At 51.5% G+C, this 57671-nt stretch carries 46 protein-coding genes, 1 tRNA gene and 1 pseudogene (1 of these 48 running past the window's edge); 28 read left to right on the top strand and 20 right to left on the bottom strand.

Features of this window, described 5'->3' with window-relative positions:
- Positions 1–327: the 5' portion of an agmatine deiminase family protein gene (locus H9X81_RS06945; protein WP_204720835.1), read on the bottom strand. The gene continues 471 nt to the left of window position 1, outside the view; only the first 327 of its 798 coding nucleotides appear in the window; the start codon lies at positions 325–327; its stop codon lies beyond the left edge, outside the window.
- Positions 328–950: 623 nt separating this feature from the next.
- Here H9X81_RS06945 and H9X81_RS06940 point away from each other — a divergent pair.
- The 3 genes from H9X81_RS06940 to H9X81_RS06930 all read left to right on the top strand — a co-directional run bounded on the left by H9X81_RS06940 (position 951) and on the right by H9X81_RS06930 (position 5095).
- On the top strand, positions 951–1604 hold the full coding sequence (locus H9X81_RS06940; RefSeq protein ID WP_204720833.1) for a hypothetical protein: 654 nt from the start codon (positions 951–953) through the stop codon (positions 1602–1604).
- A 70-nt stretch (positions 1605–1674) separates the two neighbouring features.
- On the top strand, positions 1675–3423 hold the full coding sequence (locus H9X81_RS06935) for a hypothetical protein (RefSeq protein WP_204720831.1): 1749 nt from the start codon (positions 1675–1677) through the stop codon (positions 3421–3423).
- Positions 3424–3496: 73 nt separating this feature from the next.
- On the top strand, positions 3497–5095 hold the full coding sequence (locus H9X81_RS06930; RefSeq protein ID WP_204720829.1) for a GLUG motif-containing protein: 1599 nt from the start codon (positions 3497–3499) through the stop codon (positions 5093–5095).
- Between the two features lie 716 nt (positions 5096–5811).
- On the opposite strand, the gene cydC is transcribed toward H9X81_RS06930, so the two are convergent.
- The gene (cydC, locus tag H9X81_RS06925; RefSeq protein WP_204720826.1) at positions 5812–7491 is read right to left on the bottom strand and encodes a thiol reductant ABC exporter subunit CydC; all 1680 of its coding nucleotides are present in this window, start codon (positions 7489–7491) and stop codon (positions 5812–5814) included.
- Entirely contained in the window at positions 7484–9244 is a 1761-nt protein-coding gene (locus H9X81_RS06920; protein WP_243424065.1) for an ABC transporter ATP-binding protein/permease, read from the bottom strand. The genes cydC and H9X81_RS06920 overlap by 8 nt, the downstream gene beginning before the upstream one ends.
- 419 nt (positions 9245–9663) lie before the next feature.
- Here H9X81_RS06920 and H9X81_RS06915 point away from each other — a divergent pair, with 419 nt between their 5' ends.
- From H9X81_RS06915 to H9X81_RS06855, 13 genes are all read left to right on the top strand, one after another.
- Entirely contained in the window at positions 9664–9942 is a 279-nt protein-coding gene (locus H9X81_RS06915) for a DNA cytosine methyltransferase (RefSeq protein ID WP_204720824.1), read from the top strand.
- A gap of 330 nt (positions 9943–10272) precedes the next feature.
- The gene (locus H9X81_RS06910; protein WP_204720822.1) at positions 10273–10509 is read left to right on the top strand and encodes a hypothetical protein; all 237 of its coding nucleotides are present in this window, start codon (positions 10273–10275) and stop codon (positions 10507–10509) included.
- A gap of 588 nt (positions 10510–11097) precedes the next feature.
- Positions 11098–11631 (top strand): RNA polymerase sigma factor, encoded by a 534-nt coding sequence (locus H9X81_RS06905; protein ID WP_207751038.1) that lies wholly within the window; start codon positions 11098–11100, stop codon positions 11629–11631.
- Entirely contained in the window at positions 11628–12224 is a 597-nt protein-coding gene (locus H9X81_RS06900) for a hypothetical protein (protein ID WP_204720820.1), read from the top strand. Before H9X81_RS06905 ends, H9X81_RS06900 begins: the two co-directional genes overlap by 4 nt.
- Positions 12225–12290: 66 nt before the next feature.
- Positions 12291–12767 carry a hypothetical protein gene (locus H9X81_RS06895; protein ID WP_204720989.1) on the top strand — a complete coding sequence of 159 codons (477 nt, stop codon included), beginning with the start codon at positions 12291–12293 and terminating at the stop codon, positions 12765–12767.
- Positions 12768–13140: 373 nt separating this feature from the next.
- Positions 13141–13809, top strand: coding sequence for a class I SAM-dependent methyltransferase (locus H9X81_RS06890; RefSeq protein ID WP_204720818.1), 669 nt, complete (start codon positions 13141–13143; stop codon positions 13807–13809).
- Between the two features lie 129 nt (positions 13810–13938).
- A complete protein-coding gene (locus H9X81_RS06885; protein WP_204720971.1) occupies positions 13939–14187 on the top strand; it encodes a heavy-metal-associated domain-containing protein in 249 nt (82 codons plus the stop codon).
- 38 nt (positions 14188–14225) lie between these two features.
- Positions 14226–15110: a helix-turn-helix transcriptional regulator gene (locus H9X81_RS06880; protein WP_204720816.1), complete on the top strand. Its 885-nt coding sequence runs from the start codon at positions 14226–14228 to the stop codon at positions 15108–15110.
- 202 nt (positions 15111–15312) lie between these two features.
- Positions 15313–15576, top strand: a complete 264-nt coding sequence (locus tag H9X81_RS06875; protein WP_430673032.1) for a DUF6110 family protein — start codon at positions 15313–15315, stop codon at positions 15574–15576.
- A gap of 54 nt (positions 15577–15630) precedes the next feature.
- Positions 15631–17727 (top strand): heavy metal translocating P-type ATPase, encoded by a 2097-nt coding sequence (locus tag H9X81_RS06870; RefSeq protein ID WP_204720814.1) that lies wholly within the window; start codon positions 15631–15633, stop codon positions 17725–17727.
- A 107-nt stretch (positions 17728–17834) separates the two neighbouring features.
- On the top strand, positions 17835–18452 hold the full coding sequence (locus H9X81_RS06865) for a TetR/AcrR family transcriptional regulator (protein ID WP_204720812.1): 618 nt from the start codon (positions 17835–17837) through the stop codon (positions 18450–18452).
- A gap of 58 nt (positions 18453–18510) precedes the next feature.
- Positions 18511–20304, top strand: coding sequence for an ABC transporter ATP-binding protein (locus H9X81_RS06860; RefSeq protein WP_204720810.1), 1794 nt, complete (start codon positions 18511–18513; stop codon positions 20302–20304).
- A 16-nt stretch (positions 20305–20320) separates the two neighbouring features.
- Positions 20321–22063 carry an ABC transporter ATP-binding protein gene (locus H9X81_RS06855; protein ID WP_204720808.1) on the top strand — a complete coding sequence of 581 codons (1743 nt, stop codon included), beginning with the start codon at positions 20321–20323 and terminating at the stop codon, positions 22061–22063.
- Positions 22064–22072: 9 nt separating this feature from the next.
- On the opposite strand, the gene H9X81_RS11865 is transcribed toward H9X81_RS06855, so the two are convergent.
- A complete protein-coding gene (locus tag H9X81_RS11865) occupies positions 22073–22438 on the bottom strand; it encodes a hypothetical protein (RefSeq protein WP_243424064.1) in 366 nt (121 codons plus the stop codon).
- Between the two features lie 63 nt (positions 22439–22501).
- A complete protein-coding gene (locus tag H9X81_RS11860; RefSeq protein ID WP_243424062.1) occupies positions 22502–22897 on the bottom strand; it encodes a hypothetical protein in 396 nt (131 codons plus the stop codon).
- A 325-nt stretch (positions 22898–23222) separates the two neighbouring features.
- On the opposite strand from H9X81_RS11860, the gene H9X81_RS06845 reads away from it, so the two are divergent.
- The 10 genes from H9X81_RS06845 (at position 23223) to H9X81_RS06800 (ending at position 39724) form a co-directional block, all read left to right on the top strand.
- Positions 23223–23453 carry a hypothetical protein gene (locus tag H9X81_RS06845; RefSeq protein WP_204720987.1) on the top strand — a complete coding sequence of 77 codons (231 nt, stop codon included), beginning with the start codon at positions 23223–23225 and terminating at the stop codon, positions 23451–23453.
- Between the two features lie 355 nt (positions 23454–23808).
- Positions 23809–24021, top strand: coding sequence for a helix-turn-helix domain-containing protein (locus tag H9X81_RS06840; protein ID WP_204720806.1), 213 nt, complete (start codon positions 23809–23811; stop codon positions 24019–24021).
- Positions 24022–24080: 59 nt separating this feature from the next.
- Positions 24081–24443, top strand: coding sequence for a helix-turn-helix domain-containing protein (locus H9X81_RS06835; RefSeq protein WP_345941530.1), 363 nt, complete (start codon positions 24081–24083; stop codon positions 24441–24443).
- Positions 24444–25164: 721 nt separating this feature from the next.
- On the top strand, positions 25165–26379 hold the full coding sequence (locus H9X81_RS12015; RefSeq protein WP_204720804.1) for a LuxR C-terminal-related transcriptional regulator: 1215 nt from the start codon (positions 25165–25167) through the stop codon (positions 26377–26379).
- Between the two features lie 134 nt (positions 26380–26513).
- Positions 26514–32795 (top strand): InlB B-repeat-containing protein, encoded by a 6282-nt coding sequence (locus H9X81_RS06825; protein ID WP_204720802.1) that lies wholly within the window; start codon positions 26514–26516, stop codon positions 32793–32795.
- Between the two features lie 312 nt (positions 32796–33107).
- Positions 33108–34277 carry a hypothetical protein gene (locus H9X81_RS06820; RefSeq protein ID WP_204720800.1) on the top strand — a complete coding sequence of 390 codons (1170 nt, stop codon included), beginning with the start codon at positions 33108–33110 and terminating at the stop codon, positions 34275–34277.
- Positions 34278–34817: 540 nt separating this feature from the next.
- The gene (gene purC / locus H9X81_RS06815) at positions 34818–35528 is read left to right on the top strand and encodes a phosphoribosylaminoimidazolesuccinocarboxamide synthase (RefSeq protein WP_204720797.1); all 711 of its coding nucleotides are present in this window, start codon (positions 34818–34820) and stop codon (positions 35526–35528) included.
- 2 nt (positions 35529–35530) lie between these two features.
- On the top strand, positions 35531–36949 hold the full coding sequence (gene purF / locus H9X81_RS06810) for an amidophosphoribosyltransferase (protein WP_204720795.1): 1419 nt from the start codon (positions 35531–35533) through the stop codon (positions 36947–36949).
- A 25-nt stretch (positions 36950–36974) separates the two neighbouring features.
- On the top strand, positions 36975–38408 hold the full coding sequence (purB, locus tag H9X81_RS06805; protein WP_204720793.1) for an adenylosuccinate lyase: 1434 nt from the start codon (positions 36975–36977) through the stop codon (positions 38406–38408).
- A 26-nt stretch (positions 38409–38434) separates the two neighbouring features.
- A complete protein-coding gene (locus H9X81_RS06800) occupies positions 38435–39724 on the top strand; it encodes an adenylosuccinate synthase (RefSeq protein WP_204720791.1) in 1290 nt (429 codons plus the stop codon).
- Positions 39725–40084: 360 nt separating this feature from the next.
- Here the strand turns inward: H9X81_RS06800 and H9X81_RS06795 are convergent, their stop codons facing one another.
- Entirely contained in the window at positions 40085–40432 is a 348-nt protein-coding gene (locus tag H9X81_RS06795) for a hypothetical protein (RefSeq protein WP_204720789.1), read from the bottom strand.
- Between H9X81_RS06795 and H9X81_RS06790 the strand changes: the two are divergent.
- Positions 40425–40586 (top strand): annotated as a pseudogene (locus H9X81_RS06790) (tyrosine-type recombinase/integrase); the annotation flags it as partial. The gene H9X81_RS06795 and the pseudogene H9X81_RS06790 overlap by 8 nt on opposite strands.
- 330 nt (positions 40587–40916) lie before the next feature.
- Complete coding sequence (locus tag H9X81_RS06785; RefSeq protein ID WP_204720965.1) at positions 40917–42086, top strand: Fic family protein; 1170 nt, start codon at positions 40917–40919, stop codon at positions 42084–42086.
- A gap of 44 nt (positions 42087–42130) precedes the next feature.
- On the opposite strand, the gene H9X81_RS06780 is transcribed toward H9X81_RS06785, so the two are convergent.
- The 14 genes from H9X81_RS06780 to H9X81_RS06720 form a co-directional block, all read right to left on the bottom strand.
- Entirely contained in the window at positions 42131–43816 is a 1686-nt protein-coding gene (locus H9X81_RS06780) for a recombinase family protein (protein WP_204720787.1), read from the bottom strand.
- Between the two features lie 34 nt (positions 43817–43850).
- Positions 43851–44054, bottom strand: coding sequence for a hypothetical protein (locus H9X81_RS06775; protein ID WP_204720785.1), 204 nt, complete (start codon positions 44052–44054; stop codon positions 43851–43853).
- Positions 44055–44082: 28 nt separating this feature from the next.
- Complete coding sequence (locus H9X81_RS06770) at positions 44083–45450, bottom strand: relaxase/mobilization nuclease domain-containing protein (RefSeq protein WP_204720783.1); 1368 nt, start codon at positions 45448–45450, stop codon at positions 44083–44085.
- Positions 45438–45839: a MobC family plasmid mobilization relaxosome protein gene (locus tag H9X81_RS11845; RefSeq protein WP_243424061.1), complete on the bottom strand. Its 402-nt coding sequence runs from the start codon at positions 45837–45839 to the stop codon at positions 45438–45440. The genes H9X81_RS06770 and H9X81_RS11845 overlap by 13 nt, the downstream gene beginning before the upstream one ends.
- 58 nt (positions 45840–45897) lie before the next feature.
- Positions 45898–46233, bottom strand: coding sequence for a hypothetical protein (locus H9X81_RS11840; protein WP_243424059.1), 336 nt, complete (start codon positions 46231–46233; stop codon positions 45898–45900).
- Positions 46230–47342, bottom strand: coding sequence for an AAA family ATPase (locus H9X81_RS06760; protein WP_204720779.1), 1113 nt, complete (start codon positions 47340–47342; stop codon positions 46230–46232). Before H9X81_RS06760 ends, H9X81_RS11840 begins: the two co-directional genes overlap by 4 nt.
- Before the next feature lie 115 nt (positions 47343–47457).
- Positions 47458–47841 carry a sigma-70 family RNA polymerase sigma factor gene (locus H9X81_RS06755; RefSeq protein WP_204720777.1) on the bottom strand — a complete coding sequence of 128 codons (384 nt, stop codon included), beginning with the start codon at positions 47839–47841 and terminating at the stop codon, positions 47458–47460.
- Positions 47842–48203: 362 nt separating this feature from the next.
- Positions 48204–48509: a hypothetical protein gene (locus H9X81_RS06750; RefSeq protein ID WP_204720775.1), complete on the bottom strand. Its 306-nt coding sequence runs from the start codon at positions 48507–48509 to the stop codon at positions 48204–48206.
- 110 nt (positions 48510–48619) lie between these two features.
- Entirely contained in the window at positions 48620–51508 is a 2889-nt protein-coding gene (locus tag H9X81_RS06745; protein ID WP_204720772.1) for a DEAD/DEAH box helicase family protein, read from the bottom strand.
- On the bottom strand, positions 51501–53177 hold the full coding sequence (locus tag H9X81_RS06740; RefSeq protein ID WP_204720770.1) for a site-specific DNA-methyltransferase: 1677 nt from the start codon (positions 53175–53177) through the stop codon (positions 51501–51503). The genes H9X81_RS06745 and H9X81_RS06740 overlap by 8 nt, the downstream gene beginning before the upstream one ends.
- Positions 53170–53454 (bottom strand): hypothetical protein, encoded by a 285-nt coding sequence (locus H9X81_RS06735; RefSeq protein WP_204720768.1) that lies wholly within the window; start codon positions 53452–53454, stop codon positions 53170–53172. The genes H9X81_RS06740 and H9X81_RS06735 overlap by 8 nt, the downstream gene beginning before the upstream one ends.
- The gene (locus H9X81_RS06730; protein WP_204720766.1) at positions 53438–54067 is read right to left on the bottom strand and encodes a hypothetical protein; all 630 of its coding nucleotides are present in this window, start codon (positions 54065–54067) and stop codon (positions 53438–53440) included. Before H9X81_RS06730 ends, H9X81_RS06735 begins: the two co-directional genes overlap by 17 nt.
- 22 nt (positions 54068–54089) lie before the next feature.
- Positions 54090–56936 (bottom strand): SNF2-related protein, encoded by a 2847-nt coding sequence (locus H9X81_RS06725; RefSeq protein WP_204720764.1) that lies wholly within the window; start codon positions 56934–56936, stop codon positions 54090–54092.
- A gap of 70 nt (positions 56937–57006) precedes the next feature.
- A tRNA-Thr gene (locus H9X81_RS06720) sits at positions 57007–57082 on the bottom strand.
- Positions 57083–57671 lie beyond the last annotated feature (589 nt).

Genomic DNA, 57671 nt, shown 5'->3' with positions numbered 1-57671 from the left:
ACTGATGATCACCGTTTTCCTGGATGGCGAAAATACTGCGTTGCCACCATCCAGATTGATGCTGGAATAGCGGGTCGGGAAGGGGAAGCGGATGTCGGTCCGATAGTTGGTGTACTCTGCCGGACAATCCGCCATGTAACTTGGACTGTATCGGAATGACAGGAGTTCTCCTTTGTGGCTCCGGATGGGCATATAGTCTCTGGCCCAGATATTTTTTCCGCCATCAAAGAGGCAAAAATCCTCTCTATGGGACCTAAGTGCGGAAAAGAGCACATCAGCGTCTTGGGTATAGGGGGGATTTTTCAGCAAAGAAGAAAAATAGAGCATAGCGCAGACCGGTCCTTTATTTTTAGATTGAAAAGCTTTTGAAACTGTGTGACAGAGGCTGATGGACAGCAGGAGGATTATGTTTGGCAGTACAAAAATCAGGGTTAAGCATCGTTTTTGACTTTGCCATGCTGATGGTACGCCTAAAGAAGTTTGGAATGCATCTGCATGGATCAGACTCCCTGCAATAAGAGATTCAAATATTCTGTCAGAGTTATCGTTTCAATAGCTTTTCCTTGATTATACCACGAGAAAGGTCCTGTATTTAGGACATACAGGAAAAAGCATGCCAAAATTGCTTTCATCCATGAGATATTGTATCATCTGGAAGCTATGTTGTTTCTGCTTTTTGCGGAATAGATGGGGATGTCTTTACTGCTGCGGCTTTGCAGAACCGTGTGAGTTATTCAGTATGTTGAGTGACTATTCCGGACACTTTCTCCGGCTTGCCCGGCATCCATCTGCACCAATGGCTTAGAAATGGAGGAATTCTGATGAAAAGATGGCTTGCGGCTGCAGCAGCGCTGCTGATAGTACTCTCCGGATGCGCAGGACATCCGGCATCCTCTTCCGGATCTGAATCGCTGCCGGAGGAAACCTCTTCAAGTTCCGGCCCGGAAGCAATGCCAGAGTTTCCGGCTGAGGATTCTTTTGGGGAGACGGCATACTACTGGACCGATGACGTCGATCGGGTATCGCAGCTCTGGGAGCTTCAGCACCGGGAAACGCTTACTGAAGAGGAAGCCCTCACGCTGGCAGAGGATCTGACAGAGAAGGCACACTACCTCAACTATCTGACCTATGGGGAAGAAGTTTATCGGGAGGAGGGGCTGGTGTCCATTATTCGCTGGGATACCGACAGTACCGATGGAGTGCCGGAAAAGGTGGAAATTTTGAGTCCGGATGGTCGGTACACCCAGGAGTTCCTGCTGGTTCATCATCTGCCCTACTCGTCTGTCGGGGAGATGCGTCAGGACCTCCTGACTGTGTTTGAACCGCAGGCAGCGGACCTGTCCCATTTCTTTTATGACCCGGAGACGGGATATGGCATGTACTGGGATCTGAACGATCATCTCTATGTCCTTGGCAGTGTAGGCAGCGTTGCAAGGCCGTTCCAATGGGATTTTGAAACAGCAGAAATTGTGGAACAGGCTGAAGACCGGATTGCAATTGAGGCGGATGCGAGCCTGGTCGAGAGCTGGCGGGACACACTGGTGCTGGTACGGGAAGACGGAATCTGGCGTCTGACCGATAGTTATTACGCCAAGCAGGAGTAGATTTTCCGGCGAACTTCAGCCCGGCGCCGGGTGCAGACCGCCCCGAAGCGTGAAAGGAGGAACGCGGAATATGAAACGGATTCTGGCATTGGGAGCGGCACTTCTGATGATTCTCTGCGGTTGTGGGGAAGAACCGGCTGTTCCGGCCCGGAAAGTCACGGATGCCCAGGAACTGGAGCAGCTGTGGCAGGAGTATTTTTCCATGGCGCTTCTTCCGCTTCAGGATGAGTTCACCGCCCCGGAGGACATTGATCCGAATGATCTGGCAGAGTACTGTCTTTACAGCTATCTCCATGAGAATGGCGGAGCAGCCGGACTGGAAGAGCTTGGCTGGGGTTGGTACCGGTTCCCGGAGGAAAAGATGGAACAGCAGATGGAGCGCTACTTTGGCAAAGTTCTGGATACGGTATGGGAACTGGACCCGGAGCGGCTGCGCAATCAGCTGGAATATGATGCTCAGACCCGGGATTTCCGGATTCGCTGGCCGCTTGAGAGCGACTGGGTTCTGCCTGGATACCGGAATGGGGACAGACCCTGGGGCAAGGAGCTGGAGAGCTTTCAGTACAACGGTGATGGGACGGCGACAGCAGTGATTTCTTCGGAAGACTCGCTCAATCCGGGCGGAGAACCCCTCAGCCGGGATTTCTACACCATGGAGGTGCGGGCAGAAGGAGATCTCATCTTCCGGTCGATGCGCACCATCGCCACACCAACCGATCAGGCCAATCTGTCCGGACAGGTGATTCCCATGCTGGAAATGAGCCGTCAGGAGTGGTTTTACCATGGATTCGGATGGTTCTATCCGATGAATGCACTGACTGTCGGTGATTCGCTGATCCTCGGCACATACAGCAGCCTGGATCAGGGCTCCGAGACCTGGAAGTTCTGGGAGTACTGTCCGCCGGACTGGCAGACACCCGACTGTGTGGAAATCCGGGTGCCTTCACTGTTCCAGGGATTTTCCCGGCTGATCCGGGGAAATGGTGCACCGTACCTTACCGGCGGGGACGGACTTTATCCCGTCCGGAGCAGCGGGTCAGAAGCCAGCGTGATCGGATTGCCGGAGGAGCTGATGAAGGCTATCGTCGGAGATGGGGATTCCAGCCGACAGCAGATTGGGGGATATGATGTGTCGGAAGATCTGCGGTACTGGGTGTGGACCGATCCCGAAGGACTGCAGTTGCTGGATACCGGAACCGGGGTAGTGCACTGTCTGCGGGAAAATAACTTCCGGAAAACAGAATATGGTACTGTGGGAGCCCAGGCTGACCCACGGATTCTGGGCGGCGGAAACTGGGTGCTCACCAGAACCTATGGATTCGAGTGGATCGAAGAGTGGATTCTGGTGTCGGTGGAAACCGGTGAGGAAGTCCTGTTTTCCCGGGATCGCTGGGAGATGAACTGTATTGGGGATAAAGGTCTGGTGCTGACTCAGCATACAACTGATTTTGAACCCGGGGGGCTTTATTACTTTGATTTCGGGACCGGAATGCTGGAGCAGCTGGACTTTGATGCCCGACAGTATACAGCAAAACACTGGATTGCCGGGGAAAGCGGGATGGCATTTGTCTGTGCCGAACAGGAACAGCAGGAGGATACTGTGCAGCGGCTGTACCGCTTTGACTTTGCGGACCGGAGCCTGGTGGATACCGGCGTGACTGTGTCTGGCCGGAATAATGTGTGGATTCAGCCTCTGGCAGTGACGCTGGAGGGCTGGATTCTGACCAGTTACTTTGTCCATGATGGTGAAAAGGGTGTAATCCTGGTGCCGGTTTCTGATGAGCTGTCCGGAACTGCCGGGACAGGTCCGAACGCATAGGAGAAAAGTGAATCAGAATAGCGGCAGTGTACCGCAACACTCGGGATAGCCAACCAAAAGGAGGATACGCTGTATGAAGAAAGGAAAAATCGGGCTGATGCTGGGACTGGCGGTTCTGTTGATCGCTCTGTCCGGCTGTGCGCCGTCCGGGGAGGATGTGCTGTCGGAACAGGAGAGTCAGCTGTCCGGTTCGACCATTTCCGAATCTGAACCCCCATCGCTGACAGCGGAAGAGAGTGCGCTGCTTTCAGAGCTTGCATCGGTCTACGAACTGAAGGCCGGTGGAAAGACTCTGGAAGAGGGGGAAGAACTTGATTCACCAGAGCTGCTGGGATTTGGGGTTCTCAGAATGTACAGACTGGATGAGCAGTTCCGGGATTCGGAGGGAGGCTGGCGTATTCCAAAACGTGTTCTCGGAGAGGCGTGCGGCCTGTTCTTCCAGGGAGATCAGCCCGGTCTGGATTCCGATGCTTCCATACATTTTTCCACCTACCTGGACGAGCAAACGCTTCCCTTCACCTTACAAGAGGAATCAGCTGTATCTCCGGAGCCCGGAATCTGGGAGGTGACCTATCAGCGGCAAAGTGACCGTGGAATCCTGACTCCGGTGACCTATCGGTTTGTCTGCTGTGAGCTTGAGGAAGTACCGCCGCTGTTTGAGGAAACTTTCCAGCCAGGGGATGCACTGTTCCAGTTGGTGAGCGTAACGCAGCGTACAGATCTGCTGCCGGAACAGGAGTCCCAGGTGATTGAGATCTCTACTGCCGAGGAACTGCTGGCTGCTGCCAAGCGCATCAATGAGAGTGGGTATCTCCAGCAGAATGACACTTATCTGCTTACAGCGGATATTGACCTGACCGGCGTGGAATGGACTCCCATCGGGTTCAATGAGCGGGTGCTGACCTTCCAGGATGAAGACGACCCGGAGCGGGACCCAAGCCGGCAGGGCTTCAACGGCGTGTTTGACGGACAGGGACATACAATCACTGGATTGACCATTACTGAGGAACAAGGTGCTGCTTTCATAGAGGTTCGATCGCGGAAATTCCCCAAGGAAACCATGAGCGGCATGGGATTGTTTGCGCTGATCGGACAGAACGGCACAGTGCGGGATCTCCGGCTGGAAAATGCCCAAGTGTTGGGAGGGTCCGCGAGTGGAAGCCGCTATGTGGGCTTGCTGGCTGGAACCTGTTACGGAACAGTGGAGAGGGTCTCAGTTCAGGGAACTGTGAGCGGAAACAGCTATACCGGCGGTTTGATCGGGCAGCTGATGAGTCTCGGTTCCGAAGCAGTGGTCCGTGACTGCACCGCCGAAGTGGAAGTGGAGTGCAACCGGTATGTCGGCGGGCTGATTGGAATATCCTCTGGCGGTATTACTGCGGATTGTCAGGTATCGGGAGCGGTACACGCAGTTCCGGATGGGGAGGTTATCCCTTCGGACATCGGCGGTCTGGTGGGCCGCTGCTCCAGCGGTAATTTTGTGCGCTGTCATGCACAGGCGGAGGTATTCACCCATGCGGAAGCCTGGTATGTAGGCGGATTTTGTGGCATGGCCAACGGAGGAAGCATTCTGGACTGCACTGTGGATGGCAGCCTGACTGCAGCCTGGGAGCCGGTAAATGACTACTATAATCTGGTTCCGGAGGAGCCGGAGGTCGAAATTCTCGGATAAACCCGAAACATACTCATAGCTTTATACCGCCGGCTGCGGTCATTCTGATCGATTGGATGTCCTGATGGCATTCTGCCTCAGATCTGGCGGGGTAGAAAACGCCTGTTTTACAGAAACCTCAGGTACTCTGAGATTGTACTCGGAAAATTGCTTTGGGAAGTTTCTTTTTCATCAGGAAATCACTTGGTGTGATCGATCATAGCTTTAGTTTAATATTGGCCTGTGCCATTTCCCGATAGCTATCGTTAGTGAGTCATTAGCGTTCTCAGGGCGAGTCGCTGGAGAAGAAAAAGGACACTTGTAGAGAAACCAAAGGTTCCGATCCCCTAAAAGCGAAGCGGAAAACCGCCCGCAAGCGCGGGTTTTACACGAGTTGCAAAACCCGGTGCTCCAGAAAGAAAAGGCTCCCGAATCAGGGAGCCTTTTCTTTCTGGAGCTAGTGACACGACTTGAACGCGCGATCTGCTGATTACGAAGGGTAGCCAACCCATTTAAATAGCGCAGAATGGGTTTCTTTGGCTCTTTTCGCTAGCTATTTGCATCTTCTTTGGCACTCCTTGTCCCACTGGTTCCATAAGGAGATTTCCCCGTATGGGTCAGGGTGTGGGTCAGAGAAGACATGAGAAATGATCTTTTTACCAATATACCATCGGTATCAAAGAAATCAAGTTTTTGGATGTGAAAGCAATAGACACATAGTAAAGGCAAAGGTGCAGTTATACAGGAACAGCTTTTCCATGTTCAAGCCGGATCAGCCGTGTACAACCGGTGAGAGTGGAAGGACGGTGTGATACCAGCAAGAGCATCTTGTCACTGCACGCCTTCTGCAGTGTATACAGCAGTTCCTTTTCCCGGAGGATGTCCAGGCTACTGGTTGGCTCATCCATTACGATGAGATCCGGGTCCAGCAGCATGGTCCGGGCGATTCCAACCCGCTGTCTTTCTCCTCCCGAAAGTCGGCTACCCATTTCTCCCATTGGAGTATCATATCCTTCGGGGAGCGTGGAGATAAAGTCATGAAGGCCTGCCCGACGGGCAGCAGTCTGGATTTCAGTTAGAGTGGCATCCGGTTTGCCAATGGCAATGTTTTCGGCGATGGTGCCCTGGAAAAGGAAGGTGTCCTGCTCCAGGACAGCTATACGCCGGCGCAGCTCCTGGGGGTCAATTTCTTCCAGAGGGATACCGTTGATGCGGATCTGACCGGAATCCGGTTCCCAGAAACGGAGGAGAAGACGCAGCACAGTGGATTTACCGATGCCGCTTTCTCCCATGATACCCAGTTTGTCTCCCGGGTTCAGCAGCAGACTAAAGTGGTCGAGCACAGGTTTGGACTGACCAGCATAGGAAAAGTTTACCCGGTCAAATTCTACCTGGCGGATAGGCCCACAGCTCTTAGGAGAAACTGGATGGGATACGGCGGGCGGCGTATCTTCCAGCTGGAAGAGCCGTTCTGCTGCAGCATAGGTTTCCAGAAGATTGGAAACCACCATGGTCAGTGACTGTGTGGAGGAGAAGGAGGCGGTGGCAGCAAATGAGAGAATCACAGTACCTGCCACCTGATCTGATCCGGTGGCAGCCAGATGGGAGGCAACAGCCAGGATCAGAATCCGTGCCAGATAAATAAAGAAAGTAGGAGCAGAGGAAACCGTCTGGCGGTGCAGGGTAAGACCATGGGCGGAGCGGTTGATCTGCTGGTTCTGGCGGAGGATCTGCTCCAGGCGCCGGGGGCCCCATCCAAAGATCTGGATATCCCGCAGACCATAGACGCTTTCCAGAACCATGGATTTCAGGGCGCCCAGACGCTGGCGGTATTCCATACCTACTTTTCGTCCCGAGCGCACTGCAATCAGAGGGAAGAGGAGGCTGACCACCAGATACACCGGCAGCAGTACAGCTGCAAACAGAGGATGGAAATGCAGTGCCAGCAGCAATGTCACACAGGGCAGGAGGATGACGGTGAACAGTGGCCCGATGGTATGGGCAAAGAAGAATTCAATGGTTTCAATATCCGATACAGCGATGCTGAGAATATCGCCCTTTTCACGGTCAATGAGGCAGGCCGGAGCCAGGGGACGGAGGGTGCGGTATAACTGGATCCGCATATCTGCCAGCAGCCGGTAGGCGCCGGCATGGGAGATTACACCTTCTGTATAGCGGCCGGCTACGATCACCACCGCACATCCTGCCATGGCCGCAGCGCACAACGCCGGATTTGCCGGTATCAGCTTCTGGCTGGCCAGAAGCAGCAGTGCACCCGAGGACATCAGGCCGATCTGGGCCAGATTTCCCAGAATGCTGGCCAGAGTGGAAATAATGAGCAACCCTTTCACCGGGGCAGCAATGCGCAGCAGTCTTCGGGTCATTTGGGGAATGGTATAGGAAAATCGTTTATTCATGGCAAAGCTCCTCCTCGCCCAGTTGCTCCAACTGGGCCTGTTCTTCCACCAGCCGACGATACAGGCCGCCCTGATTCATCAGCTCCGGATGACATCCCTGCTGGGATATGCGTCCCTGTTCCAGGACATAGATCCGGTGAGCGTTCCGGATGCTGGAAAGCCGGTGGGAAATCAGAACCAGCGTCCGGCTTTTGGCCAGCTCATCAATGCAGTTCCAGATTTCCCGTTCACTGTCCAGATCCACACTGGAAGTGGCTTCGTCCAGGATCAGGTATTCGGCCTGGCTCAGCAGCGCCCGGGCTATGCCCACCTTCTGCCGCTGTCCACCGGAAAGACGGCTTCCGGCATCTCCCACAGGTGTTTCCAGTTTTTCGGGTTGGGCCAGTACCCAGTCCAACAGTCGCACCTGGCCCAGTGCTTCCAGCAGCTGGTCATCGGTGGCATCCGGGGCAGCGATGCGCAGGTTTTCTGCCAGGGTGCCGGTAAAGAGATTTACCGTCTGCGGAACCATAGCAACCCGCCGGCGCAGCTCTTCCGGCGTCATACTGATATAGTCCCGGCCTTCCAGCAGGCAGCGCCCCTGGTCCAGGTCATAAAAACGCATGAGAATCCCGGCAATGGTGGATTTTCCACTGCCCGAAAGCCCCACCAGAGCCGTAACCTGTCCCTTGGGAATGTCCAGGGAAAGGTTTTCGAGGGTGGTGCCCCGGTGGGGATAGGAAAAGCGGATTCCCTCCAGCCGGATCCCCTCATAGGAGGGAACTTCCGGTGGGAGCTGGGGATTGTAGGGACGAGTGGTGTCGATGGCCAGCAGCTGCTCCATCTTGTCAGCGGCCGATACTCCGGCCAGCGCTGCGTGGGTAGAGGTCATCAGCTGGCGCACCGAGCCAAAAAAGCCAAAGGACAGCATCAGGAACATGAGGGATTGGCCAAAGGTGACCTGTTCCTGCGTCAGCTGCCAGGCTGTCAGGCATACCGCAGCGGTCATGGAGCCATAGATCAGTCCGTCTGTAACAAGGAAGGAGGCAAAGTTTACCTTCATTACATCCATGATGCGGGCATTGAAATCCCGGGAGCGTTCCTCAAGCCCCAGAGTACGATCCTCATCCCGGTCAAAGAGTTTGAGGGTGGTCAGACCCCGGACACTTTCCAGATAATAGCCAGTGAGTTGTTCCAGGCTTTTCCAGTATCCCGTTTTCAGAGACTCGATGTGCTGGCGGAAAAGGTTGTTTACCGGCATCAGCACCACCGAAGCGGCCAGCAACAGCACAGCCGGGAGAAAGGAGATCTCCCTCAACCGGAAAAACAGATAAACTGGGGCGGTAAGGCAGTAGATCAGTCCCGGAAGATACTTGCTGTAATAGACCTGCATGGATTCCACTCCATCCACGGCGGAGGTGATGGCGGAGGACGGGCCGATCACTTCAATATTGCCCACATCCAGCTCAAGTATTTTGGAGAAGATGGAAGTGCGCAATGATTGCCTGGCTTTGGCAGTGCATCGGTATTCGGCCTCGCCGGTGAGCAGTTCAGTGCCCAGCATCCACAGGGCAGTGAACAGTGCTCCCAGTATGGCATGCCGGGCATCTGCCAGGGTGAGCTGAGGCGAAGTAAGGTTCCCCAGATACCCGGATACAATTCCGGCAAAGGTCGCAGTACCGACAAGGGTCAGCAGCTTCAGGCCTGCAATGGCAAGGATCCATCCCCACAATCCCCGGGCCATCCGGAGCAGGGTGCGATTGAGTAAAAGCATGGCAACATATCCCTTCTTTCCTGACACAGAGCCCAGAGAATAAAGTTAGATATGACTAACTTGGTCCTCTGAAAAAATGCGCCCTGCGCCTGTATTTCTGACTGATATCATATCACTGTTATGGTTGGCGTGCAATGGGCAGTTCACGATTCTTCAAAAAATGTGGTTTTCTCTTCAGCAAACAGTAGAAGATTTGACGGACTTTTTGCTGCAAAACCATCTCATACCAAGATATATTTTTCAAAAACCGCATCGACTGGGACGGGTTTTCTTATGCCCAAAACTCAGGAAGGAACACGAAATGGAACAGGAAAAGTTGTGTGTTATTAAGGAAAAATCCTACGAAGCCCACATCGACGAGAAAGTCCATGCTGTATCAGTGATCCTTTCTCACTGGTAAAACCAAGAATCACCAGGACATGCAGAACCTGATCGACATCGCCTGTCGGCATTGCGAGATCGCTGACCAGATGTTTGACCGCTGGAGCATCTCCGGTCGCTATCTGGTGTTCGGCGACAAGGCTGATCTTTCTCAACTAAAGGCCCTGGAGCTATATGAGCTGGCGTCTTCTATGTGGACTGTGAGGATGACGAGGACCAGTCCCATGTCTGACCGGTTTACCCGTGCGAGCTTCTTTTCCGGCATAGGCGGATTGGACCTAGCGGCAGGATTTGAAATAGTCCGCTTATACGAGTGAGCGGACTATCCCTAGCTCCGGCGGCCTTTCAGGACAAATCCTCGTCCTCCGACCTGGCGGTCCAAGTGATCTGGGGCAGAATTAGCCCCGTCCCGAGAAAGCGGCGCTGAACCTGAGCTGGGAGGAATGGCTCATGGGATCCCTTCAAAATGGGCGGACGCATCTTATGGTGTGCCGAGCCCGAATGAGTCCTCCGCATGACCGAGGACACGGACAACTTGGTGCTGTGCATGAAACCCCCGGGGAACGCGGTCTGCCCGCCCCAGGTCTATCCCTTTTTCCAGTACATCACCAGGAACGAAACGGGGGTGAGTGTCAATATCTGTCCCTATGGAACAGGAGGTGACCGCTTTCCTGAAGGCCTGCGTTAGCGGCCTTACCGCTCTGTCGGGAGGGATGATGGAGGTGGAGGCAGCGGATCCCCAAAATGTGGATATGGAAGGAATGGAGGATGGCGAAGATGGAGCGTATATGGAAAAAACGCAGACAATGGAAAGGGCAGCAGGAGCAAGAGCAAGCCAAGCAACTGCCCCTGCCGCCGAACAGAAAGGAGAACACATAGTATGAGCTAATTTATGTTTAACAGTCAAAAACCGGGAAAAATGGAATTATGCGATAGGAGCCGCCCGGACGAAGAATGGTTCATCGGGGCGGTTTCTATTTGAAAACCCACAGTTTCCCTAAGTCAAGAGCCGGGAAAAATCACTCAAAAATGTCGCTCTTTCCAAACGAGGGCGCAGAAATGAGCGTTTATGAGAACAGGACTTACCAAGCGAGAAACGACCACCTACATTTGGTTTGACGAGAAAGAGCCGCTGATCCATATCCGCCCCCACAACACCGCCTTGAAGAAGCGGCTTGTTACCTACGCCGAGCAGCACCCCGATGTATGCTGATAGATCGACGCAGACCCAGAAACGGACTGCATGGAGTTTGACATTGAGAAAGACCGCTTCTCTTTCCGCCTGACCGCTCCATACAGCGAGGAACGCCGGAGAGCCGCCAGTAAAGCGGCAAAAGCTGCCGCAAGTAACTTTACAAAAAGTATGATATAATTTTTTGAAAAACTTTTCTCTAGCATTTAGTATTTACCGCTAAAACCGTAGTATATGGGTGAAACAAGAAAGGAGGTGACATGATGAAGAAATCATTGATTTGTTTTTCGAGCGTTCTGAGCAAGCCATACGAGAGTTGGACATTAAATACGGAAAAATTTGTCACAACCTTTCGTACAACATTGTGAACAGCAGACGGGATGCGGAGGAATGTGTCAACGACGCCTACTTAGGTGCATGGAACGCCATTCCTCCAACAAGACCTGAACCCTTGTTATCCTATATCGTGAAAATTGTTCGGAATGTTTCATTAAAAATCTACTATCGCAAGGAGGCAGCAAAACGAAACAGTACGTACACAGTTGCTATGCAGGAAATAGAAGCCTGTATTGCCGACCAGAAAACCGTAGAAGATGAAGTGGAAGCAAGAGAACTTGCCCGTATCATTGAGAGCTTTTTGGATACATTGACCACAAAAGAGCGCATCATTTTCATGCGCCGATACGCATACATAGATACTTATGCAGACATAGCAAAACGCATGGGAATATCAGAAAAAAATGTTTCTGTTCGGCTTTCCCTGATCCGTCAAAAGATGAAACAATATTTGATAGAAAGAGAGGTGTTTGTATGAACACAAAACTGTTTTCCGATGCCATGAATGAAATCGATAGCAAATATTATGAGGAAGCAATGACAGAATTGCAGCCTGATAGATTACATCTGAAATGGTGGAAACTTCACAAGGCAGCAGCTTGCTTTGCCGCAGTTATGTTGATGGGGGTTCTGTCGTTTGGTACTGCTTTTGCGGCCAGCGCAGATTTTAGAGAAGCTGTTATAGGATTTTTCACTGGTGGATTTGTAGAGCAAGGAATAGATGAACAAGGGTACTATTCAGTATATTTTCATGGTGCTGGAAATTCTGACCCTATTACGGTGCGGGATGGTCAAATTTATTTTGTAATGGATAGCTCTGAAATTAACATCACAGAGCAATGTTCCGAAACAACATACTATTCATGTGAAACAACAGACGCGGACGGAAATTACCATGTAATCTTAGTGGGCGGGACACCCGACAATGCAGGATGGGCTGAATTGGTATTTGAAAATGATAGCACTAAAACAGGGCCAATGGTAATTGGAGAGTACGAAGATGAAGAACCAGAATGGTTATTAGCCGGTAAAAAAGCATTTACAGACAAATATATGGCTGACCGTAAATAACGACTGTTACTGCAACTAAGCTTTCAAAAGAGCGACTGACAAAATATGTAGTCGCTCTTTTCTTTATTGGAAAGGAATCAGTCTTTAATTGACGGGATCGCCAACAATGACCGCCGTGTCAAGGAAGTGGAAAAAGCCAGGTCGAAGCGCGCAGGACTACCTCGAAGAAAAAACTTCCATTCAGGAGCGGTTGAAGGATGTAAAACGAGAGTGGGCGGAACGAAAAACGCCAGACAAGCCCGCCCCGCAGAAGAAGTCCCTGTAATTGGGCGACTCATGAGCCGGAGCAAGAAACGGCATCTGGAATGGACGTTCTTCCTGGACGAGAACGGCAGACGCCAGTATAACAAGTTCTGCAAAGGTTGTGTCCATCCCTGTAAGCAGAGTTTTGGGATGATGGCCATTGTCCTGCCCACACTATCTTTCTCATTGTTCTCAAAAGTGCGGGAATTAAGGCTCAAAACAGGCGAAGGAACTGACCAAGACGGCTTTTTCAGGGACCTTCTTTATGATTTTATATATGAACCTGCCGCTCCGATATGAGGGAAAAGTTATTTTTGAATGCCTCACCATAATAGAGAAGGAGCGTCTTCTTCGATTTGGGTCGAGAGTGACACCCTTACTTCTTTTTTGCTATTATTTCTCATCTAATCACGATAGAACCGGAAGAATATTCGCGGTGGTTGATACTGCGAGAATGCGTGTAAACGATCAAAAGGGCGGAGCTGTGGGAAGCTGGCAGCTTTCCCATTGGGACCGTGAATATCTGTTTTCCGTCAGTGGAGCGGACGTTTTTCGCATTCCCATAGTGTGAAGCAGAGTGATAACACACTTGTATATTGCTTTTTCGCAAGAAAGGATTTATAATAAATGAAGTTAGTTATAGCTAACCGCAATTCGACTTCTGGAGGCAGTTATGGGAATATTAAGGGCTTTTTTCAACAATACCCGCAAGCCCGAAGGATTGCTGGGTAGGTGCATGGTGGGCAGCATGAATCGTGCTCATGCTGCCCTTGCGGATTGGGGCCTTAGCTATTTGCCTGAAACAGGTCCCACCGAGATCGCGGAGTTGGGCTGCGGTGGTGGGCGGAATATCCGAGCCCTTTTGCGAAAATACCCTGCCGCGACTGTCGCCGCCTTGGACTATTCAGAAGTATCTGTGGAAAAGGCCAGGAGTGTGAACCGCAAGGGGCTGCAAGCCGGTCGCTGCCGTATCATACAGGGAGAGGTGTCTTGCCTTCCCTTCGAGGATGGCGCATTTGATTTGGTAACCGCATTTGAAACGGTATATTTCTGGCCTGGTCCCACGGAGAGCTTCCGAGAGGTGTACCGAATTCTGCGGCCGGGCGGCATCTTTCTGATCGTCAATGAGTCGGATGGAGAAGATCCCCACGCCAGCAAGTGGCTTTCTGTCATTGATGGGATGAGGATCTTCGATGGAGACCAACTTGCCCGTTTTCTCACCGAGGCAGGTTTTTCTGAGGTCATCCTAAATCGGAATGCGAAAAAGCATTGGCTTTGCGTGCTGGCGATGCGGGGAAACAGCAGCCTTTTAGAAAATGAAGAACTGGGTGGCATCTCATAAATAGTGGAAAATAGTGCGGTCGAGTACGGCATTTGACTTGCCATTCAACCATTGGAATGTTTTTGATGAAGTGTACCGTATATGCTGGAACCAGTGAAACGGACTTTACGACGAATGGAGGAACAGAAGATGTGGAAATACACAATTCAAGTAGGCGGCATGATGTGTGGTATGTGTGAGAGCCATGTGAACGATGCGGTGCGGAAAGCCTTTCCGGTGAAGAAGGTCACCTCATCTCGGAGTAAAAAAGAGACTGTGGTAATCACGGAAGCTGAACTGGATCAAGAGGCTTTACGGGAGGCTATTTCCTCAACTGGCTATGATGTGGGGGAGATTCGGAAGGAGCCTTGGCAGAAGAAAGGGCTGTTTGGCCGATAAGTATCTGAAACGCAGATCAATGGAGAGGAGGCAAGCGGATGCTGGCAGAATGTTTGTCAGAACAGGGAGAATGGACACAAGTGATGCCTGGTGCGCGAGCCTGCCTGTTCTCCCTGCGCGAGAAGACATTCCCTTTGCCCCTTCGGCTGGAGCCTCTGCACTTTGAGGTATTGTTCTGCCTCGCCGGAGGAATCACCCTGACTCGACGGGATGGTACAGTTCTGCGGCTCGGTACCCGGCAGGTGCTTCTCCTCACCGACATTTCTGATCTGTCCGATGCCAGAGTGGAGACCGGCTTAAAGGGTGTTCTGGTGGCGGTGGATGCTCGGGGCGCCCGGGAGAGTCTGAAAACTATTTGCAGCCTGTTAGGCGGTTTGAACTTGAACACGGATCAAGTGCGGCGGTGGATGGTCAGTCGGGGCGGCTGCGCCGTGGAGGGTCCCTCTCACTGGAGCCAGGCGGTCTTTGCTGATCTGGATCGTTTGCCCCGGAGCGAGCGAGCGCGCTGGTGCGTATGGAAGTCGGTAGAACTACTGTATCTGCTCTCCGCCCCGGAGGAACCAGCGGCGGAAATGGCCCCGGTGCTGGATCAGGAGATGACCCGGATTCTGACAGAAACCCGTCAATACATGGAAGCACATCTGGACGAACCTCTCTCCATCTTGAACTTGAGCCGCCGTGCCTGCGTCTCTGCAACGACATTCAAGGAGGGGTTCCGCCGCCTGTACGGGTTGCCGGTCCACACCTGGCTGCAGCAGCGGCGGATGGAACGCGCAGCGGAGTTGCTGCGGGACTCCTCCCTTAGCGTGCTGGGGGTAGCCCAGTCCGTGGGATACAGCAGTGCCAGCCAGTTCTCCGCCGTCTTCCGGCGGCAGTATGGCATGTCGCCAACTGTGTATCGAAAAATGTCTGAACCGGCATAATCCCGTCTGATTCGGTGATACATGGAGCATCCCGTCTGCTATAATATCTCAATACACGGCGGAACGAGCTTGTTTCCGAACAGGAGGAGATCTCAATGAAACAACATCGCTTCTGGGCCTGGGGCGCTGTGATCTGCATGATCATGGTGATGATCACAGGCTACAAACACAAATAATCACATAGCAGAAAGGAAAGATTCTCATGATGAAACACTATGTCAGACTGGCCTGCTTTGTAGGCGGCGCCCTGTTTGGCTCTGCCGGCATAAAGCTGCTTACAAGCAAAGATGCCAAGAAGGCTTATACTCACATCACGGCCGCAGGTCTGCGGATGAAGGAGAGCGTAATGGAGACCGTTACCTCTGTTCAGGAGAATGCCGCCGACATTCTGGCCGCTGCCAAGGACATCAACGAGGCCCGGGATGCCAAGGAAGCCGAGGCTCAGGTGGAAGGTCAGGAAGCCTAAAAACTGCGGAAGGGAGCTGGAAAACGGCTCCTTTTTTCATGAAAGGAGACTTGCATGAGAGCAACCATCGTACACGAGAGCCGGGGCCGGATGCGTCTGCGGCTCCGGCAAAAAAACATGACGATCCACCAGGCGGATCTGCTGGAAACCTGGCTGAAGGGGCAGCACTGGATCCGGGAGGCCGTGGTCCATGAGCGCACCTGCTGCGTCATCGTGACCTATACAGGAGACCGGGAAGCCGTCCTCTCCGCCCTCGGTGCGTTTACCTGGGCCGGGGCGGAGTCGTCCGTCACCCTGTCCGACCACAGCACACGGACTCTGAACCGGGAGTTCCAAGAGAAACTGGTAGGCAAGGTGGCGGTAAAAGCAGCAGCTGCCCTGTTTTTGCCCGCCCCGCTGCGGATTGCCCGGATTGTTTGGCACATGATCCCCTTTCTGCACAGAGGTCTGCGCTGTCTGGGACATCGTCAGATCAAGGTGGAGATGTTGGATGCTTTGTCCATCGGGATCTCCGTCTTCCGCAGGGACTTTGATACCGCCGGCATGGTCATGTTCCTGCTGGAGATCGGGGAACTGCTGGAGGATTGGACACGAAAGAAGTCTGTGGCCGATCTGGCAGAGAGCCTGTCTCTCCACGTGGATCGGGTGTGGCTGAAAACCGAGGCTGGCGAAGTACTTACCCCCATCGGTCAGATCCGGCCCGGCGATTGGGTGGTGGTTCGAGCCGGAAGCGTCATTCCCCTGGACAGCGTGGTGGTGGAAGGGGAGATCACCGTCAACCAGGCATCCCTCACCGGTGAGTCCGTCCCCGTAGCCAAGGGGCCCGGCGGTACAGTTTACGCTGGCACTGTGGTGGAGGAAGGCGAGTCCGTGCTGGAGGTAAAGCAGGCCTCTGGCCAGAGCCGCTATGACCAGATCGTGGAGATGATCCAGCATTCAGAGCAGATGAAGTCCGCCGCCGAAGCCAAAGCATCCAACTTGGCAGACAAGCTGGTACCCTATACCTTTGCCGGCAGCCTGGTGAGCCTTGCGCTCACCAGGAACTTGACCCGGGCCTTGTCGGTGCTCATGGTGGACTTCTCCTGTGCCCTGAAGCTGGCCATGCCCCTGGCGGTACTCTCTGCCATGCGTGAGGCGGGGCGGGAGCACATCACGGTCAAGGGAGGCAAGTTCCTGGAGGCTGTGGCTAGCGCCGATACTATTGTCTTTGACAAGACCGGCACCCTCACCCATGCCCGCCCCCGGGTGGCCTGCGTCGTCCCCTTCAACGGAAAGGAAGAAGCGGAAATGCTGCGTCTTGCCGCCTGTTTGGAAGAACATTTCCCTCACTCCATGGCCAACGCCGTGGTGGAGGCGGCCGAGCGTCGGGGGCTGCGCCACGAGGAGCGCCATGGCAAGGTTGAGTATCTGGTGGCCCACGGCATCGCAAGCTCAGTGGACGGGGAACGGGTACGCATTGGAAGCGCCCACTTCATCTTCGAGGATGAGAAGTGCGTAGTTCCTGCTGAGGAGCGGACCAAGTTCGACGCGCTGCCTTCAGAGTTCTCCCAACTCTATCTTGCCATCGACGGGGTACTCTCCGCCGTGATCTGCATCTCCGATCCTCTGCGGGAGGAGGCACGGGCGGTCCTCTCTGCTCTGCGGAATCTGGGCGTAAAAAATCTGGTGATGCTGACCGGGGACAGCCCCCGTACCGCTGCTTCCATTGCAGAGCAACTGGGGGTAGACGACTTCCGGGCCGGGGTTCTCCCAGCGGATAAGGCAGAGTATGTGGCTGCTATGCGGCGGGAGGGGCACACCGTACTGATGGTGGGGGATGGCATCAACGACTCTCCGGCCCTCTCTGAGGCGGACGCCGGTATCGCTATCAGCGACGGGGCCGCCATTGCCAGGGAGATCGCTGACATCACCATTGCCGCCGACAGTCTGTGGGAGCTGGTGCGCCTGCGGCAGCTGGCCATAGGTCTGATGTGCCGCATCCAGAACAACTACCGCTTTGTCATCGGGTTCAACGGGGCACTGATCGGTCTTGGCGTGGCAGGTATCCTGCCTCCAACCACCTCCGCCATGCTCCACAACCTGTCTACCCTTGGCGTAAGCCTCCACAGCATGACTGCACTGCCCCAGCCAAAACAAAATAAAGTCTCCTGACAAAGCCCGGCGCATATGCGCCGGGCTTTTTCGTATTCCACTTGACAAACTACTGCTTCAGTCGTATTATAACAGTGTTATATAACGCTGTTATAAGGAGAGAGTCTATGGAAGAAAAGTCTAACGCCACGCTGGAAAAAATCCATGAGGCGGCCATGGCCGAATTTCTGGACAAGGGCTTTCAAGGGGCTTCTCTGCGGCAGATCGTGAAAAATGCCGGGGTAACCACCGGTGCGTTCTACGGTTATTTCTCCAGCAAGGAGGCGCTTTTTGCCTCCATCGTGGAGCCGCACGCGGCTGCTTTGATGGGGCGGTTCATGGAGGCGCAGACTTCCTTTTCCGAACTGCCTGAGCAGGAACAGCCGGAGCACATGGGGCTGGAGTCCAGCCAGTGCGTGAATTGGATGGTGGACTATATCTGCGACCACCGGGAGCCGGTGAAGCTGCTGCTGTGCAAGGCCGAGGGCACCAGCTACGAGCACTTTGTCCACAACATGGTAGAGGTGGAGGTGGAGTACACGCTCCGTTACATGGATGTTCTCCGCCGCCTGGGCCGGGAGGTCCCGGAACTGAGCCAGTCTCTTTGCCACATCATCGCCAGCGGAATGATGGGCGGCCTTTTTGAGATCATCGTACATGATATGCCGAAAGAGCAGGCCCTGCGGGATGTAGAACAGTTCCGCACTTTCTACACGGGTGGATGGCTGAAATTGATGGGGGGATGACCCCTATCTTTTTTGAATATTAGTTAGTTATTACTAACTTGAAGAAGGAGGTTTTTCCATGAAGCAGAAGAAAAAGAGTGATGTTGCGGTCCTGCTGGACTACGCAGGCAGTCACAAGAGGCTGACCTTCCTGGGGCTGGCTCTGTCGGCGGTATCCATGCTGTTGAGCATGGCACCCTACATTTGTATCTGGCTGGTGGCCCGGGATCTGATCGCTGTGGCGCCGGACTGGACCCGGGCGAAGGACATCGCTCAATACGGCTGGCTGGCTTTTGGCTTTGCGGTGGCCGGCATCGTCCTGTACTTTGCAGGATTGATGTGTACCCATCTGGCGGCCTTCCGCACAGCGGCTAACATTCGCAAGCAGGGCGTTGCCCATGTGATGAAAGCCCCGCTGGGCTTCTTCGACTCCAATGCCTCCGGCCTCATCCGGGGACGGCTGGATGCGGCGGCGGCCGATACCGAGACCCTGCTTGCCCATAATCTGGCGGACATCGTAGGCACCATCACCCTGTTTGTGTCCATGCTGGTGCTGATGTTCGTCTTTGACTGGCGGATGGGCGCGGCCTGCCTGCTGGCGGCGGTGATTTCCATTATCGCTATGTTCTCTATGATGGGCGGCAAAAACGCCAAACTGATGGCAGAGTATCAGGCAGCCCAGGACCGTATGACCAAGGCGGGCACCGAGTATGTCCGGGGCATTCCGGTGGTCAAGATTTTCCAGCAGACCGTTTATTCCTTCAAAGCCTTTCAGGAGGCCATTGAGGATTACAGTTCCAAAGCGGAGCACTATCAGGGCGATGTGTGCCGTGTGCCCCAGTCCATCAATCTGACCTTTACTGAGGGCGCTTTTGTGTTCCTGGTGCCTGCGGCTCTTTTCCTGGCTCCCGGAGCTCTGGCCGGCGGTGACTTTGCGGGATTTATTACAAACTTCGCCTTTTACGCGGTGTTCTCCGCCATCATTTCCACCGCGCTTGCCAAGATCATGTTTGCCGCATCCGGTATGATGCTGGCCAGTACTGCGCTGGGGCGCATTGACCAGGTCATGTGCGCTCCTGAACTGAAAGTGCCTGAACACCCTCAATCCCCCGGAAGCAGCCGTGTAGAATTTGAAGATGTGAGCTTTACATACGACGGGGCCCAGACCTCTGCCCTCTCCCATGTGTCCTTCACAGCGGAGCCGGGACAGACCGTAGCCCTGGTAGGGCCCTCCGGCGGCGGAAAGACCACCGCTGCCAGTCTGATCCCCCGCTTCTGGGACGCCACCTCCGGCGTGGTGAAGGTGGGCGGCGTGGATGTGCGGCAGATCGATCCCCATGTACTCATGGATCAGATCGCCTTTGTGTTCCAGAACAGCCGCCTGTTCAAAGCCTCCATTTTGGAGAATGTCCGGGCCGCCCGTCCCAACGCCACCCGGGAGCAGGTGCTCTCGGCGTTGAAGGCCGCCCAGTGTGAGGACATTCTGGAGAAATTGCCCCAGGGCATGGACACCCTGATCGGCTCCGAGGGGACTTATCTCTCCGGCGGCGAGCAGCAGCGCATCGCCCTGGCCCGGGCCATCCTGAAGGATGCGCCCATCGTTGTGCTCGATGAAGCCACCGCCTTTGCTGACCCAGAGAACGAGGCGTTGATCCAAAAGGCGTTTACCGAGTTGACCCGTGGCCGCACCGTTATCATGATTGCCCACCGCCTGTCTACTGTGGTGGGTGCGGACAAGATCCTGGTGTTGGAGGAGGGACGCATCGTGGAGCAGGGCTCCCATCAGGAGCTGACTGCCTCCAGCGGCCTCTATGCCCGGATGTGGGCGGATTACAACAAGGCAGTCCAGTGGAAGATCACCAGCGAACAGTGAGAGAGGGGTGAAGAATATGTTCAGCAAAAACTTTCAGAGGAAATACGCCCTCACCGACCAGGGCGTCAAAAATGTCAAAAAGGGAACCTTCTGGACGGTCATTGTCAACCTTGTCGTCATGGGCGGCATGAGCATCCTGTATCTGCTGATGTACAGCCTGATGGGAACCTTTACAGATGACCAGCCGCTGCCCAACGCAGCCCTCCTGCTCGGGCTGGTGGTTGTATTCCTGATTCTTTCCTTTGTGACTCATCTTCAGCAGTACTACGCCACCTATGGACTAGTCTATAACGAGGTGAAATCCACCCGTCTCAGTCTGGCGGAGCGGCTGCGCAAACTGCCTTTGGGCTACTTCGGCAAGCGGGATCTGGCGGATCTGACCGAGACCATTATGGGCGATGTGAACCGCATGGAGCATGTCTGGTCCCATGTGCTGGGTTATCTGTACGGTGCCTATCTCTCCACGACGATTATCGCGGTGTGCCTGCTGGTGTATGACTGGCGGCTGGCCATCGCCTGCCTGTGGGGTGTGCCGGTGGCTTTTGGCCTGCTGTTCGGCACCCGGAGGATTTCCGCCCGGACCTCTGAGCGGACGAAAAAAGCCGCGATCCGCGTCTCCGACGGCATTCAGGAAGCTCTGGAAAATGTCCGGGAGATCCGCGCCACCAATCAGGAGGAGCGCTATCTGGCCGGGCTCAATCAGAAGATTGACGACCATGAGAAGGTCACCATCCAGGGCGAGCTGGGGACCGGCATCTTCGTCAATGCGGCCAGCGTCATCATGCGCCTGGGGGTAGCTACCACCATTCTGGTGGGAGCCGGCCTGATTCTTTCCGGGCAAATCGACTTCATGCTGCTGTTTTTGTTCCTGCTGGTTATTACCCGCATGTATGCGCCTTTTGACCAGAGCCTGGCTCTCATCGCTGAGATGTTTGTGTCCCAAGTATCCGCCGACCGCATGAACGAGATCTACGACACCCCCACGGCTGAGGGTGCGGAGGTGTTTCAGCCCAAGGGCTACGATATTGAGTTCGACCATGTGGGGTTTGCCTATGACAGGAAAAAAGTGCTGGACGGTGTGAGCTTTACCGCCCGGGAGGGCGAAGTGACTGCCCTGGTGGGTCCTTCCGGGTCCGGTAAGAGTACCTGCGCCCGACTGGCTGCCCGGCTGTGGGATGTAACAGAGGGAAGCATCAAGGTAGGCGGCGTGGACATCTCCACGGTGGACCCGGAGGCATTGCTGACCGATTACTCTATGGTATTCCAGGATGTGGTGCTCTTTGACGACACGGTGATGGAGAATATCCGTCTGGGCAAGCGAGGCGCCACCGACGATGAGGTGCGGGCCGCGGCTGAGGCCGCCAACTGCGGGGAGTTCATCTGCCGCCTGCCCCAGGGATATAATACTCCCATCGGGGAAAACGGCGCAAAACTCTCCGGCGGAGAGCGGCAGCGCATCTCCATCGCCCGGGCGCTTTTGAAGAACGCCCCCATCGTCCTGCTGGACGAGGCCACCGCCAGCCTGGATGTGGAAAATGAGACAAAGGTGCAGGGTGCGCTCTCCCGCCTGCTGACAGGCAAGACGGTGCTGGTTATTGCCCACCGGATGCGTACTGTGGCGGGAGCCGACCACATTGTGGTGCTGGAAAACGGCCATGTGGCCGAGCAGGGTACGCCTGCGGAGCTGATGGAGCGCGGAGGCCTCTACCGCCGTATGGTGGAGCTCCAGAGCGAGAGTGCCCGTTGGCAACTGGGCTAATTATTTCGTTTATTCAAGTTCATTCGAACTTTCCTTCGGGAGTACAACATCCTCTGATCGTTCCAGTAAGATACGGACGTTTTGGTTGAGGGTGTCGTACTCCCGTTCTTTCTGTTGAGCCTTCCTGTATTCCGATTGCAGGGCGGTCCTTCTGGCGGTGAGCTCATCCATTTCGGCCCGGAGCCGCTGGGCAGCGGGCAGGGGTACGGCGTTCAACCGTTTCAGTTCCCTTGCCGCCGCCTCGAACAGGATGATCTCACTCTCATGCCCCCGGAGAAATTTCTCCTTGTCCCTGGACTGGCGGTATTGGTCATACAAGGGGCGAAGCTGACGATAGGTGGCGGCGTGCTTCATGGTGAGGGTCAGCCACTCCATTTCCTTTTCGGTTGCCCGGAGATCCGCCTTTACCCTGCGGTGGCTGCCACTCCATTGCGCCGCTCAGACAGTTTCTCTAAACTTCCAATGCCATGCCCCGTCAGGAAGCAGCGTTTCCGCTGCCCGTATCAGGTTCTCGATGGTTGCCCAATGTTTGTAGCCGGCGCTCTGCTGGGCTTTGATGTTGTTCTGGATGTCGATGAGTAAACTGGGTCTCCCGGTGAGCTGTTTCGGCTGGCGGGAGGGGCAGGGCCTTCCGACAATCCGAGTGGCCAGGGCTTCCTCGGCATAGTCAGCGCCCAGGGTTTTCAAACGGGTAAACTGCTTCTGACCCGGAGTCCTGGCAGATATGTACTTGTCCCATTTCAGTTCATCCCCTTTCCGCTGAAGGCGACGGAGCGGGTCCTCCAGGTCGGTGCAGCCGGGCAGGAGCCGGTTGATGACGGAGCGGAACTTCACCTTGTAGCTGGTGATGTTCTGTTCTGCTCGATGCTCAATATAGCTCTTGCCCTTATCCCAGCCGGAGACAATGACGGACAGACCACGCTCCTTTCAGATCCGGTCACTAGTGCGGCGGATCTCATGGTAGCTTCTCTTGTTGGAGTGGTAGTGCCGGTGATCCTGGAAACTGACCGCATTGAAGATCCGGTGATTATAAGCATGGTCCTTGTCAATGTAAAAGGTGTGGATATTCTGGCATCTGCGGGTACGCTTGGTTTTGGAAGTCTCAAAATCTGTGTTCAGGTTAAGTCCACGGACGCGCCAGTGGATTGGATGGTTTTGGATGGGCGGTGTGATGAAAAACTTTGGTGCAGAATACGGCTTGTTAGTGTCATGGAGCGGTTTCAAATCTTCCATTATCAATGAAACCGCCAAACAGTTCTTTGAAATTCGTCTTTGGACGCATAAGGAAATCAGTGAAGAGTTCTTGCGTTACTACGATCAGATGGATGATGAGATAAAAGAGCTGATTCCACTCAAAAAGATATGGGTGGTAAATGGCAATGACAACTAACTAAGGTAGTTATCCAAGTTAAAACTGGATTGCAATTAACATGGTTTGAGGTTTCTTTTTAAAGAAATGAAATGGCTTCATTTTACTGGGAAACTGCAAGCCATGTTTTTCACGATTTTTTTAGTCTTACTCACCGAATGAGATCCTTTTGACAAATCAAAACTTTCATGTTACAGCATAGATAAAGAACATTTGTTCTAACTATAGCTGGTACACTGCCAGCATTTTTTAGTCGAACAGACATACATACCAAACTGAATCACACAGATAGGCACCGAGCAAGGTGCTGTTGTTGTGTTGCTCAGAAATGGTATGTATGTCTTTTTCTTTTGCAGTCGGAAAGGAGGAATGTTGTATGAAAGAGTCAATCTACAAAAGCTATGAGGAACTTCCGCTGTTCCTGAATGCCGAAACGGTGGCAAAGGTGTTGGGTGTCGCCCCATCCACAGCTTACGAGCTGATGCACGAAGCGGATTTTCCAACCCTGAAGATCGGCAACCGGATGGTTGTCCCGAAGGAGCAGTTCATTGCCTGGGTGCAGCCGCATACAGAGGGAGGGGTTCAGTGAAGCATCAGAAGTGACCAAAACGTGATCCAATCAAAAACTATTTTCCAGTACCAAATGAAGTGTTCCTGTTTGGTCTGTCACCGGGAGAGCTGGCGGTGTATTCTTACCTACTTTTCTGCGAGGACAGAAGTACTTATCAGTGCTGGCCCAGTTTCAAAACCATCGGGAAGGCCATCGGAATGAGTCCCAACACAGTGCGAAAGTATGTACGAATGTTGGAAGAGCGAGGACTCATCACCACAGAGTCGACCAGCATCATCACGAAGGACGGTCAAAAGCGAAATGGGAATCTACTCTTCACCATCCGTCCGATTCAGGAAGCAGTAGAGCAATTCTACCAGCAGCAGATGGAGAAAATATCTCTGGATGTACAGAGGAAGAAAGCATCAGGTACGAAAGCCAGGCAGGAACGCCCTGCGTGACCGGCTGTGTGGGCTTGTGTGAGGCTTTCCTGGTCGAGGTAGAGAAACAATACCCAAACCCACAGCAACACCGGTTTGGGCCAATTTTGAGGCAGTTTGAGGAAGCACATCCTATCGCAGCAAAAGGAAAAGAGAGGGTTTCCATGTCCCCTAATAATGTTTTATAGAACATTATTAGGGGGATCGAAGGATGGAGCCTCCTGTATAAAAACTGCGCCGCATAAACAAAGAAAAGGACTTTGGGGATATGACCCAAAAAAGAAAAAATCCTGAAGATCAGATGGAGACAAAGCTGGATCTCCTCGCTGTCCCACCTGTGTGGGCCTGTGTGCGGCTTTTGCCGGGAGGGTAAGGAAACAACCCCCTCGCTCCCATGCCAGCCCCTGTTTGGTCGTTTTTGTGGAGTGTTTGGGAAGGCAGGATTTTTGTAGGTTAGCCAGCCAAGCAAGACCGAGATCCCATTCACAAATCAGCCAAATTTGACGAGTTCTATGGCCTGTTCTAAAGAGCGGTTTCCTCCGAAAAACAGAGGTGACACATGGGGTCGAAAATGAAGCAGGATAAAAAGGCTCCCATAAGGGAGCCTTTTCTGTCATGGAAAAGAAGCTGTGCCGAAGGGGAAGAAACCGGGAGGACGGCTCTTGAAAATGCGCGGGATCCTTGTATATAATGAGAACAGAAATTCCGATCTGTAGGAAATTTACAGAAGGGCGGTGGCAGTATGAAACGGTATTTCTCGATCCGGGAAGCAGCTGAAAAGTGGGGTGTTTCCGAGCGGAGAATCAATCAGTATTGTATTGAAGGGCGGATCCCCGGGGCACAGAAAGTCGGACGGGCATGGACAATCCCGGCCGGTGCGCGGAAACCGGAAGATCCCCGTCAGAACCGCCGGAAGGCTGCTCCGGTCATGTCCGGATCTGCTGTGGGCGGCACTCTGCTGGATCATACAAATTTCATGCCGCTGATGAGTACTCCGTTCCAGCCGGGACACTGTCTGGAGGCAGTGGAGGCCATGGCGGCAGGCCCTCAGCGGGATATAGCGCTGGCTGAGTACCACTATTTCTGCGGTCAGCCCGAGGCAGCAGTCCGGGAGGCAGAAGCCTATCTCAGCAGCCCGGATATGGGAGCACGGTTTTCGGCCAGTCTGCTCTATGCCTATGCCAATCTTCCTCTGGGAGCCATTCCGCAGGCCAAGTTTGCCCTGGGACAGCTGATAGCCTTCCTCTCCGAAGCCGGGGAACAGTCGCCTCAGTATCAGGCGGCTTCTGCCTTTGTGGCATCCACCGGTGCGGTTCTACTCCATCTGCCCATGCCCGAGGAGATGCCGGAAATTGAAACTTTCCTGCCGCTGCTTCCGCTGGGAGTGCGGGCATTTGCGCTGTATGTGCAGGCCCATGCCCTCTATCTGAAGGCGGAATATACCCGCAGTGTCGGGATTGTTGAGGCAGCTCTTGCCATGGGTGCATCCCATTATCCCATTCCGGCCATCTATCTGCATCTAGTGTCGGTGATGGATTATATGAGCCTCAAACAGCCCGACCGTGCTGAGGCGCATCTGCTCAAGGCATGGGAGATTGCCCGACCGGATGATCTTATCGAAGGCTTCGGTGAACACCATGGTCTGCTGGGCGCCATGCTGGAAGCAGTAATCAAGCCGAATTGGCCGGAAGATTTTAAGCGGATTATCGACATTACCTACCGTTTCTCTTCGGGATGGCGAAGAGTTCATAACCCTCTGACCGGCCATGATGTAGCAGATGATCTTACCACAACAGAGTTTGAAATGTGTATGTTGGCAGCCCGTGGCTGGACCAATCAGGAAATTGCGGAACATCTGAATATATCGGTAAATACAGTCAAGACACACCTGTCTGAAGCCATGAAAAAGCTTCAGGTGAACAACCGGAAAGATCTGAAAAAATATATGCTGAAGTAAACAGTGCGCTTTTGGCAGGATCCACAAATTCATCACCCATTTCAGGGGTCTGAATGGGCGATAGGCAGAAAAATGCTCTTCTGATATACTATTCTTAGGATATTTTCTGAATCCTAAGAAGGAGGCGGTCTATCATGAAGAAACGGATTCTGTCCCTGTGTATGGCGCTGTTTGTGACAGTGTCCATGCTGCCGGCCAGAGCTTTTGCCAGCCCGGCGGACAGTGGAACAGTGATCGTTACAGCTGGTCTGTGTGAGCATCACACACAGCACGATGAGAGCTGCGGTTACAGCGAAGGGATCGGGGAGATCCCCTGCGGCCATGAGCACAGTGAGGACTGTTATGTCACCGCAGAGCAGTGTGTTCACCAGCATGATGAGGACTGCGGCGGTCTGACCGACCCGGCAGCCTGTACTCATTCATGCAGTGAGGAGAACGGCTGTATTGTAAGCACACTGGACTGCCAGCATCAGCACGATGAGACCTGCGGCTATGCCCCGGCTGTGGAGGGAACTCCCTGCACCTATGAGTGTGAGCTCTGTGCAGCTGCGGCCGTGAACCAGCCGGAGGAAATGCCTGATGCGGACGAGTGCACCTGCGCTGCCCTCTGCACTGAGGGGGCAGCGGATGCGTCCTGCCCGGTCTGCGGAGTGGAAGAAGCAGACCTCACCGCCTGTCAGGGCAAGACTGCGGAGGCAGTCTGCACCTGTGCCGCTCTCTGCACTGAGGGGGCAGCGGATGCGTCCTGCCCGGTCTGTGGAGCGGAAGAAGCAGACCTCACCGCCTGTCAGGGCAAGGCTGCGGAGGCAGTCTGCACCTGCGCCACTCTCTGCACTGAGGGAGCAGCGGATGCGTCCTGCCCGGTCTGCGGAGCGGAAGAAGCAGACCTCACCGCCTGTCAGGGCAAGGCTGCGGAAGCAGTCTGCACCTGTACTGCCCTCTGCACTGAGGGGGCAGCGGATGCGTCCTGCCCAGTCTGCGGAGCGGAAGGGGCAGATCTTTCTGCCTGTGCCGCGCCGGTAATGCTTCCCCTCATGTCACCCAGATCCGGGGAAGAAAGCATCAAAGTGAGCGCAACGACCCTGACTTCCACAACAGACAATCCGGTAGTCTATGCGAGAAATGCCGGATATGGTCATGAGGCTCTGATTATAACTGACGGCGCAAATGAAAGAAACTACAATGTCAAGTGGGATGGTACAACCCTGACCCTCCGGGACGCCACGGTCTTTGTAGAACGCACCGGAGATCTGACAATCGAGTGTATCGGAACAAACAAAGCTACAGGCACTCCGGCTGCGGCGATCCATGTAATGGGAGGAAGCCTGACTTTCACCGGCAGTGGATCCCTCAGCGCTGAGATAGGCGGCACTGGTGGCGAAAGCGCAATTGTCGCCGAAGGAGATATTATTGTCGAAAGCGGAACGATCAGCTCCGACCACGCCATTCAGGCCAGATATAATTTCATCTTCCGGGGTGGTTCTGTCCTGACTAAGCCCAATACAAATGCTTCTGCCCGAAAGCCGAGTATCCAGATCGAACAGGATTCCGGAACGATCGTGGTCGAACCACCGTCCGGAAAGGCGATCGAGCTTGTGGTAAATTCGTACGGAAGGCAGTACTACACCGGGAAGACTGTACTGCCCAAAGAGATGTTCTACGGAAACGAGGCCAGTATAAATGTCACTGCCCCCAACATCTTTGTAGGAGACCTGGGACTTAACGGCAGCATCGGCAATCCTGCCTACGCCAAAACGGATGAAAGCGGAGCTGTCACTGAGGGCGGCGCAGAAGATTATAACATCAAGTGGGACGGCGAGATCCTGACCCTCCGGAACGCCACCATCAAGTCCTATACAGATCTGATGGGTGTCAAGGCTGCTGTCCGCACTACAGATATATGGGACCTGACCATTGCGCTGGAAGGCGAAAAGAATATCATTGATGTTCCTGAGGGCGTCAACGGAATAATCCATAACGGCAGGGTATTTCCCGAGCTTACCTTCAGGGCAAACGCTGCTGGCAGCATTCTGGATATTACAGTCGGAGGCGACAATGCTGTCTATGCCGAACAGTATATGACAGTGGAAAGCGGTACCATCTATATCGATGGCGGCAGCGAGAGCAGCATCTACTGTGAAGATTGGCTTACCATCAATGGAGGTCATGTCGTTATCGGGCAGGACAAGGAAAGTCCTGTGGGAATCCATATGGGAAACGAGTCGTTAGCTAAGCTCGAAATCAACGACGGTACTCTTGAGATTAAGGAAAAGGTAACGACAGGTGTCCTGACTGATTTCTGCTTTGCGATCAATGGCGGAACTCTGGATATCGCAGCGAAAGAAACCGGTATTCACCTGAGCACTACCGGCGGTATGTTCTTCAGCGGCGGCAATTCCACAATTCATGCAGGAGTGACTGGTGTCCTCAACGCAGGCGGCCATGTTACCTTTGAAAACGACTGCGATGTAGATATTACCGCAAAAACCGGTGTTGATACCCTGCAAAACGAAGTCCGCTTCAGAGGCGGCAGCATTTCCATCACAGCCAGTGGAGATACGGCTGTTCATGCCACAGAAGTCTTCTTCACCGACGGCAGCATCTCCATCACAGCCAGCGGAGATGCGGCTGTTCGTGCCGAAGACGCCTGTATCAGCGGCGGTGAGGTCACTGTCACGTCCGCGGGCAGCGCCTTTGCGCTGACTGGTAACATGACAGTCCAGCCTCCCTCCGGCAAGAATATTGCCATGGAGAATGGCGCTGACGCAGCGACCGCCGAACCTGTATTGGGTTCTCCCTTTGATATAGACACTGTTGTCAGCCCCAGCGGCGCTTATTTCCACAGTAAAGTGTCGGAGGACAGCTACGAAATCTATGTGGGAGGAGTGGGATTCAGCGGTTCTCCGGGAAGTCCTGTTTACGCCAGAACCGATGCGTACGGAACGGTTACTGTGGGCGGCAGCGAGAATGATTACAACATCAAATGGGATGGCTCGACTCTGACCCTCCGGAATGCCTACATTACCGGTGTCCGGGTGTCTGTGCAGGAGGCAAACGGAATGCTGTGTGCTGCTGCCATCAGCCGGAAGGGAGATCTTGAGATCGCTCTGATCGGAGAGAACACGGTCCGCACCGGAACAGCGGTGGAAAATACCAGCAGTTATGCGATTTACGCAGACAGCGACAACACCGGTTCCGATGAAAGCGAAACCTGTGTCCTGAAAATTTCCGGTACCGGTACACTGATTGCTGAAAGCAGCGATCTGAATATCAGTACAGACATGTCCTTTAACAGTGCCGGTATTTTCGCTGCGAACTCCCTTATTATAGAAGATGGAGTTACTGTGAAAGCCACCGGCGGCGAGGCTGCTTATAATGGCAGCTCCAGCGGCGGCATCTTTGCCAGCTACAGAGGAATCGGTGACGTCATTCTTTCGGGAGATATTACCGCTGTCGGTGCTGAGGCAGGCGACAGCTATGGCATCCTGATCGGAGACTTCAGTTCCGGTGGTGTGGATATCACGCTTTCGGGTACCATTGATGCACGGAGCGGTAAAGGCAACACTGGCGGGTTCAACTACAGCTACAGCTACGGTATCAGAGCAAGGTCTGTAAATACACTGAATATTTCGGGACGCATCACTGCGCACAGCGGCCCGATTGTGACTGAAAAAGGCAACAGCTATGGCCTGAGCAGTTCCGGTGTAATAACAGTAGAACCGGATGCGTATCTTGAAGCGCACAGCGAAGATGCTAATTTCAGCATAGGAATCTCTGCGCAGGATACATTCACAATCAATGGCGGTACAATCATAGCCGAACCCAGCACCAGCGATAAAACCATGGGAAGCTACGGCATCTCGGGCGAATCAGAAATCATTGTGAACGATGGCTCCCTGACAGCTGTCGGCAGCTGCGCGCGCGACACCAGTTATGGGATCAGGGTGCTGGGAGACTTTACTGTAAATGACGGTTTCGTACAGACTGATTCCGCACAGGTCACCAATACGGAGTACGGCACCGACAGCTATGGCATTACAGCATATAATATCCGTATTGCCGGCGGCACAGTGAATGCTGCAGGTGTTCAGCACGGTCTCCATATCGGATACTCACATACTCCGGGTGTCATCACAATCATCGGCGGTAAAGTTACTGCCACTGCTTCCAATGCGGATGGTCAGGCCATTATGGCAGGAGCAGGTTCTTCTGTCACCGTCCAGCCGGAAGCAGACAGAGTGGTTGAGATAAAGGCCGGCGAAAGCGGAGCTTCCGCCGCAGAGGTGATCGGTTCTCCCATCGGATACTCGGAAAACGGAACTTCGGTTACAGTGAGCGGCCGGTACTTCCACAGCATGGAGAAGCAGGCTCCCAACATCTATGTGGGCGGCACAGGACTCTATGGTACGAAGGATCAGATTGTCTATGCCAGGATTGCTTCGGATGGATCCATTACAGAGGACGGCAGCGCAAATGACTATAACATCAAGTGGGACGGCGAGACCCTGACCCTCAACGGAGCCAGAATCACCAAGGCCCGGACCACTCTTACAGAAACAGCTGCAGTCTACCGTGAAGGCGATCTGAAGATTGAGCTTCAGGGTGTCAACACCATTACCGGTGCGGCAGCAACCGATGCCAGCAGCTATGGCATCCATGTAGTAAAGTCCATCACAGGTACCGATACTGCCCCGGGTGATCTTCTGATCTCCGGCACAGGTTCCCTGACTGTTGCTGCAGGAACGGCTTCCGGTACCAATTCCGACAGCTTCGGCATCTATGTCAGCGGCGGAGTCACTGTCTCCGGCGGCAGCACAGTTATTGCCAACGGCGGTGCGGCTGATTCCCGCAGTATGGGTATCTATGCTGTCAGCCAGATCGGAACTTCCGGCAGTGAAATCTCTGTCACAGGCGGAAAGGCTGACAATATCAGCTATGGCCTTGGCTCTGGCGGCGCGATTACACTCTCCGGCGGAAAAATTACCGCTTCCGGCGGCGAGGCGCTCGAAAGTTACGGCATCTATGCCAAAACTTCCGTTACAGTTGAGAATGATGCCGATGTAACAGCCAATGGCGGCACAGCCATCGATAAAAGCTATGGCATCTATGTATCGAACGGCAGCGTCGGAATTACCGGCAGTACTGTAGCTGCCACCGGCGGCGAGGCAGGTGTGAGCTGCGGCATCTGTGCCGACACCTCCGTTACAGTCGGGGATAACGCCAGTGTGACTGCCGCCGGTGATGCAGCCGCCAGCTTCAGCTGCGGCGTTTATATCGAGAATGGCAGCATGGAAATTTCCGATGGCATCATCACGGTCAACAGCGGCGATGTTTCTGCCCCTGAGGGCGAAAGTTACGGCATCTGTGCATATAACTCCATCACCCTTTCTGGCGGTGAGGTCACTGCCCGGACAGGGGAAGCTTCTCGGTCCCAGGGTATGTATGCTCAGAATGGCGCAGTCAGCGTCAACCCTCTGAACGGCGAGGCCGTTGAGGTTCGGACAGGAGCGGATGAAAGCACCGCCCAGATGATCGAGGGTGCACCCTTCGAAGTCCGGCAGGATATCACCGGACTGATTGCCGGACAGAGATTTGTCCGGACTCTGGCAGGTACAGTCTATACCATTACAGTGGAAGCAAGTGAGAATGGTACCGTCACAGCTCCGGAAAAGGCTGTGGAGGGAAGTACAGTCACACTGACTCCCACCCCTGATTCCGGATACCGGCTTGCACGATGGGAAATTACTCCGGCTGTGGAAATCAGCGGCAACAGCTTTGTGATGTCCGGCGAGCCTGTCACAGTCAAGGCTGTCTTTGAGAAAATCTCCAGCAGTTCCAGCAGCTCCGGCAGTTCCAGCAGCGACAGGAAGCGGGAATTCTGGGAAGATGTCCGGGATGCCATTGAAGATGCAGAACCCGGAGAGACTGTCAAGGCCGAGGCACGCAGCAATGACCGGATGCCCTATTGGGTAATGGATGCCCTGTGGGAAGCCGGAGATATTACGCTCCATATCACCTGGAACGGCGGAGAGGATATCATCATTCCTGCCGGTGCAGCTCTGGAGCCGGAAGCATACAGAATCTACTATCCGCTGTCCTATCTGGCCGAACTGGACTTCACCGTTCCGGCAGAGGAAGACAGTACAACGACCAATCCGGAAACCAGCGGAATCCTGTCCATCACCACTCCGGAGACCCCGGATGAGGAAACTGAGGAAATCACAGATCCCGACCGTGGTCTTGCTGAAACTCCCGAACTCCGGGACGAGGGTGTAGAACAGACAATCTCCGGTGTCGATGAACCGGAGGAGCTCCAGCAGTCCGGCAGCATCCTGCCCTGGATCGCAGCAGCAGGTATTCTGCTGGCTGCAGGCATCGGCGGCTTCCTGTTCTGGAAACGCCGGAAAAAGGACTAAAGGAATAGCTCTGCAAAGGGTTTTCTGAATCAAAGAAGAGACGCTGTCAGCAAAAGGATGCTGGCAGCGTCTCTTTGTTCTGTGCCGGAGCCATAAGGTGTTCAGATGCCAAAAGCAGGTTCTGCAAACCTGGAGCAGGCCATAAGACTGTAAGCAGAACCGGTGCTGCGCGGAAATAAAAGCCGGTGCAGGTCTGCCGCATAATTCTGATCTGAGCCGGAACGAATCCCGGTTTGACAACTTCCTGATAAAGCGATATAAAGAAGATAGAAGCAGACAGGATTCTTTTTACAGGCAATGAGGAGGTATAGCGTGAAATCCAGAATGTTGATTGCGTTGGGGATTGCAGTCTGCCTTTGTCTGGGAGCGTGTTCGCTCCAGGATACAGAGGTTCTGAACAGCGAACCGGAACAGGAGGCTTCCTCTTTTTATACCCCAGTATCGCTGGATTATAAGGTACAGAAACTGCCCCAGGATACCATAGACACTATGGCGGCCGATGGGTTCCAGTGGGGCGGCAGAGGGGCTCCAGAGCTTTCTGTCAAGTGGAAGGGCGATGATGAGCTGCTGTTTTTCCTCTATCGGATCGACCCTTTCCTGCCAAGCAATTCCATGCGGATATTTTCCTATCAGCTCTCGACAAATACACTGTCTTTCCTGACTGAGATCGCAGAATATGATTTAACAGGGAACTGTTTCCAGCAAGGGGAGTTTTCCTATCTGTGCCTGAATCGCCCATATTTTGCCAAGGTTTGCCGGATCGGGAATGGTACTGCGGAAACAATGGAGGTGAATCCATGGGGCGGCGAAATTTCTCCGACCGGAGAGCTGGCAAAGCTCGGCCTGGAAGACAGCTCTGTCACGATCTGTGATTTTTTGGAGCGGGAAGCGGGACAGGAGAAATCTCGTTTTTATGTGGGCGACCAGGAGGAGTATGTCAGCTGGTCTCCGGACAGCCGGTATCTGGCCTTTTATCAGAGTGATAACAGCTGGTATGCCGGGGATTACGGAGTTCTGCATCTCTGTGATGACAGCCAGTATACCATTTACGACCGGGAGGGGAATGTGGTATACAGCGGTGCGGCCGATGGGTTCCACTGGTGTGAAGAGCCGGACTTCTTTACCCTTTTGGTGTCGGACAGAGGAGAGGAACGGTGGAAACTGATCAGCCTGGCAGAAGGAGGGGAATATCTCCTGCCCGCCTATCCGGATGGGCGTATCCTCCTGCAGGAGCCGGATTTCGCATTGATCCTGGTCTATGCGACGGAAAGTGATCCAAAGCAGATCGTATTCGTGGATCACCGGACAGGGGAGTGGATTCCCATGGAAGAGATAGATCTGGAGAACAGCCAGTTGGAAACAGCAGACTATAACAGGGATACACAGACAGCAGTGCTGACCATCTGGGAAGAAGAGGCATCAGAAGGTATTATAGTGGCCAGCAGGCCGGTCTGCTATCAGATCCGCCTGTCTGAGAAATAGCTGGTATTGCATTTTTGAGACGGGATGGCTGCATAAAATAGATAGAAGGCATATTTTCCCGCGCTGAGAAAAGATATAAAAATCAGTATAAGGATAAGTAATGGCTTCCATGGAGAACAGTCCGGACTTCTGAGTGGGAAACGGACTGTGGATATACTTGCAGATGGCAGATATTCTGGCTTTATCCGGAAGAATACCGGCATATGAAATATCCGGCTGTGGATGATTCGGTATTTTTACAGAAAATCAGGCCGGATCAGGGCCTGAAATTTTATAAAATAGAGGATTGATTTTTTGGAGGAATGATACTAAAATAGATTCTGTAATTTTGATAGGGTCAGAGGATCCGGAGAAAGGAGAATGAAGATGTCTGCAGGAAATTGCTATGTTCTTTCAAGAATCGCATGGACGCAGTGTCTCATCCGCCCGGTATCCTTCACCAATCAAAAGAGAAGAAAAGCAGCTTTCTGACTAACAAGGCCGTGGTGCACCTGCACCCCGGCCCTTTTTGTTGGGAAAATACTGGGAGGTTTGAAGATTATGAGAAAATTGGAACAGATTTATGAGGGCAAGGCTAAGAAGGTATTCCGTACCGATGATGAGAATGTGTATCTGGTACAGTACAAGGACGATGCCACTGCATTCAATGGTCTGAAAAAGGGTACCATTGAGGGCAAGGGTGTCATCAACAACAAGGTAACCAATTTTCTCATGCAGATGCTGGAGACCAAGGGAATTCCCACTCACTATGTCCAGCAGCTCTCTGACCGTGAAACACTGGTGAAGAGAGTACAGATCGTTCCGCTGGAAGTTGTAGTGCGCAACATTGCAGCCGGCAGCCTGTCCAAGCGGCTTGGTCTTGAGGAAGGCACTCCTCTTGCTACCACTGTTCTGGAATACTGCTATAAGAACGATGAACTGGGCGATCCTATGATCAATGAGACCCATGTATATGCCATGAACCTGGCAACTCCCGAGGAGATGGATACCATCCGGGATTATGCGCTGAAGATCAATGCCATTCTGCGGGATTATCTCAAGGAAGCCAATATTGATCTGATTGACTTCAAGCTGGAATTCGGCCGTACACCCGATGGCAAGATCATTCTGGCAGATGAGATCAGCCCGGATACCTGCCGGTTCTGGGACAGCAAGACCATGGAAAAGCTGGATAAGGACCGTTTCCGTCGGGATCTTGGCAATGTTGAAGGTGCATATCACGAGGTAATGAAGCGTTTGATGGGGGAATGAGCATGACAGATCGCTGGGAATCCAAACTGCATGAAGAATGTGGTGTATTCGGCATATACAGCCCGGATGGAGCAGATGTTGTATCGGCCTGTTATCATGGTCTGTATGCACTGCAGCACCGGGGACAGGAGAGCTGCGGCATCGCTGTCAACAATCAGGGTGTGATCTCCTGCCATAAGGATCTGGGACTGGTCAGCAGCGTATTTACCCGGGAAGTACTGGAAGCCATGGGACCGGGACAGATCGGAGTCGGACATTGCCGGTATGCCACAACAGGCAGTCAGGTAGTGGAAAATGCCCAGCCGCTTCTGATCCGTCACCGGAAGGGAAATATGGCTCTTGCCCACAACGGCAATCTGACCAACGCGGGAGAACTGCGCCGGGAATATGAACTGGACGGCACAATTTTCTATGGCACATCGGATACAGAAGTAATTGCCCATACCATTACACGGCAGCGTCTTGTCTCTGCCAGTATTGAAGAGGCAGTGGAGAAGGCCATGCAAAAACTGAAGGGCGCCTATTCGCTGGTGATTACCAGTCCGCGCAAGCTGATTGCTGCCCGTGATCCCATGGGATTCCGTCCGCTCTGTATCGGCAAGCTGGGAGAGAGCATTGTATTCGCCAGTGAAAGCTGCGCTCTGGATGCTGTCGGCGCCCGGTTTGTACGGGATATTGAACCCGGTGAAATTGTAGTGGCAGATGACCGGGGAATTACCAGCATCCGGACCCGTTGCGGCAAAAAGGGTTCGCTCTGTATTTTTGAATTCATTTACTTTGCCCGTCCTGATTCGGTGATTGATGGATGCAGTGTCCATCAGGCCCGGCTGCGTGCCGGAGAACTGCTGGCCCGCCGGCATCCGGTGGATGCGGATGTGGTCATCGGCGTGCCGGATTCCGGTCTGGATGCCGCACTGGGCTATGCCCGGGAAAGCGGAATCCCTTATGGCGTAGGTTTTATCAAGAACCGGTATGTGGGACGTACCTTTATTGTACCGGGACAGGAACAGCGGGAAAACGCAGTGCGTATCAAGCTCAATCCTGTTTCTGAAACAGTACAGGGCAAGCGGGTGGTGCTCATTGATGACTCCATTGTCCGGGGAACCACCAGCCAGAAGATCGTCAAGCTCCTCCGGGACGCAGGAGCGGCAGAAGTACATATGCGGCTTTCCTCGCCGCCCTTCCTGTATCCCTGTTATTTTGGCGTGGATGTGGATTCCAGCGAAAATCTGATCGCCTATACCCACACTCTGGAGGAGATCCGGGAGATTATCGGCGCAGACAGTCTGGGATATCTGGGAATTGATGATCTGGTTCATCTGGTACCGGAATGTCCTTATGGAATCTGTGATGCCTGCTTTACCGGAAACTATCCGGTTGACCCGCCGTCGGTGGGAAATAAAGATCAGTTTGAACGATAAATCGCTGAAGAAGGAGAGGACTGTTATGGAGCACAATCGATACATCAGCCCCTTTGAGACACGTTATGCCAGTAAGGAGATGCAGTATATCTTCTCCGAGGACAATAAGTTCCGGACCTGGCGCCGGCTCTGGATTGCTCTGGCCAAGGCGGAGAAGGCTCAGGGACTGCCGATCACCCAGGAGCAGATTGACCAGCTGGAAGCACACAAGGACGATATCAACTATGATGTTGCCATTGCCCGGGAAAAGGAAGTCCGGCATGATGTAATGAGCCATGTATATGCCTATGGCGTACAGTGTCCGGATGCCAAGGGAATTATCCATCTGGGCGCTACCAGCTGTTATGTGGGCGATAATACCGATATTCTGGTGATGAAGGAAGGTCTGCAGGTAATCCGGCGCAAGCTGCTCAATGTCATTGCGCTGCTGGCAGATTTTGCCCGGAAGTACAAGGATATGCCGGCATTGGCCTACACCCATCTGCAGCCGGCCCAGCTGACCACAGTGGGCAAGCGCGCAACTCTGTGGATCAACGAGCTCTACATGGATTATCTGGAAGTGGAGAACCGTCTGGAGAATCTGGCACTCCGGGGCAGCAAGGGTACTACCGGAACCCAGGCCAGTTTTATGGAACTGTTTGACGGGGATTCCTCCAAAATCAAGGCTATGGAGAAATCCATTGCGCAGGAGCTGGGTTTTGAGAAGGTAGTACCGGTTTCCGGCCAGACCTACAGCCGGAAGATTGACTATTTTGTACTGAGCACCCTGTCGGGAATTGCACAGAGCGCCATGAAGTTTTCCAATGATATGCGTATTCTGCAGAACTTCAAGGAGATGGAAGAGCCTTTTGAAAAGCATCAGATCGGTTCTTCTGCCATGCCCTATAAGCGCAATCCCATGCGCTGCGAGCGGATTACTGCCCTGTCCCGGTATGTGATGATCGATTCCCTGAATCCGGCCTTTACAGCCGGAACCCAGTGGTTTGAGCGCACCCTGGACGACAGTGCCAACCGTCGGATCTCGGTAGCGGAAGCCTTCCTGGCTGTGGATGCCGTTCTGGGAATTCTGCTCAATGTATGTGACGGACTGGTTGTCTATGATAAGGTAATCCATGCCCGTGTAATGAATGAGCTTCCCTTCATGGCAACTGAAAATATTATGATGAGTGCAGTGAAGAAGGGTGGAGACCGGCAGCAGCTTCATGAGCGTCTGCGGGAACATTCCATTGAAGCTGCCAGAGTGGTCAAGGAAGAAGGCGGCAAGAATGATCTGATTGAACGGATCTGCGCCGATCCCACCTTTGGACTGAAGGTCGAAGAGATCGAGGAGATTCTGGATCCCCGGAACTTTACCGGACGTGCCAGTGAACAGGTGGAAGAATTCCTGAGTGAACTGATTGACCCCCTGCTGGAAGCCAATAAGGATCAGCTTGGGGAAAAGGTACAGCTTTCAGTCTGAGCATATCAGAATAAGGAGGAACAGCAATGGCTGGATATGTTGTAGTAGGCGCCCAGTGGGGCGACGAAGGTAAGGGTAAAATTGTAGATGTACTGAGCCAGAAGGCGGACTGCATTGTCCGGTTCCAGGGCGGAAACAACGCAGGTCATACCGTTGTAGCGGGCGGCCAGAAGAATGTGCTGCACCTGCTTCCTTCGGGCGTGCTGAACCCCAAGGCCAAGTGCATTATCGGACCTGGTGTGGTAGTGGACCCCTTTGTTCTGCTGGAGGAAATGGATACACTGACCAGCAAGGGTGTATCGGTGGATCATATCTATATCAGTGACCGGGCTCATCTGCTGATGCCTTATCATGTGCAGCTGGACTGCCTGCAGGAAACCCGGGACGATGCCCGGAAGATCGGCACCACCAAGCGCGGCATCGGTCCCTGCTATGCGGATAAGTATACCCGGATCGGCCTTCGGGTCTGCGATCTGGAGGACTGGGATGTGTTCTGTGAGAAGCTGTCCCATGCTCTGGAGATGAAGAATGAGATGATCACCCGGGTATATGGCGGAGATCCCATTGACCGGGATGAACTCATTGCCAGAATGAAGCCGGTGCGTGACCGTCTGCTTCCCATGATTGTAGAGTCGGTTACCATGGTAAATGAAGCTCTGGATCAGGATCAGACTGTAATTTTTGAAGGTGCTCAGGCAGCAATGCTGGATATCAACTATGGTACCTATCCGTATGTTACTTCGTCTTCTCCCACAGCAGCCGGTGTCTGCACCGGAGCAGGTGTGGCTCCTCAGAAGCTGAAGCACATCATCGGTGTAGTGAAGGCCTATTCCACCCGTGTCGGAGAAGGTCCCTTTGTAACCGAGCTGCTGGATGCCACCGGAGAACTGATCCGGGAGCGGGGCAGCGAATACGGAGCTACAACCGGACGTCCCCGCCGCTGTGGCTGGTTGGATATGAATGTTGTGCATCATGCGGCAATGATCAACGGTCTGACCGATCTGGTGGTTACCAAGCTGGATATTCTTTCCGGACTGCCGGAGGTAAAGATCTGCACCGGATATGAGATTGACGGCAAGGTTTACGACTATATTCCGTCGTCTGTGGAGAAGGTAGCCAAGGCCAAGCCGGTATATGAAGTTCTCCCCGGCTGGGAAGAGGATATCTCCGGAATGACCCGGTATGAAGAACTGCCCGAGAACTGCAAGACCTATCTCCGCCGTATGGAAGAGCTGGCAGGAGTCCGGATTTCGATGGTTTCCGTTGGCCCCGACCGTGTCAACAACATTTACCTCCATCCCATTCTGGAGGACTGAGAGAGGCACGGCACAGACGGCTTCTGAGCCGATCTGCTTACTGATTCCGGTTCCATTATTTCAAGAGAAAAGGCTCCCTCAACGAGGGAGCCTTTTTTGCTGTCCGGGTTCCGGTCTGGTATGTCTGACAGGATATGCCGGAAACTGAGCAGACAGTACGATGTATCGCAGAAGGAGAATCTGTTTCCTGTCCTGTTCAGTTAATCGAGAAGCGTTATGTGCTGAAGCCGGGAGGGAAAGCCTACGGTTTCCGGCAGTGATGCTGCCTTCAGTCTGTAAAAGAGCCCGTACTTCCGGTTTGCCGGAGGTACGGGCTCTTTTGGGGTCCGGGTTTATCCCAGTGGAATATCCGGGATCAGATCACTTTACATCCTGATACTTCAGAAGTCTGAAACCAGCAAAAACAGACAGGAAAAGATATCCGCACAGTACGATATAGCATGGCAGGACGGTTGACAGGTCATTGGATGCGGCATAAACAGAGGGCATAAGTACCATTACTGCCTGATAGAAACCATCGGTGCCGCCCAGGAAGTAACCTTCCTGTGTAATATCGAGGGAATCAGGCAAGCCGTTCAGCACGCCGAAGATACCCAGAAGCAGAAGACCTGCAATCAGGATTACCGACAGATAATTCTGAATTTTGGCCATGAACTTCGAGCCGAACAGATTTACAATGTAAAATGCTGTAATGCCAATCGCTACCATGGCATTGCAGAATGGAGTAGACGTGAAAACAGTCTCCTCGATGCTGGGGCACTATGACGCAGGATTCACCCTGCGCACTTACACCCACGCCACCCGGCAGATGCAGGAACAGGCAGCGGAGAAGATGGGCAGCTTCATGGAACAAGTGATGTAGAGCCGAAAGACAGAAAGAAATCCCCGGAGGCTGCTCTCCGGGGATTTCTGATCGCTTCAGGTTCTTTCCACTTGTGGGTCAGGGTGTGGGTCAGAGCCTGGCAGCACCCACATCGAGATAGAAAAACTCCCCGCAAACAAGCCGTTTACGGGGAGTTTCTGGAGCTAGTGACGCGACTTGAACGCGCGACCGCCTGTTGTTGGTAAGGATATATTACACCATAGTTATACCCGTTTCCGGGTGTGCTGCTACGAATAATCTCTTGCGGATCGGTCAATCATTTGGTATACTGATACTAATTGATACCATTTTATATCAGAGGTGAAGATCATGGATGCCGGACTGTTTGCCAATATGCTGTCGGACAAAAATATCATCGACCTGAAAAAACTGGGCTATAAATATCCCCAGGCTGATCTGAAGGAATTTGTATCACTTCTGGAAAAAGGATTTTACAAACCCTTGCCTCTCAAGGATTTTGATGGTGGGGCTTTGGTTTATCTGGAAAGTGTAGCTCAAGTTCACCTGTCGGCAGCCAAAGTGCTACTTACCCCTCAGAACAGCAGCCAGCTCTATGGTAGGAAAGCTATGGAGGATGAGATCCTTTCCACCTTTACCATCGAGCAGATCGACACCTCCAGGGACAGCGTTCGCCGGATTCTGTCCGGCTATGCTCCCGCCAATGAGAGTGAGAACCGTATCTATGGCATGAAGAAGGGGCTGGAATTTATCGCCGATCCCCAGCACAAAATCACCGAGGAAAACATCCATCAGCTTTATGAACTTACCATTGGAGCGTTTCTGCCGGAGGAAGATCGCCTGCTGCCCGGTCACAAGTACCGCCACGACACGGTGTATATTGTGGGAGATAAGGTGGAACACACCGGCCTTCCCTGGAAGATGCTGCCGGAGTATATGGGGAATCTGGTGGAGTTTATCAATCAGGAATCCACCATGAATGATCTCCTGAAAGCCGCACTGATTCACTTTTATATCGCCTACCTGCATCCCTGGTTCGATGGCAACGGAAGAATGGCGCGGCTACTGCATTTATGGTATCTGGTGCAGCAGCACTATTCCTCGGCTCTGTTTGTTCCACTGTCTGAGTATGTGGAAAAGAGCCGCCGGGGTTATTACAACGCCTATACGTTGACAGAGCAGAATGCCCGAATCAGCGGAGTGATGGATGTGACCCCCTTCCTGGTCTATTTCATCGAGAATGTCTACCACAAGCTGGTCCATGCTCTGCCCGCCGCCAACACCGCAGAGGATTTCCAGAAGGTGCTGGAACAAGGTACTGTGACCGAAAAGGAGCAGGCTTTGTGGCAGTTTGTTCTGACTGCCTACGGCGACAGCGAGTTTTCCACCAAGCAGTTGGAGAAGGATTTTGAAAATGCCGCCTATGCAACCATCCGTGGGTTCGTATTAAAGTTCGAAAAGCTTGGTTTGCTGCGGTCCGTCAAATACGGAAATCGTGTGAAGTACCAAATCGCAAAATAAAAAGCGGGAGAGCTGTCTTTTCTTCAGACAGCTCTCCCATCTTTTTACGCTGAATGTTCCCTTTCTTCCAAAAAATCTTGTATCAAGCTATCTTTCAAAGCTGTATACTCAGAAGAATTCCGTCTCTGGTTGATGCAGCCGATGAACTTGTAGTAGATATCGACCTGCTGGCTTTTGGTTCCATCCTCAGCGATCACCTTTTCATGTACCACAATCTTTTCGATCAGTTCATTGAGAATCTGAGCAGTCAACTCCTGGATGTCGGTATATTTCCAGATGATCGGAAGGAACTTTTCAATATTTTCATAAACCTCATTGTTTCGGGCAATTTCGGCAGCCATCATTTCCCGCTTCTCTTTCAGCTGCAGCTGCTCCCGTTCATATCCCGGCGCCATGGACTGGTATCGCTCCTCGCTGATTTTCTCCAGTGCCAGGTCTTCATAGAGTTTATTGAGAATTTTGCTCAGCTCATCTATGCGCTTGTCTGTTTTTTTCAGTTCCCGCTTACAGCGCTCCAGCTGTTCTTGCTTTTTCTCGGTCTTTGCCGAGACCAGCATATTGATGTAATCCACAGCGGCAAACTTTGCCTCCAGAGCATTGAATCGGATATCCTCCAGAACCAACTGGTTCAGTGCATTCCAACTGATAAAGTGGGACGTGCATCGCTCCTTGCCGTAGTTTTTATACACCCAGCAGGAGAATCCGGTGTAGCGCCCATGCTTTTTGTCGTAGCCAACGTTTAAGGCAGAACCACAGTCCGCACATTTTACCAGACCCGCAAAGGGTTGTACTTTCCCGCTGCTGTTTTCCCGCCGGCGGGACTGCATCATCTGATGAACAGTATCCCACAGTTCCTGAGAAATCAGGGGTTCATGGGTGTTTTCTGTTACAATCCATTCAGACTCATCCGCTTCTACACACCGCTTGTCAAAGAAGCCTTTGGTTTTTCTCCGTCCGAACACAACCTTTCCCAGATAGACTGGATTGTTGAGGATCGCCCGGATCGAGGTGGCATGCCAGTCAAAGGGCTTTCTCCAATAGTCGCTGTTTTTGTAGTAGTCGGGATTGTTCTGATTGAAGTAGGCTTGGGGATTGAGAATCTTGCGCTCCCGGAGAATCTTGGTCATGCGCACATAGCCGATTCCCTCCGCGAACATCCGGAAGATACTCCGTACCACATCCGCAGCCTCAGGATCCACGATCAGGTGATGTCGGTCATTGGGATCCTTGAGATACCCGAAGGGCGCCCGGGAGCCCAGATACATTCCAGCTTTGGCTCTGGCACGGTGGGCTGCTTTGGTTTTGGTGGAGGCTTGGCGGGCGTAGAAGGAGTTGATGACATTGGTAAAGGGCAGGACCAAATTATCTGTGCCATTTTTGGAGTCGATGTTTTCCGCCACCGAGATAAAACGGACTCCTTTTTCTTCAAAGTAGTGCTCAATGTAAAGCCCCATCTGTGCGTATTCCCGCCCGAATCGGGACAGGTCCTTGACCAGAACCAGATTGATTTTTCCTGCCTCAATATCCTCCAGCATCCGCTTGAAATCTGGGCGGTCGAAATTGGTTCCGCTCCAGCCGTCATCACAGTAGTAGCCTCCGATTTCGATCTGATGTTCCTGGCAGTATTGGGTGAGCAACGTTTTTTGTGTCTGTATGCTGCCGGATTCCCCGGTGGAGCCATCATCCTGACTGAGCCTGCAGTAGATGCCTGCGATCTCTTTTCGTTCCATGTTATGACCTCCTTTTGCAACACACACAATACCGTTAATCTGACTTTTTATCTATACCAGAAACCAATGAAGATTCCTCCGTAATTTCGTCACTTTCTGATGCCCAAAAGGAGCCCAGAATCAATTCGCCCATCTTTTCAAAAATATCCCGGTTTCCAGAATAATGGCTGACGGTAGTATACTGGATGCCTCGGATGACAGTGGTTTTTTTCCAACAATCTCCTTTATACAAAAACATTCTCTGTCTCCTTTCCTTTGACTGGTTTTTACGAAAGCTGCTGAGTGGGGGAGAAACTCTCCTGTTCATCTTCTGCGTGTCCCAGCGCCTTCTTTTTCTCCCGCTGCTTTTTCCGGAGCTTCCGGTCGGTGTGAGGATGACCGGAGGGAGTATTTGCGTTGGACTGCTGGGTCATTTCCAAAGAACGACCCAAGTGAACAAGATCGCCAGCAAGGCTGCCGCCGATATCAGAATCAGACCGTAGACCGGGCTCCATTCCAGATGCGGGAACGTCAGTGAGGGAAGAGAGAAACGCCTCTCGTTCCGGTTCCCAGCCTGTCGTACCATCCATTGAATCTGCTGCAGAGATTTGTCCATTTCCGTCAACGTCTGATTGATGGTGTACAACTGAGAGGAAGTCCCGGAGGAGCGGATCTGATCCCAGAGAAGACTCAGCAGTTCGGTCTGTCGTTCCACATTCCGCTCCAGACTGCGAAGGCTCTGACGCATTTGCTCCATCTCTTTTGGCAGACAGCACTGAATCACAATGGGCTGCACTGGAGTATTCGATGTCGGATTCTCCGGACGCTGGTTCTTCGGCGGAAGGGAATTTCGCTCTTTGAGTTCGTCCAGTGAGTATCGCTGCTCGTATGGTGAATTCAAGTTCCATCGCTCCTTTCAGATACTTTGGTTCATGCAGCCGGTTGTCCCGGCACTTCTTCCCCTGGGGTGTGGTGTAGGTGATGCTTGTCCGGCTGTCGCTCCATCTTACCTGATAGCCCAGGTCTTTCATCAGCGAGAGAAACTCCTTCCGGGTTGCGGCTCTGGTCATACACCGGTCAATGGCATTCATCAGCTGGAATTTCCAGCTCTCGCCCCGGGCGGCGGCGTGATACTCCCCACCGGAGAGAGCGGAGGAGCGTGTGTGTTCGCTTTCTTCGAACATTGGCAGGTTCAGCTCTTTGCAGATGAGGTCGTTCTGACGGCGGAGCTTTTCCAATTCGTTTTGTGATACATGGAGCTTTCGACCTTCTTCCATGCTGACGCTGTTGATGATGAGGTGGGAGTGGATATGCTCCCGATCCACATGGGTGCAGACAAGCACTTCCCGGTCCTGAAAGAATCCTGCCAGTCGGACCGCTGCCTGGTGAGCAGCGACAGGATCCACCAGTGCATCTTTTGGGAAAGACTGCACCAGATGATAATACAGCCGGCCGGATTCCTTGTGGTGGAGCAGCTTGGTGCTGAGGAAATCATCATAGGCACTTTTTGCTTGACAGTTCACACCGGAGACCAGAGATTGACCTTGCCACAGAGTCTTTTGTTCCTGGGCTGCGTAGCGCATGACTGCTGCCATGCCGCTGCGGTTCTGTCCCTTGGGCGAGTTGACAAAATGGACGATGGCTATTTCCTCCACCTCCCACGTTCCTGGATTTCCCGGAGAGCGGCGCTCACTTTTGCCAACTCATCGACGGTCTGATCCAGGTACACGGTTTGGATCTTTCCCATATTGGCCAGAGTAGTCAGACGGTTGAGGTTGGTTCCGATAGCCCGGAGTTGACGGTGCACCTCTTTCAGGTCCTCCACTACAACCACCTGCCTGCCCAGACAGCAGCGAGTGACATAGTCGCTCTGGGAAAGACGAGCCAGCTTTGCTTTCTCCCGGATAGTCTCCAGATCCTTTGTAGAGATCCGAATGCTGAAGGTTGTGTCCTTGATGGTGTTTTCCTCCTTTCCAAAGTGGGTCCGGGCTACTGCCCGGAAAGGGTGTTTGGCGGGGCGGCGGCTGTGGCGGCGTCCAGACAAACGCGATGCTGGCTCCTCCCTCCTCAAAGGAGGGAAATTTCGACTCCTGATACCGCTGTTATTCCGCTTCTTTTTGCAGTAGCTGGAGAAACTCCTCCACCGAATCAACAACACCGTTTCGCCGGAGCATCTGATAGCGGAGCAGATCGCAGCAGGTGCGGAAATTGATTTCCGTCCATTCCAGCAGCAAATCCATGGCGACCAGCTGTTGGGAGGAGGTGAGGGAGGTATGGCGCTGTGGATTTCGCAGGTAACGCCATAGAGTCTGTTCATCGGGGGACGCACTGCCCAGCTGCTCTTCCATTCCGTTTTTGACATATTGGAGCGTCTCCTGCCGGGACTGCTGAATCAGGGATTTGAGAAAGCGGTTATGCGCGGTATGAAAATCTTTCATTGTGATACCTCCTGTTGTGATAAAGATATAGCGTCCGATTGGTCTGTTTGCGACAGCTGTGACGGCTGCGACGGGAAATTTGATACTGGCAAACTGTCTGTTTTACCGTCATTGCTGACGCAGCCGACGCGAACCATGGTCAGAGACAGTTCCCTGCGGGTGTGAGTACGGCGGCTGGAGAGACTGATTCCCAGCTGAGACAGTTCCTGCTGCCGGCGGATCAGCTTTTTTATCAGCACATTGGGCTGGATCGTTTCTCCGGACAAATCAGCTATGGCTGCCGCTAACTCAGTGGCAGTTCCGGTGAAGTCACCATGCTGCTCCAGAAACGAAAGCAGATTCTCAATAAGGGGATCCGTTTTCTGCTCCGGCAGCGGTTCCTGACTGTCCTCCCGCAGTTCCCAGCGGTGGGTGTTTTCATCGAATGCCAAGGACAGCTCCCGGTAGGGGATATCTCTGCCCGTGCAGAAGAGGGTTGCGGTGTCGGTGCTGCGCTTGTCCTTACGGAGAACAAAATTTCCGTCGGTAGCTCCGCTGATACCGGTGGTGCCGGAGATCATGTTCATGGGGTCGTCGTCGTTCATCTTTCTCAGATGATGGATGAGCAGCAGAGCAATTCCATGGCGGTCAGCCAACTGCTTGAGAACTCCCAGATCCCGATAGTCGCTGGCGTAAGGGTTCCCATCTTTCATGGGGTTGCGGACACGCTGGAGGGTGTCGATGACTACCAGCACAGTATCCGGATGTTCTGCCAGGAAGGATTCCAGCTGTTCTTCCAAACCCTCATGGAGTTTTTCAGACAGGATGGAGAAGAAGAGGTTTCCTGGAGCATCGTCTGTCAGATCCAGCAGACGGTTTTGGATCCGGGCATAGCTGTCCTCCAGACAAAGATAGAGGACGGAGCCTTTCTGTGTGGGGAAGTCCCAGAGCTTTTCTCCCTGCGCCACACAAAGACAGATCCAGAGGGACAGCCAGGATTTTCCCACCTTGGGCGCACCGGCCAGCACATGAAGTCCCTGGGGTAACAGCTCGTGGATCACAAATCGGATGGGCGGAAGGATGGTGTTTGCCAGCGTTTCGCCGTCCACATATTGCAGGCGTTTTTTCATGGGTAACTCCTTTCTTTCGAATTGAGGGAAACCGGTGGTTTCATATTTCCCTCATCTATCAGGACACAAAAAGGGAGTTTGTAAACCAGAAAATAAAAAAAGCCAAAGGGCTCTGTCACTGGACAGAACCCTTCAGCTGGTTGTGAAGCTTTTTCAGCCGCTTTGAGACAGCCATTTTGGAAACGCCAAGGATTTTACCGATCGCTTCCATGGTCAGTTCCTGGTCATACCGCAATGAGATCAGCTGCCGTTCCTCATCGCTTAATGCTGAAACCGCCTTTCGCAGATTTTCAAGACGGAGGTTTCTCAAGACCAGATCCTCTGTGGAATCGCAGGTGGTGTGCCAGGACAGCACCGTTTCAAAATCACTTTTACTAAGATGCCTTCTGTCCTGCCGCTCCTGAGCCTGCTGCCTCTTGTGGTCCTGGCTGAGAAAGTCTGCGACCTCCTTTGGCACTGATAATTGCTTCCCGTTATATTCAATAGAAACGTAATCCATATGCATCCTTTCCGCTTTCTGCGGAAAAGCGCACACCTGCGCTGCCGGCACAGCGCCAAATACTGTGGACGTTCATGAAAATTCCCATCGTAACGGGATCAATTTTGCCCTACGGGGTCCATGAATGTCTGAGGTCACACAGGGTGTGAACCTCACCGGAAAGCTGCAGATTCAGGCTTTCGCCTGAATTTAGTATAGAACAAATGTTCTTTTTTGTCAATAGCTTTTACCTTTTCTGTGTCCGGGGAGACCCACAGAAGCCCTCAAATTTGCACTGTGCGGCGGGTATCAGAAAACCGGATTGTTTCCCTGAGATCGGTTGGGGGAGGGCACCAGGGCGAAATGCGGTGGGGAAAGGGCGGTTATTCCTGCATATGAGAAAGAGCGTTCCTGTCCAGAAATGAATTCTGGAAGGGACGCTCTTTTTTGTAATACTGAAGTTCATTTCCCAGCTGATAGGCCAACAAAAATCCACAGATAAAACTGTCCAGTGAGAGCTCATCTGCAATTTGGTCTCCTGCATCAATGATTTGCAAAAGCAGTTTACGATCAGAAAGATCCAATCGCTGAATTAGCAGTTGCTGAGCTTGTGTGATTTGCTGGCGGGGTTCTGCCAAAGACAGCGGAATATAGAACCTTTTGTAGAGAAGCTCCAGTATTTCGTTCATCTGTCATACCTCCTGTCAGCAAGACAGGATATCACAGAATCCAAATAAAAGCTACTACAATTAAGCAGTTTTCACCCTCGTTGTTTTAAATTAAGATTTCAGGCGTGTGCTTAGTCCTCCAATGAAAGCTGCTCATAGAGGACTCTGTTTTTCGTTAAATAATCAAAGCTGGAGTTCAACTGAACTTCGTCATGCGAAACAAGTGCATATACCCATGGCTTTCCATCATGCTCCGCATTCCAAGCACTAGCGGCATTACAGTATACCTGTGCTGCGCGGGCTTTTTCAAGCACTTCGGAACTTGTTAATTCATTGCTTGCTTTCGTTTCGACCATGTAAATTGTGTTTGCTGTCTCCACAACAAAGTCGGGTTCATATCGACTACAACCGCCTGACCCGTAATAAATGTTGAACTGTTTTGGTGACGGGCGCATCCACTTCAGTACCTCTTTGTCATTTTCCAGAACAATCGCAAATGTTCGCTCTGTGTTACTGTCAAATTTATAGAGAGTATGACAGGACTTTTTAAACCCATTAAAGACTTTGCTGCGGACTTCTCCTGCTGGTAATGCTGCCCGCAGGTCGTAAACCTCGTCTGACTTAAACTTTCCACCGAAGCAGGATTCGATACGGGAGAAGGGGCGCATTTCGGTAGCGCGGAAAACGATTTTTTCGTGGAAAAAATGATCTCTCATCTGGCTGTGAATCATTTCAGCAATCGTCTTTTGACGCTCACGCATTACACGATCAGCCTCGTCCTCTGACAAATATGTCAGAAAATGCTTCTTCGCATCCCCCACAAGCGAATAAAGCAGATCTGCTGTGGTCATGTAATCGATGTCATCATAAACGATCAGATGACGAACAATCTCATTCTCTGGTGTATCAACCACTTCTCTGGCATAGAAATTTGGATCATATTCGAAAGTTTTTCCACCCTCTTGCAGTTCTGTACCAATCAGTATGTCATTTCCTGGATGCCAATTCATATTGTGGGTATCCAGAGTAAACGAACGGTACCCTTGTTTCACTTCGGTAAACGGCTGCACAACCGCTTGAGGGATGGGAATCACCTTGTCGGTCAGTGCCTGCACGCAGGTCTCTATCGCCGTTTGAACCACCGGCGCAATATCCTCTGGACGTAATCCCAAAGCTGGGAACTGCCGGATTGTTTCATTCACTACCGTCTGCTGGACAAACTGCTTGGCCATATCATCCTTTGCGGCGTCATAGGTTTTTACCTGCTTGTTCAGTTCCATAACTGATTTTGCCGTAAACTGGGCTACAAATTTGGCAACCTCAATGGCTTGTTCCTGTGTCTTTACTTCACCTGAGCTATATGAAGCAGGTGTTTCATGGATAAAGGACATCGCCAGCTGTTCTGTAAAACTGGGGGCTGTGGTGATGCTGTCATAGACTGGAACAAATTCCATTGTTTCTTTTGGTTCTTCTGTATCCGGACTGATATCATCAATATAATACACTTTTCGAACCAGGGAATTGGGATCGTTGGCCAAGTTAACAATAGCAGCATATTTGTCATGACTGACAATGGACAGTCGATCCACTTCCTCTATTCCAGTACGCAAGCCATATGGCAAACGCAAACCACGTCCGATTGTTTGCTCTGTTAAGGTTTCGGAGGCCGAGGCCCGCAAGGGGATGATGGTGTACAGATTGGTGACATCCCATCCTTCCTTGAGCATATTCACATGAATAACGATCTCAATATTGTTCTCAGGCTTTTCCAATGACAGCAGTTGCTCGATATTTTCATCCTTTTCGGCCCCACGTTGTGCAGAGTTGATCTCCAGCACTTTGTCTTTGTAGTAGCCACGGAAAAATTCATCAGAGATTAAATACTCACGAATCTGCCTGGAATGTTCCGTATCCTTTGCAACTACGAGAACAAATGGTTTAACAAGCGGCTTGCCATAAGTTCGGGCGTAAATCTCCAATTGGCTTTTCGTATCCTCATGAATACGCACACCATCATTCAGCTTTTCCTTGTCCAGTTGTTCTGGAGTATACTCCTCCGAGCGGAAATCTTTGCGGGTGATGACCGCTGGTACTTTCACATACTGTCCATCGTTAAGCGCATGAGCCAAGGAATACTCATAAACAACATTTTTAAAATCAATCTTTTTCGCGCCTCTTTGAATTTGGGGCGTTGCAGTTAATTCCACTCCCAGAATGGGCCGAAGTTCATTGATGACCTCAAAACTCTTATCTGCATGATAGTGATGGCTTTCATCCATAAAGATGCACAGGTCTGGTAGAGATTGTAGATAGGAAAAATAAGATTCACCCAATACCTCATTCAGGCGTTTAATGCGTGCAGGGGCACCATCTTTTACTTTACTGTCTGCGTTAAGTTTGGAAATATTGAACACATTAATTACTACATCGTTAACGCCGAAAGTGGTCTGTCGAAAATCGGCATAGTTATCCCCGTCGATAATACGGGGCGGGTTAACAAAGCGATCCAACCCACGAAAAACATATTTAGGGCTAGAGGTATTGCCCAGATCGTCTTTGAGCTTATTATAGATTGTGAGGTTGGGCGCCATCACAAAGAAGTTTTTGATGCCTTTTTCATAATGCAGATAGGCGATGCATGCACCCATTAACCGGGTTTTACCGATGCCGGTTGCCAGAGCAAAGCAGACGGAAGGAAAGTCTCGCTCGAATGCGGTGAGTGTAGGACATATGTGTCGAACAGCTGCCAGATCTTCTTTGTAAAATTCCGCTGCCGTTTTACTGGCCAGTTCCGCAATAAGTTTTTGGCGCTCACCCTCCGCAGCACAGGCATCCAACTCCGCCTGATGTGCTTCGCAGATCTGCTGCACCGTGGTTGGATTTTTTCTCAGCGACAGCGTATCGCACAGCCGGGCAAAAATCTCCAGGCTTTCATGCTGCGGAGGACGCAGAGCAAGGGCGTTGTTGATATACTTGGAATGGTAAGTATAGAATTTTTCAGTATAGGATTCCTTAATCATCTTCCCACTCCTCCTCGTCCAGCTGTGGCGGGTCGATAATGTTCAGGTTGTAATTGTCCACACCATACTGGCATTTATCCAGTACTGACTGAGGAATTTTCCGCACAGTGATGTTTTCATAGCGTTTATTCAATCCAGCATCAAAAGCCGGAGCACAGATCAGAAGATTTTCAAAGTCTCCCACTTCTGCGGCAATGCCATCCAGCACTTCACCGGTCAGGTACTGGGTCGTAACATAGATAAAACTGTTGTCCTGACAAAAGCCCTGCTTCCAAAAAGCTTCCGCATCGGGGGCATAGTGGTATCCGTTGATCTTGGCCACAGCAGCGACCAGCATTTCAGGACTGTATTGTTCGGAGAATACGGGGTTGCCATACTTATCCTTGACAATCAGGGTGGGGGCCAGTTCATAGAATTTGTATCCGCCGCCGCCCTGCCAGTTGACATCGTCAGAAATACCGGTTTTATCCCCATCTATTACTCTTGTTAATCTCGGGATACATAGTGTATAACAATGATTGCCAAGTTCAATACCTATATATCGACGATTCATTTTGTGTGCAACAGCAGCGGTAGTTCCGCTACCCAAAAATGAATCTAAAACCAAATCTCCTTCTTTTGTGAAATGAGAAAGTAATGTTTTTATGAGAATTTCTGGCTTTTTTCCACCTCTGAACTCTGCTCCACCTTCTTGTCTACAATTTCCAAAATAAGCGGCTAAATCAATAAAGCCATTAATAGGAACATCTCTGGTCATTTCTCCACTTTCAAGCTTATGCAATGGGACGCCTTGATAATATTTTCCTTTTGTTGCACCTTCTCTATTCGGTCCAGTAAAGAAACGATGGTTATACCTATCGTCGCCTATACCATAAACTTTATAAATAACACCATATCCATCTTCTGCATACCTTCCTGTTAAATAATCTCTAAAAAATCTACCTGATGAGTTCCCATCTAAAATCGTTCCCGAAGCCCATATTTCTTTCAACCCATATTCTGAACCATCTTCTTCAGTGATAATGTAATCCCCTTTTTTATACACTTCTACTCTTTTTCCGCCCAACTCCAAAACCTTGATAGGGGCCGAAAGTGTCTCGATTTTGTATTTAAATTTTTCATATCCTGATTGGACTTTATCTAATATGGGTTTTGCTTGATTACTTTTTCTATAGATATGAACTTGTTCAATTTCTTTATGAAACGCCATATCCTGCTTTAGAGTCTTTTCTGGATATCTCACTCGAACGTAAATTGTCGTTTGATAATACCCGTCTCTGCCAAAAATCTCATCCAGCATAACTTTCAAATAGTGGCCCTCTGAATCATCAATTTGACAACAAAAAAAGCCATCATCCGAAAGTAGGTTTTTTAATATTCTTACCCTTGCATACATTAACCTTAACCAAATAGAATGTTCCAAATTATCATCGTAGTTTTCAAATGCTTCGCCTGTATTATACGGTGGATCAATATAGATACACTTCACCTGTCCTGCATACTGCTGCTCCAATGCTTTCAGTGCCAGCAGGTTGTCCCCATGGATCAGCATATTTTCGGTGTTGGGGTCACCGTAGTCTTTTGAGGGATCGTGCAGAAGGATACGCGGTTCAACAGCCGGATCATCTCCTTTTCCAATCCATGTCAATTCCAGTCTTTGATTAACCATTTTGTAAGCCCTCCAGTAAATTCTTTCCACCAAGATACATCAGCTGTTGGTTTAGGTTTGCCACAATATCCCAATCGCTTAAATTTTCCATCGGTGCTACATTGTGAAAAACAGCCCCCTGTAAATTCACGGCAGTAATATATTCAGGATGGGAACGGTTAAACTCAGTGTATTTGCGAATAGCATCTTCACGATCTAATCTTCCTGCTGCGCGATATTCTGTGATGATCTTATAATGCTCGGCTATGGTTTTAGCGTCATCAAACACTTTGTCCATCTTTTACCTCCTTACGTAATCTTTCAGATTCAATTTCCAATATCTCATAGAATTTATTCAGGTCACTAAAAACACATTTTAATCTCATAGTTGAATGGTCATGATAATCATAATATACATATTCTTCGTTTTTACAAATGGCCCGCAGCTTTGATAAAGTCCGTATGCCAAAAGTAATAAGTTGTTCTTTTTCGGATCGTGTTAAATTTGATAGGGCTTCAAGTTTAATTGGGTTAATCAGACCTTTACCATTGTGTGCATAAAACTTATCTCGTTGATTCTTCAGTTTATCTGTTATAGGAGAAAGGTTATTTAATTCTAATTCAATAACTCTCAGCGTTTCTTTCTGCTTCTTGTTATTCTTGGTAGGAATAGTGTTGGAAACCCATTTAATAAGCTGATAAACTGAAAGTGGGGAGTTTTTGTCATCTTTTTCAAATGCTTTACACAAAATTATTGTTCCTGTGTATAGAAAACTTTCTCTTGCGAGTAGAAAGAACTCCTCATGTATTACTTTTTCTTCATTAACAATTTTTGATGATATTTCAGCCTCACAGCTTAAACAACTTTTTGCTATGCAAAAATCTGCAAGCAGCTGCTCAATTATTTCCAAAAGCCTTTCTGTATTCATAAGTCTATATTACCTCAAACTCAATCACCATAATGTTTTGAATCGTACAATTCCCCTCCAGTTTGCGGCGAACTTCCTCTTGCAGACGCTCCTTTTCATCATCAATCTCATCCTCACGTGCATAGATTTCCCGCTGCATTTTCTTTTGCCGCAGCTCCAGTTTGTTGATTTCATCTTTCATCGTCAGCATTTCACTCAGCGGCAATGAAGTGCTGGCGCGGAACAGTTTTTTCTTTTCTGTGATGGCTTTTTTCAGTTCTTTCAACTCCCGCTGCAAGCCTTCTTTGAGGTCTTCACTGTACGCGTCCAGCTTATCACATTCTTCCAGATAATACTGTTTATTGCTTTCCTCCACCTGCTGGCGCTGCAAATCTAACCTCTGCTGACGTATTGTCTGTAAAGCCTCATTTTCTTGTACATCATTGCCCAGCAAAACGGCAGGTAGTTCCAGCATACCGTTAATAGTATCATCATCCATTTCCGTACCATCCTGTGTGATGACCGAAAATACCAGATGTTCTTCCTCTCCGATACCCTCATAGGAGAGTTTGTCGATAGATAAAATCCCTCTCAAATTCGGATGCGCGTTCAAAAAAGAAATGTTTCGTTCCGAATGAGTGTGGTCAAAGCGAATCTTAGCGGGCGGCAAAGGTTGTTCTATCGCTTCCGCAAGCCAACTCTCATAAAGTGGATCTTCTCTGCGCAGAAATGTATCGCCCTCCTGTTCGGCGTCCTTCCATTTCAAATTATAAACACGCTCAATGTCACCGTCTGTAAATTTCAAACGCCACTGCTCCAACGGCTCCACACGCTCAGCGCCATGGATCATAAAAAAGTAATAGATCCACTGGGTAAATTTATCCAGACTGGCAACTGTGTTGGTTTCGCATTCTTTCAACCGGGAAGCGACCACTTCATCAAAGTTTTCCAGAATTGATTGCCTGGCCCGTACCATTTTTTCCTGAATCTGCTCGGACAGTTCCGCTTGCAACTGGTCAAACTGGGTCTGAATTTCCTCTGCCGTTTTACAGTTCTGATAGATGGCTGCAATCCGCTTTTCAAAATCTACCCCAGACTCGATAGAACCAAGCACATCATCCGAGGAACCAAACACACCATCAAACAGGCGGAATTTTTGAGCAAGCAGTTCATATACACGGCGGTCTGCCGCATTTTTCCGGTTTACAAAATTGATGACAACAACATCATTTTTCTGGCCATAACGATGACAGCGTCCGATACGTTGTTCGATACGCTGGGGATTCCAGGGCAGATCGTAGTTGACTACAAGGCTGCAAAACTGCAGATTGATCCCTTCCGCAGCCGCTTCGGTACCAATGAGGATGCAGGCGTGGCTGCGGAATTCCTCTACAATGGCAGATTTCATGTCTGCCTGACGTGAGCCGGAAATCGCACCATCATTTTTATGGCGCTCTTTCCAGTCTGCGTAGATCTGTTTGGAAATGTCATCATTGTTCATGCCGTTCAGAAAAACGATCTGACCAGCATATCCGTTGTTTGAGAGCAAATTGAAGAGATACTCCTGGGTACGTCTTGACTCGGTGAAAATAACAGCTTTACGTTGGCCGCCCAGCCCCTCTATCTTATCAAAACCTTGATTGAGTGCAAAAATCAGATTATCACCCTTTGCATTGGTTTTGATGTTGGATGCCAAATTTGCGAATTTTTGCAACTGCTCCAGTTCGCGCAGAATACCCTCGCGATTGTGTCGCAGGTCTTCTTCAGTCATTTTAACTTCTTCCGATATGTCATCGCCTTCATCATTTAATTCATCAAAGGTATCATAGTCCTGCAAGTCGAGGTCTGTTTCTACTCCCTTTAAGAGTTCTTCCAAACGACTGATGAGAGAATTCAGCGTTCCAGCAATCGCAAAAGAGGAGGAGGCCAACAGTTTGCGTAGTACCATTGTAATCAGTGTACGCTGGCCTTCCGGCAATGCAAACAACTTGTCCGTTTGTAGGTAATCAGAAATAAAATTGTAGAGTTCTTCTTCTGACGTAGTGGGAGTGTATTCTTGCAGAATGGGATGACGTCTTGTGTACCGAACATACTCCGTTACTTGCTTGCGAAGTGTACGCTTACAAAAGCTGCCTAGGCGGGCACGAAGATTCCGATTGCGCAGTTCTGCATTATTGACCGCCACATACATTTCACGAAATGTCTTGGCATCACCAAACACATGATCATCGATAAGGCTGACCAATCCGTAAAGTTCCATCAGATTATTCTGAAGAGGGGTAGCAGTTAACAAAAGCTTTTTTCTGCCCTGCAATGCGTCTTTTAATCGCTTTCCAGTAACATTGTTGGACTTGTAGACATTTCTCAAGCGGTGGGCCTCATCTATAATAACAAGATCCCACGGAATACGGCGAAGTTCATCCGCTTTTCTTGCTGCAAAGTTATAAGAACAGATAACTACCTGATTTTTTATATCAAACGGATTAAAGTATCCTTCCTTCTTGAGCTTATTGAAACTGGTGGACTCCATCAAAATAGAGTCTATATAAAATTTTTCGCTCAGTTCCGAACGCCACTGAGTACGCAGTGCCGCCGGCACAATGAGTAGGATATGTCGTTTGCGTTCCGCCCAATATTGCGCCAAAACAAGGCCAGCTTCTATGGTTTTTCCCAAGCCAACCTCATCTGCCATTAAAGCTCCTGTGCTCAATGGGGATTTCATTGCAAAAAGTGCCGCATCAACCTGATGTGGATTTAAGTCTACCTTTACTCCAGACATCGCCGAAGCAAGGCTGTCATAGCTTGATTGTGGACGTTTTAGAGTGATCTGCTCTGCAAAATAACGGGCTTGATAAGAAGTATATGATGTCATATGTATTTCACCTTACTGATACAATCGATAATATTGCAAACAAAAAACGCACCCCGAAGGATGCGTTTCCTGGAGCTAGTGACGTGACTCGAACACGCGCCCTGCTGATTACGAATCAGCTGCACTACCGACTGTGCTACACTAGCATGACCATATGAGAACGGGCAAAAGCCGCATCCTGTTTGTAGTTTACCATATTTCGAGTAATTTGGCTATGATTACCTTAAGAACAACAAGCGACCTGCTGATTACGAAGGGTAGCCAAGCCCTTCAGACGGCGATGGATGGGCATCTTTGGCCCTTTTTGCTAACGATCTGCATCCTCTTTGACACTCCTTGTCTCACTGATTTTATAGGGACATTTCTCTGTATGGGTCAGGATGTGGGTCGTAAAGCCCTTGATAGACAGGCACCTTTATAAAAACTTTTTAGCGGTGCAAGGAAGAGGTTTCGAGTTTCAGATTCGCAGAATCTGAGCTGCAATAAACAAAGAATACAATCCTTGGAGTTATTAACCGCCATCTATGATTTTACCTAGTTTTATTGTCTCATTTTGAGCTTGCACATTCCAATGATTTCTTGAAGAAATCTCCATTTGTGTTATACTAAAAACTAGGAAATAATACCAGTGGTTGATGAAATAAGCCCAAAAGTTAGACTTTGTAAATCACGATAATTTGAAAGGAGGAGCGGCAATGAATACAATTTTACCCAAGCATCAGATGAGCGAGGAAG

The sequence above is a fragment of the Hydrogenoanaerobacterium saccharovorans genome (genome assembly GCF_016901815.1).
GTDB classification, from domain to species: domain Bacteria; phylum Bacillota; class Clostridia; order Oscillospirales; family Ruminococcaceae; genus Avimicrobium; species Avimicrobium caecorum.
Note: the sequence above shows the minus strand (reverse complement) of the source record. Positions and strands in the feature narration are given on the sequence as shown.

Excerpts from the sequence above, each read along its gene's own strand:
- H9X81_RS06775 (WP_204720785.1), bottom strand. The coding sequence starts at position 44,054 with ATGTTTTTGTATAAAGGAGATTGTTGGAAAAAAACCACTGTCATCCGA.
- H9X81_RS06845 (WP_204720987.1), top strand. The coding sequence starts at position 23,223 with ATGGGCGGTGTGATGAAAAACTTTGGTGCAGAATACGGCTTGTTAGTG.
- cydC (WP_204720826.1), bottom strand. The coding sequence starts at position 7,491 with ATGAATAAACGATTTTCCTATACCATTCCCCAAATGACCCGAAGACTG.
- H9X81_RS06915 (WP_204720824.1), top strand. The coding sequence starts at position 9,664 with ATGCAGAACCTGATCGACATCGCCTGTCGGCATTGCGAGATCGCTGAC.
- purF (WP_204720795.1), top strand. The coding sequence starts at position 35,531 with ATGACAGATCGCTGGGAATCCAAACTGCATGAAGAATGTGGTGTATTC.
- H9X81_RS06875 (WP_430673032.1), top strand. The coding sequence starts at position 15,313 with ATGATGAAACACTATGTCAGACTGGCCTGCTTTGTAGGCGGCGCCCTG.
- H9X81_RS06795 (WP_204720789.1), bottom strand. The coding sequence starts at position 40,432 with ATGGTAGCGATTGGCATTACAGCATTTTACATTGTAAATCTGTTCGGC.
- H9X81_RS06910 (WP_204720822.1), top strand. The coding sequence starts at position 10,273 with ATGGAACAGGAGGTGACCGCTTTCCTGAAGGCCTGCGTTAGCGGCCTT.
- H9X81_RS12015 (WP_204720804.1), top strand. The coding sequence starts at position 25,165 with ATGAAACGGTATTTCTCGATCCGGGAAGCAGCTGAAAAGTGGGGTGTT.
- H9X81_RS06940 (WP_204720833.1), top strand. The coding sequence starts at position 951 with ATGCCAGAGTTTCCGGCTGAGGATTCTTTTGGGGAGACGGCATACTAC.
- H9X81_RS06725 (WP_204720764.1), bottom strand. The coding sequence starts at position 56,936 with ATGACATCATATACTTCTTATCAAGCCCGTTATTTTGCAGAGCAGATC.
- H9X81_RS06870 (WP_204720814.1), top strand. The coding sequence starts at position 15,631 with ATGAGAGCAACCATCGTACACGAGAGCCGGGGCCGGATGCGTCTGCGG.
- H9X81_RS06760 (WP_204720779.1), bottom strand. The coding sequence starts at position 47,342 with ATGAAAAAACGCCTGCAATATGTGGACGGCGAAACGCTGGCAAACACC.
- H9X81_RS06860 (WP_204720810.1), top strand. The coding sequence starts at position 18,511 with ATGAAGCAGAAGAAAAAGAGTGATGTTGCGGTCCTGCTGGACTACGCA.
- H9X81_RS06890 (WP_204720818.1), top strand. The coding sequence starts at position 13,141 with ATGGGAATATTAAGGGCTTTTTTCAACAATACCCGCAAGCCCGAAGGA.
- H9X81_RS06750 (WP_204720775.1), bottom strand. The coding sequence starts at position 48,509 with ATGAACGAAATACTGGAGCTTCTCTACAAAAGGTTCTATATTCCGCTG.
- H9X81_RS06855 (WP_204720808.1), top strand. The coding sequence starts at position 20,321 with ATGTTCAGCAAAAACTTTCAGAGGAAATACGCCCTCACCGACCAGGGC.
- H9X81_RS06740 (WP_204720770.1), bottom strand. The coding sequence starts at position 53,177 with ATGGTTAATCAAAGACTGGAATTGACATGGATTGGAAAAGGAGATGAT.
- purC (WP_204720797.1), top strand. The coding sequence starts at position 34,818 with ATGAGAAAATTGGAACAGATTTATGAGGGCAAGGCTAAGAAGGTATTC.
- purB (WP_204720793.1), top strand. The coding sequence starts at position 36,975 with ATGGAGCACAATCGATACATCAGCCCCTTTGAGACACGTTATGCCAGT.
- H9X81_RS06840 (WP_204720806.1), top strand. The coding sequence starts at position 23,809 with ATGAAAGAGTCAATCTACAAAAGCTATGAGGAACTTCCGCTGTTCCTG.
- H9X81_RS06930 (WP_204720829.1), top strand. The coding sequence starts at position 3,497 with ATGAAGAAAGGAAAAATCGGGCTGATGCTGGGACTGGCGGTTCTGTTG.
- H9X81_RS06735 (WP_204720768.1), bottom strand. The coding sequence starts at position 53,454 with ATGGACAAAGTGTTTGATGACGCTAAAACCATAGCCGAGCATTATAAG.
- H9X81_RS06780 (WP_204720787.1), bottom strand. The coding sequence starts at position 43,816 with ATGGAACGAAAAGAGATCGCAGGCATCTACTGCAGGCTCAGTCAGGAT.
- H9X81_RS06825 (WP_204720802.1), top strand. The coding sequence starts at position 26,514 with ATGAAGAAACGGATTCTGTCCCTGTGTATGGCGCTGTTTGTGACAGTG.
- H9X81_RS11840 (WP_243424059.1), bottom strand. The coding sequence starts at position 46,233 with ATGAAAGATTTTCATACCGCGCATAACCGCTTTCTCAAATCCCTGATT.
- H9X81_RS06865 (WP_204720812.1), top strand. The coding sequence starts at position 17,835 with ATGGAAGAAAAGTCTAACGCCACGCTGGAAAAAATCCATGAGGCGGCC.
- H9X81_RS06885 (WP_204720971.1), top strand. The coding sequence starts at position 13,939 with ATGTGGAAATACACAATTCAAGTAGGCGGCATGATGTGTGGTATGTGT.
- H9X81_RS06785 (WP_204720965.1), top strand. The coding sequence starts at position 40,917 with ATGGATGCCGGACTGTTTGCCAATATGCTGTCGGACAAAAATATCATC.
- H9X81_RS06800 (WP_204720791.1), top strand. The coding sequence starts at position 38,435 with ATGGCTGGATATGTTGTAGTAGGCGCCCAGTGGGGCGACGAAGGTAAG.
- H9X81_RS06880 (WP_204720816.1), top strand. The coding sequence starts at position 14,226 with ATGCTGGCAGAATGTTTGTCAGAACAGGGAGAATGGACACAAGTGATG.
- H9X81_RS11865 (WP_243424064.1), bottom strand. The coding sequence starts at position 22,438 with ATGGAGTGGCTGACCCTCACCATGAAGCACGCCGCCACCTATCGTCAG.
- H9X81_RS06745 (WP_204720772.1), bottom strand. The coding sequence starts at position 51,508 with ATGATTAAGGAATCCTATACTGAAAAATTCTATACTTACCATTCCAAG.
- H9X81_RS06920 (WP_243424065.1), bottom strand. The coding sequence starts at position 9,244 with ATGCTTTTACTCAATCGCACCCTGCTCCGGATGGCCCGGGGATTGTGG.
- H9X81_RS06755 (WP_204720777.1), bottom strand. The coding sequence starts at position 47,841 with ATGGATTACGTTTCTATTGAATATAACGGGAAGCAATTATCAGTGCCA.
- H9X81_RS06900 (WP_204720820.1), top strand. The coding sequence starts at position 11,628 with ATGAACACAAAACTGTTTTCCGATGCCATGAATGAAATCGATAGCAAA.
- H9X81_RS06935 (WP_204720831.1), top strand. The coding sequence starts at position 1,675 with ATGAAACGGATTCTGGCATTGGGAGCGGCACTTCTGATGATTCTCTGC.